Source organism: Pseudomonas taiwanensis DSM 21245 (genome assembly GCF_000425785.1).
Classification (GTDB): domain Bacteria; phylum Pseudomonadota; class Gammaproteobacteria; order Pseudomonadales; family Pseudomonadaceae; genus Aquipseudomonas; species Aquipseudomonas taiwanensis.
Map to the genome: position 1 here is coordinate 455,873 of NZ_KE384450.1, position 55,963 is coordinate 511,835.

Below are 55,963 nucleotides of genomic sequence, written 5' to 3' on the forward strand. Positions count from 1 at the left end.
TCGATCAGGCGGTCCGAGCCACCTTCGGCAACACGACCCGAGCGTTCGATCAGGCGGTCGGAGCCACCTTCGGCAACACGACCCGAACGTTCGATCAGGCGATCCGCGCCACCTTCTGCCAGCGTTTTCAGCGGTTGGGCCATTTCGGCAGCGCTGGAACGCGATTCGGCGGTCAGGTGCTGGTCATCGGCTGGCATGGCGAAAGCGTTGGCGGCAAGGATTGAAAGGGTCAGGGTCAGCAGTTGGCGTTTCATGATTTCGGTGCTCCTCTCGGGGGCTGGAAAGTGGGTACGGAGTCAATGTTACGCCCGGTAACGCCAGAGAGAAGTTCATAAGGGTAATGGTGACAATCGACGATATTGATAGACGTTTAGACCGCTCTAACACGGGGCTTCCATGGCAGGGAACGGCTAACGGCCACTGTTTCCGTGATGCGTGCGAAGGGCTGGAGATGACGGAAAGCTGAGCGGGGCATCTGGAAAAACCTGGTTATCATGGCCTCCTCGATAAAACCTCACTGGTTTTCATCAGTCCGAGATATTGAGTGCCACCATTGCGCTCGCTTCGTGCCATGTTGTCAGGAGAATCACGCAATGACGCGCCCCGCCAGAATCCTCGTCTGGACCCTCAGCAGCCTTGTGACCGTACTGGCGATCGTGCTGGTGGTGATTGCCACGTTCGACTGGAACCGCATCAAGCCGCTGCTCAACGAGAAGGTATCCGAAGCCTTGCATCGCCCTTTCGCGATCAATGGCAATCTTGCCGTGCAATGGCGTACCGAGCCGGAGGAAGGGGGCTGGAGAGCCTGGGTGCCGTGGCCGCGCTTCATCGCCGAAGACCTCACCTTGGGCAATCCTGACTGGTTGAAGGCGCCGAAGATGGTTGGGCTGGAACGTGTGGAGTTCCGCCTGTCGCCCTTGCCGCTGATCTTCCGGCAGATCGTCATCCCCCGTATCGACCTGACCCAGCCGACCGCCAGCCTCACACGGCTAGCTGACGGCCGTGCCAACTGGACATTCGACTTCGGGCCGAAGGACGAAAACGAAGCGCCTTCGCAGTGGCAACTGGATATCGGCGCCATCGGTTTCGACCAGGGCAATGTCAGTGTCGATGACCAGACATTGAAAACCAGCATGAAGGTGCAGATCGACCCGTTGGGCAAGCCGATCCCATTTGGCGACATCGTCGGTAAAGCACGCGCCGAGAAGGCCGGTGGAGCCCAGGATTATGCCTTCGGCCTCAAGGCCCAGGGCCGTTACAAGGGCCAGCCGGTGTCTGGTACCGGCAAGATGGGCGGGCTGCTGGCCTTGCAGGACGCCAGCCAACCCTTCCCGCTGCAAGCCGACGTCCGGATTGCCGACACCCATGTGGTGCTGAGCGGCACGCTGACCGACCCGCGCAATCTTGGCGCGCTGGATTTGCGCCTGAAGTTGTCGGGTGCGAGCCTGGGCAACTTGTACCCCCTGACTGGCGTGACCCTGCCGGACACCCCGGCGTACTCCACGGACGGGCGGTTGAGCGCCAACCTGCGAGCCCCAGAAGGCGCAACGTTCAATTACCAGTCGTTCAACGGCAAGATCGGTGACAGTGATATCCATGGCGACCTGGCCTTCGTCGCCAGTCAGCCCCGGCCAAAGCTGTCGGGGAACCTGGTGTCCACTCAACTGCTGTTCAAGGACCTGGCACCGCTGATCGGTGCCGACTCGAACTCCGAGCAAAAGGCCCGCGGCGGGGCCAGCAAGCAGCCGTCGGGCAAGGTGTTGCCTGTGGAGGCGTTTAGGACCGAGCGCTGGCGGGCGATGGATGCCGACGTCACCTTCAGCGGCAAGCGCATCGTCCACAGTGCACAGTTGCCTTTCACCGATTTGTCAGCCCACGTGATGCTCGACGATGGATTGCTGCGCCTGGAGCCTCTGCGCTTCGGTGTGGCGGGTGGCAACCTGGCGTCGGATATCCGCTTGGACGGTCGCAATGTGCCGTTGCAGGGGCGCGCCAAACTGACTGCCAGGGGGTTCAAGCTCAAGCAACTGTTCCCAAGCTTCGCGCCGATGCAGACCAGTTTTGGTGAACTGAACGGCGATGCCGACATCAGTGGCCGTGGCAATTCGGTGGCGGCGTTGTTGGGCACTGCAAACGGTGACCTGCGCATGTTGATCAATGACGGCGCTATCAGCCGCAGCCTGATGGAGATCGCTGGGCTGAACGTGGGCAACTACGTGATTGGCAAGTTGTTTGGCGATGAAGATGTGAAGATCAACTGCGCAGCCGCGGACGTTGGGATCAAGAATGGGTTGGCGACGACGCGATTGTTCATTTTCGATACGGAGAACGCGATCATCTACATCAACGGTACGGCCAACTTTGCCAGTGAACAGCTCGATTTGAAGATCACGCCGGAGTCCAAGGGCGTTCGCTTGTTCTCGCTGCGCTCGCCGTTGTATGTACGGGGGCCGTTTGCCAAGCCTAGTGCGGGTGTGCAGGCGGTGCCGTTGGCGCTGCGCGGGGCGGGGATGGTGGCGCTTGGCGTGGTTGCTGGTCCGGCGGCGGGGTTGTTGGCATTGATAGCGCCGAGTAGCGGTGATGAGCCCAATCAATGTACGCCGTTATTGCAACAGATGAAGGCAGGCAAAGCACCAGCGGCAGTGAAGAAATAGCGCGGTCGCGCTGTGCGCTTCGCTTGTTCTGCTGTTGCGTTGCTGCTGCTGTGCTTTGCTTTTAGTGCGCGAGGATCCAGGCACCACACATCACGAGGTCAGGAGGCCGGAGTGAGGGAGCCCCGAAGCGTAGGGGCTGGATAGTAGGGGCCAACGGTTATGGTTACTTTGGCCACGACCAAAGTAACCCACCGGAAGGGCGGAAAGGTGAAGAAGCGACTCCATGGCAAATGGATATTCACGCGGGACAAATGCCGGCTTTTAGTTAAATTTTCGGCCTATGGTTGGCCCGTGGTAAGTGGGTCAGCCTAACCTTGTGCCAAGGCGAAGTTCCATCACCGTTCCGCTCTTACGCAAAGCAGTCAGAGGCCCTGCAGCAAATCCGACATGTCATCGGCGTGCTCTTCTTCCTGTGCCAGAATATCTTCGAAAATACGCCGCGTAGTCGGATCCTTATCGCCGATGTATTGGATGATCTCCCGGTAACTGTCGATGGCAATCCGTTCCGCTACTAAGTTCTCCAACACCATTTCCTTGAGCGATTTACCCTCTACATACTGGGCATGCGAGTGCTTCGAGAGGTTATCCGGATTGAAATCAGGCTCCCCCCCCAGCTGAACAATCCGCTCAGCCAATTTGTCAGCATGCTCAGCTTCCTGGTTGGCATGTTCCAGAAACTCCTGCGCCGCTACACTGGCCTTGATACCACTGGCCATGAAGTAGTGCCGCTTGTAGCGCAAGGTACAGACCAGCTCGGTGGCCAGCGACTCGTTGAGCAGCCGCAGGATTTTCTCGCGATCAGCAGGGTACCCCTCGGTCACGGCGCCTTGCTCGACATGCTGGCGTGCCCGCGCGCGCAAGGTATTCACATCGGTCAGTTCAACGTTGCTCATGGTGGTCTCCAAACAGATCAGGACAGGTGTTCAGGTGTCAGGAAGGTTCACGCGCCATGGACAGCTTCGCTGTCCTTTTCGCGTTGGTTGCAGGTCTTGAAGCCCTTGGCATCGACATGGCCGGTCGCATCGAAACGCACGTAGTAAGGTTGCTGGTGCCCATCGCGGTTGAGGATGTAGTCATTGCAGGTGCCGCCGTGGGGCAGGTCGATCACGTTCGAGGGGCTGCCACCGATGGCGATGACTTTCTGCATGGTCATGCCGTTCTCCACCTGCTTCACCAGCGGCTCGTCACGGAAGGTGACATAGTCCACCGGGTTTTCCGGACGGCTGCCGCACGCCGCCAGGGTGGCACTTGCCAGAAGAATCGCCAGGGTCTGCTTGTACATGGTCCCGCTCCTTGCTAAGGGTCTGTTCTGGATTGGAACCACAGCGCACGCCAGGAGTTCGATTGCGATGCCCGCCGCCTGCGCGGTAGTGTTGGCCCATCGTCCAAGGACAGGGGCCAGGCAATGGCGCAGGAACTGGCAACGCGATACCCACTGGTACTGGTGCCGGGCATGCTTGGGTTCGTGCGGGTGCTGCTCTACCCCTATTGGTTCGGCATCGTCCCGGCCCTGCGTCGCGGCGGTGCACAGGTGTTTCCGGTACAGGTCTCGCCCGTGCACTCCAGCGAGGTGCGAGGCGAGCAACTCCTGGCGATCATCGAAGCGCTCTGTCAGCGCAGCGGCGCCGAGAAGGTCAACCTCATCGGCCACAGCCAAGGCGCCCTGGATGCGCGTTATGCGGCGGCCAGACGGCCAGATCGCATCGCGTCAGTGACCTCGGTGGCAGGGCCCAACCACGGCTCGGAGCTGGCCGATCATCTGGCGCGGGTGGCGCCTGGCGACTCCCCGCAGGGGCGCGTGCTCAAGGCGGTGCTGCATGGGGTGGCGGTATTGCTGGTGTGGCTGGAGACCAGCTGGCGCCGCGATCCGCTACCCATCGATGTGCATGCCTCGCACCAGTCGCTGACCAGCGATGGCGTTGCACGCTTCAACCAGGCTTATCCACAAGGCTTGCCGCATACCTGGGGTGGTGAGGGGCCAGTAGAGGTCAATGGCGTTCGCTACTACTCCTGGTCGGGAACGCTGCAGCCGGGGCTGACCGACCAGGGCCGCAACCGGTTCGATGGCAGCAACCGCTTCTGCCGCCTGTTCGCCCGCAGCTTCGTGAAAGAGAAGGGACAGTGCGACGGCATGGTCGGGCGGTTCAGCTCGCATCTGGGGCAGGTGATCGGTGATGACTACCCGCTCGATCACTTGGACATCGTCAACCAGCAACTGGGCGCGGTAGGCAAGGGGGCCGATCCGGTGCGGCTGTTCACCGAGCACGCAGCCCGGCTCAAGGCTGCAGGGCTGTAGAGAAAACGACTACACTCAGCCCCATGTCCGTGCATCGGGCGCGGAGACAAGGAGACCACTCCATGAAGATGCTGCAAGTGCCTGTGCTGGTGTTGGGTGTGTTGATCTGTGGGCAAGGATTCGCCGCCACGGCGCAACAGGAGAAGATGAAAACCTGCAATGCCGAAGCCACCGAACAAGCCCTAAAAGGGGACGAGCGCAAGGCATTCATGAGCAAGTGCCTCAAGGCGACCCAGCAGGAAAAAATGAAAACCTGCAACGCCGACGCCACCGCCAAGGCGCTTAAGGGGGACGAGCGCAAGGCTTTCATGAGCGACTGCCTGAAGAAGAAATGACCTGTGCCTATGCCTGTAGGACGAAGGCTGGCAGACTGCGAATCTTTTCCGTTGTCTGCCGCTGAGGCTGTATGACCTTCACCCCCCGCCAGATCAACCTGGCCAGTTGGATCATCGTATTTGCCGGCCTGTTGCTGGCGTTGCCCCTCAAGTTGCTGCCCAGCCTGCTGGCCGGGTTACTGGTGTTCGAACTGGTCAACATGCTCACGCCACGCTTGCAGCCGGTCATTACCGGCCAACGGGCACGCTGGCTGGCCGTGGCCATGCTGGGGACCTTGGTGGTCAGTAACCTGGCGCTGCTGATCGCCGGAGCCTTCAGCTTTCTGCTGCACGAAGCCGAGAACCCCGGTGCCTCGCTAGACAAGTTCATCGGCCTGGTAGAGCGTGCACGTGGCCAACTGCCGCCGTTCATCGAAGGCTACCTGCCGGCCAGCGCCGCTGAGTTCAAGGTCGCCATCGGTGACTGGATCAAAAGCCACCTCAGCGACCTGCAGCTGGTGGGCAAGGGCATGGCGCACATGTTCGTGACCCTGCTGATCGGCATGATCCTGGGTGCCATCGTCGCCCTGCAGCGCATTCCCGACATTTCTCGGCGCAAACCCCTGGCGGCGGCACTGTTCGAGCGGCTTAGCCTGCTGGTGCAGGCGTTTCGCAACATCGTCTTCGCACAGATCAAGATCTCGCTGCTCAACACCGTGTTCACCGGCATCTTCCTGGCGGTGGTGCTGCCTCTGTTCGGCGTGCACCTGCCGTTGACCAAGACGCTGATCGTGTTGACCTTCCTGCTGGGGCTGCTGCCGGTCATCGGCAACCTGATGTCCAACACCTTGATCACCATTGTCGGGTTGTCGCTGTCGATCTGGGTGGCGGCCGCCGCCTTGGGCTATCTGATCGTCATCCACAAGGTCGAGTATTTCCTCAATGCGCGGATCGTTGGCGGGCAAATCAGTGCCAAGGCCTGGGAGCTGCTGTTGGCGATGCTGGTGTTCGAGGCGGCGTTCGGGCTGCCAGGGGTGGTGGCGGGGCCTGTTTACTACGCGTATCTGAAGAGTGAGTTGAAGCGGGCCGAGCTGGTGTAGGTTCCCCTGCCTCATCGCCGGCTCGCCGGCTGCTGCGGGCGATGAGGCAGGGAAGGATTCAGGCCGCGCCGTATCGCTTGCGCGCCTCGATCGCCAAGCCGCTCCCAATACTGCCGAAGATGTTGCCTTCCACGTGCTGGGCATTGGGCAGCATTGCCGCCACACTGTTGCGCAGCGCGGGAATGCCGCTGGAGCCCCCGGTGAAGAACACCGTGTCCACCTGGGCTGGGCTTACACCAGCCTTGCCCAGCAGCTCGGTCACGCTGCCACGCACACGCTCCAGCAACCCCTCGATAGCGCCTTCGAACAGTGTGCGGGTCAGGTCGACACCCAGCTCCCGCTCGACGCGGCCCAGGTCGATGCGTCGGCTATCGTGCTCGGTCAGCTCGATCTTGCTGGCTTCCACTTCCATCGCCAGCCAGTGCCCGGCGCGCTGCTCGATCAGCTTGAACAGACGGTCGATGCCGAGTGTATCCTCGATGTCGTAGCGCATGCTGCCCAGCGCCAGTTGCGACTTCTGCGAGTACAGGGCGTTGATGGTGTGCCAGGTGGCCAGGTTAAGGTGGTAGCTGGTGGGCATCAGGGCGCCGCTTTTCATCCGGCTGCCATAGCCGAACAATGGCATCACCCCTTGCAGGCTCAGTTGCTTGTCGAAATCGGTACCGCCAATGTGCACGCCGCCGGTGGCAAGGATGTCGCTCTGGCGTTCGGCCACCTCGTGGCGCTCGGGCGACAGGCGGATCAGGGTAAAGTCCGAAGTACCACCGCCGATATCGACGATAAGCACCAGCTCTTCGCGGCTGATGCCCGACTCGTAGTCGAAGGCCGCGGCGATGGGCTCGTACTGGAACGACACGTCCTTGAAGCCGATCTTGCGCGCCACTTCGGCGAGGGTGTCCTCGGCCTCTTGGTCGGCAGCCGGGTCTTCATCGACGAAGAACACCGGGCGGCCCAGCACCACGTGCTCGAATTCGCGACCGGCGGCAGCCTCGGCGCGTTTTTTCAGCTCGCCGATGAACATGCCCAGCAGGTCCTTGAACGGCAGGGCGCTGCCCAGCACGCTGGTGTCGTGCTTGATCAACTTGGAGCCCAGCAGACTCTTGAGCGAACGCATCAGGCGGCCTTCATAGCCTTCCAGGTACTCGTGCAGCGCCAGACGGCCATACACCGGGCGGCGCTCTTCGAGGTTGAAGAACACCACCGAGGGCAAGGTGATCTTGCCATCTTCAAGGGCGATCAGCGACGAAGCGCCCTGGCGGTGCCAGCCGACGGTGGAGTTCGAGGTGCCGAAGTCGATACCGAGGGCGCGGGCCGGTGATACGTCAGACATGGGAAAAGGCTTCCGGAGGCAAAACGGCCGCGCAGTTTATGCCACTTGGCAACAGAATCAAGACCGGCCGTCTGCCTTGGAGCAAAGCCAAGCGAAGCTTGAAAGGCTATGCTTGACCCCAATCTTCAGAAGCAACACGCAATTTCACACTGGTGATCCATAGATGGACTTCAAAGACTACTACAAGATACTTGGCGTAGAGGCCACCGCGGACGAAAAGGCGATCAAGGCCGCGTACCGCAAGCTGGCGCGTAAGTATCACCCCGACGTCAGCAAGGAGCGCGACGCCGAGGAGAAATTCAAGGAGGCCAACGAGGCCTATGAAGTGCTGGGCGATGCGCAGAAGCGCGCCGAGTACGACGAAATTCGCAAGTACGGCGGCCAGCATGGCCGACCGTTCCAGGCGCCCCCAGGCTGGGAAAGCCGGGGGGGTGGTGGCGGTTTCGAAGGCGGCGATTTCTCCGACTTCTTCAGCTCGATCTTCGGCGCCCGTGGCGGCAACCCCTTCGGTGGCCGTGGTCAACAGCGCAGTGCGGGTAGGCGAGGGCAGGACGTGGAACTGGAACTGGCGATCTTCCTCGAAGAGACCCTGAGCAAGGAATCCAAGCAGATCAGCTTCCAGGTGCCGCAAACCAATGGTGCAGGCCAGCGCACTGGGTTCACCACCAAGACCCTGAACGTGAAGATTCCCGCCGGGGTGACCGACGGCGAGCGCATTCGCCTCAAAGGCCAGGGTGCGCCGGGCAGCGGTGGCGGGGCCAATGGCGACCTGTTCCTGACCATTCGCATGGCACCGCACCCACTGTTCGATGTCGAAGGTCATGACCTGATCGTCACTGTGCCGCTGGCACCGTGGGAGGCAGCCCTGGGCACCAAGGTGGAGGTGCCGACCCTGGAGGGCAAGATCAACCTGACCATCCGCCCCGATAGCCAGAGCGGCCAGCGCCTGCGCGTAAAGGGCATGGGGCTGGTGAACAAACAGGGCGAGCGCGGCAACCTTTACGCGCAGCTCAAGGTGGTCATGCCGACCACATCCAATGAGGCTGCCCGCGAACTGTGGACCAAGCTTTCCGAGAAGGCAGCGTTCAATCCGAGGGCTCAATGGAGTAAGTGATCATGAGCAGCACCCTGATCGTTCAACTGGATATGCGCACCCTGTGCCAGGAAGCCAACATCACGAAGGATTACGTGATCGAGATCGTCGAGCACGGCATCGTTGAACCAAAGGGGCGAACGCCGGAAGACTGGCTGTTCGACGACCAGGCGCCGCTGTTGGCCAGGCGCGCGGTCAAGCTGCACCAGGAGCTGGATCTGGAATGGGAAGGCGTGGCCCTGGCGCTGGAACTACTGCAGGAGGTGCAGCAGTTGCGCAGTGAGAACAGTATGTTGAGGCAGCGCCTGGGCAGGTTTACCCAACTCTAGGCCGTAACGGCCGATTTCTGGCCCAGCCTCAAGGTTGCAGGGGCTGCTTTGCAGCCCTTTCGCGACGCAAGGCCGTTTGCACAGGGGAAGGCGCTTCAGCGTGGTTCAGCTCCTGGGGTCAGCAGCAACTGCATGAAGGTCAGGTCCAGCCAGCGCCCGAACTTCACTCCAACCTGCGGCATTTGCCCGGTCACCACGAACCCCAGCCGTTCATGCAGGCGCACCGACGCCGCATTGCCGCTCTCGATGGCCGCCACCATCACATGCTTGCCACAACCCCGGGCACGCTCGACCAGCGCACTCATCAGCTGCGGCCCGAGTCCTTTGCCACGCTGATCGTCGCGGATGTACACCGAGTGCTCCACGGTATGGCGAAAGCCCTCGAATGGCCGCCAGTCACCGAACGAGGAATAACCCAGTACACCGCTGTCATCCACGGCCACCAGGATTGGATACCCCTGTTGTGCCCGGGCTTCGAACCAGGCCTGGCGGTTGGCCAAGTCGACCGGTGTTTCGTTCCAGATGGCCGTGGTGTTGCGCACCGCGTCGTTGTAGATGTCGAGGATGCCCGGCACATCGGCGGGCAGGGCGTCGCGGATTTCGTAACTCATGACAGCGTCTCGCAGGATCGATGGCTGCAGATTAAATGGTTACCAGCCCGCGCACACCTTCTGCCTGCATGTTTTCGCCACGACCCCGTTGCACGATCTCACCACGGGCCATGACCAGGTACTGGTCCGCCAGCGCCTCGGCGAAGTCGTAGAACTGTTCCACCAGCAAGATGGCCATGTCGCCGCGCGCTGCCAGGCGCCGGATCACTGCGCCGATCTCTTTGATCACCGAGGGCTGGATGCCTTCGGTGGGCTCGTCGAGGATCAGCAGGCGTGGGCGGCTGGCCAGCGCGCGGCCGATGGCCAGCTGTTGCTGCTGGCCGCCGGAGAGATCGCCCCCCCGCCGTTGTTTCATCTGTTCGAGCACTGGGAACAGCTCGTAGATGAACGCGGGCACTTCACGGGCTTCGCGGGCCGGGAAGCGCGACAGGCCCATCAGCAGGTTCTCCTCGACGGTCAGGCGCGGAAAAATCTCGCGGCCTTGGGGCACATAGGCGATACCGGCATGCACCCGTTGCTGGGGCTTGAGCGTGGTGATGGCCTTGCCTTCCCATTCGATGCTGCCTTCGCGGGCTGGCACCAGCCCCATCAAGCAGCGCAACAGGGTGGTCTTGCCCACGCCGTTGCGCCCGAGCAGGCAGGTGACCTCGCCGACCTTGGCCTCGAAGGACAAGCCTCGGAGGATGTGGCTGCCGCCGTAGAACTGGTGCAGGGAGTCGATTTTCAGCATGTGAGAATTCCTGAAATGGTTGCAGTGCTCATGCCAGCCGCTTTGCGGGTAAACCACGAAGAGGCTGGCACAGCCACCGGAGAATCATCGGCCCAGATACACCTCGACCACCCGCTCATTGGCCTGCACCTGCTCCAGCGATCCCTCCGCCAGCACACTGCCCTGGTGCAACACCGTCACATGGTCGGCAATGCTGCCGACAAACCCCATGTCATGTTCCACCACCATTAGCGAGTGCTTGCCGGCCAGACCCTTGAACAGTTCGGCGGTGAACTCGGTCTCGGCATCGGTCATGCCGGCCACCGGCTCGTCCAGCAACAGCAATTGCGGCTCCTGCACCAGCAGCATGCCGATCTCCAGGAACTGCTTCTGGCCATGGGACAGCAACCCCGCCTGGCGCTGAGCCAAGGGCAGCAGGCGCAAGGTGCTGAGCACCTCTTCGATGCGCTGGCGCTGTTCGCCGCTCAAGCGCGCCGCGAGGCTGGCCCAGACCGATTTGTCGGTCTTGAGCGCCAGCTCCAGGTTCTCGAACACCGTCAGCGCCTCGAACACCGTCGGCTTTTGGAACTTGCGGCCGATCCCGGCCTGGGCGATCTGGTACTCGCTCATGCGGGTCAGGTCGAGGGTGTCGCCGAAGTAGGCACTGCCGGTGTCCGGACGGGTCTTGCCGGTGATCACGTCCATCATCGTGGTCTTGCCCGCCCCGTTGGGGCCGATGATGCACCGCAACTCGCCGACGCCGATGTAGAGGTTCAGCGCGTTGAGGGCCTTGAAGCCATCGAAGCTCACGCTGATGTCTTCCAGGCTCAGCACCGTGCCGTGGCGGGTATCCAGGCCGGCCTTGCGACGCTGGCCCAGGCCGATGGCGTCACGGCTGGGGCCGAGGTTGTCGAAAACCGGTTCGAGCATGAACTCCGGATGCACAGGGGGGACGCCTTTCATGGCTGGCTCCTTTTTTTCAACAGGCCGACCACCCCCTTGGGCAGGTAAAGGGTGACGAGGATGAACAGCGCGCCGAGGAAGAACAGCCAGAATTCCGGGAATGCCACGGTGAACCAGCTCTTCATGCCATTGACCAGGCCGGCGCCGAGCAACGGGCCGATCAGCGTGCCACGGCCACCCAGGGCGACCCATACCGCGGCTTCGATGGAGTTGGTCGGCGACATCTCGCTGGGGTTGATGATGCCTACCTGGGGCACGTACAAGGCGCCGGCCAGGCCGCATAGAACCGCGCTGAGCACCCACACCAGCAGCTTGAACCCGCGCGGGTCGTAACCGCAGAACATCAGGCGGTTCTCGGCATCGCGCACGGCGGTGAGCAAGCGTCCGAACTTGCTCTGGGTCAGACGCCAGCACAGGTACAGGCTCGCCAGCAGCAGGCCGACCGTCAGCAGGAACAGAACCGCCCGGGTGCCCTGGGCGGCGATGTCGAAGCCCAGGATGGTGCGGAAGCTGGTGAACCCGTTGTTGCCACCGAAGCCCGTCTCGTTGCGGAAGAACAGCAGCATGCCGGCGAAGGTCAGCGCTTGGGTCATGATCGAAAAATACACGCCCTTGATCCGCGAACGGAAGGCGAAGAAACCGAACACCAGCGCCAGCAGCCCAGGTGCCAGCACTACCAGGCATAGCGCCCAGGCGAAGTGCTGGGTTCCAGCCCAGTACCAGGGCAGCTCGTTCCACGACAGGAATGTCATGAACCCAGGCAAGCCGTCGCCAGCGGCCTGGCGCATCAGGTACATGCCCATGGCGTAGCCCCCCAGGGCGAAGAACAGGCCATGACCAAGGGACAGCAAGCCGGCATACCCCCACACCAGGTCCAGTGCCAGCGCGACGATGGCATAGCAGAGGATCTTGCCGACCAGCGTCAGTGTGTAGGCCGAGACCTGCAGGGCGTTGTCCGCCGGCAGCAGTGACAGCAGTGGCAGGGCCACCAGCACCAGCACGACGAGGGCACCGATGGCCAGGGTCAGGCGTGGCCCGGCCTTTTGCGAAGCGGTAACAAGCAGAGGCTGGTTCATCAGTCGATTACCCGTCCCTTGAGGGCGAACAGGCCTTGCGGGCGTTTCTGGATGAACAGAATGATCAACGCAAGGATGAGGATCTTGCCGAGTACCGCGCCAATCTGCGGCTCCAGCAGCTTGTTGGCGATGCCCAGGCCAAAGGCTGCCCAGAGGCTGCCGGCGAGCTGGCCGACACCGCCGAGCACCACCACCAGGAACGAATCGATGATGTAGCTCTGGCCCAGGTCCGGGCCAACGTTGCCGACCTGGCTCAAGGCCACGCCGCCGAGCCCCGCAATACCAGAGCCGAGGCCGAAGGCGAGCATGTCGACGCGCCCGGTGGAAACGCCGCAGCAGGCCGCCATGTTGCGGTTCTGGGTCACGGCACGCACGTTCAGCCCCAGTCGGGTGCGGTTGAGCAGCAGCCAGGTGAGCAGTACCACCGCCAGGGCGAAGCCGATGATCACCAGGCGGTTGTATGGCAGCACCAGGTTAGGCAGCACCTGGATGCCACCGGACAACCATGCCGGGTTGCTCACTTCGACGTTCTGCGCGCCGAAGATCAGACGAATGGCCTGGATCAGGATCAGGCTGATGCCCCAGGTCGCCAACAGGGTTTCCAGCGGCCGGCCGTAGAGGTGGCGGATGACGGTACGTTCCAGCGCCATGCCGACCCCGGCGCTGACAGCGAAGGCCACAGGCAAAGCGATCAGTGGATAGAACTCGATGGCGCCCGGTGCATAGCGTTGCAGCAGCACCTGGACCATGTAGGTGCTGTAGGCGCCCAGCATCAACATCTCGCCGTGGGCCATGTTGATCACCCCGAGCAGGCCGAAGGTGATCGCCAGGCCCAGGGCGGCCAGCAGCAGGATCGAGCCCAGGGACAGCCCGCTGAAGGCCTGGCCGAGCAATTCGCCTGCCAGCAGCTTGCGTTTGACCTGGGCCAGGCTGGTTTCGGCCGCGGTACGCACGCCGGGGTCGCGTTCGGCGTCAGGTTGCAACAGCGCTTCCAGCCGGGTACGGGCCAGGGGGTCGCCGGTTTCGCCGAGCAGGCGCACGGCTGCCAGGCGCACGGCCGGTTCGCTGGCGCCTAATTGCAGGTTGGCCAGTGCCAGGCCGAGCGCGGCATGCACGGCGGCGTCCTGCTCGCTGGCGAAGCGCCGGTCGAGAAAGGCCATTTGCGCCGGTTGTGCGCTTTTCTGCAGTTGCTGGGCGGCGGTCAGACGCGTGTCGCGGTTGTCGCTCAGCAGTTGGTGGCTGGCCAGGGCGTTGTCGATCAGCCCGCGCAGGCGGTTGTTGAGGCGGACTTTGCGGCTATCACCTTCGGCGATGCGGCCCTGACGAAGGTTTTCCAGCAGCGCAAGACGCGCGGCATCGGGTTGCGCCGCCCAGCCTTCGAGCAGGCGAGCCTGCTCGGCGGGCTTGGCGGTGAGGAAGAATTCGCCCTCGTTGGCCTGGGTTGCCAAGGGCATCAGCAGGAGCAGGGTGAGCAGCAGTCTGAGCATGCGGGTAATCCTGGAAATCGGCGGTGGATTCTTCGCGGGTCAACCCGCTCCCACAGGTACGCTGCACAGTTTGAATAGGGTGCGGTCTCTGTGGACGCTGGGTTACCCGCGAATGGGCCGCAAAGCGGCCCCAATGCACTCAGTTACCTTTCACCGCGTAGTCCGGCCGCTTCTCATTGCCCGGAATGAACGGGCTCCACGGCTGTGCACGCAGCGGCTGCTCGGTTTCCCACACCACGCTGAATTGCCCGTCATCCTGGATCTCGCCGATCATCACGGGCTTGTGCAGGTGGTGGTTGGTCTTGTCCATGGTCAGGGTGAAGCCCGACGGTGCCTTGAAGGTCTGCCCGGCCAGGGCTTCGCGGACCTTGTCGACATCGGTCGACTTGGCCTTCTCGGCAGCCTGTGCCCACATGTGGATGCCCACGTAAGTGGCCTCCATCGGGTCGTTGGTCACTGCCTTGTCGGCGCCTGGCAGGTTCTTGGCCTTGGCATAGGCTTTCCAGTCGGCGACGAACTTCTGGTTGACTGGGTTATCCACCGACTCGAAGTAGTTCCACGCGGCCAGGTGGCCCACCAGTGGCTTGGTGTCGATACCGCGCAGCTCTTCCTCACCCACCGAGAAGGCCACCACCGGCACGTCGGTGGCCTTCAGACCCTGGTTGGCCAGTTCCTTATAGAACGGCACGTTGGAGTCGCCGTTGACGGTGGAAATGACCGCAGTCTTGCCACCGGCGGAGAACTTCTTGATGTTGGCGACGATGGTCTGGTAGTCGCTGTGGCCGAACGGCGTGTAGACCTCTTCGATGTCTTTGTCCGCCACGCCCTTGCTGTGCAGGAAGGCGCGCAGGATCTTGTTGGTGGTACGTGGGTAGACATAGTCGGTACCCAGCAGGAAGAAGCGCTTGGCGCTGCCGCCGTCCTCGCTCATCAGGTATTCCACGGCCGGGATGGCCTGCTGGTTCGGCGCGGCGCCAGTGTAGAACACGTTGGGCGACATCTCTTCACCCTCGTACTGCACCGGGTAGAACAGCAGGCCATTGAGCTCCTCGAACACCGGCAGCACAGACTTGCGCGACACCGAAGTCCAGCAGCCAAACACCACGGCGACCTTGTCCTGGGTCAGCAGTTGGCGGCTCTTTTCGGCGAACAGCGGCCAGTTGGAGGCCGGGTCGACCACCACCGGCTCGAGCATCTTGCCGTTGACCCCGCCCTTGGCGTTGATCTCGTCGATGGTCATCAGCGCCATGTCCTTGAGCGATGTCTCGGAAATCGCCATGGTCCCGGACAAAGAATGCAGGATGCCGACCTTGATGGTTTCGGCGGCCTGGATGCTCCAGCTCAGGCCCATCGCCGCGAGCGATGCGCTGAGGGTAAAGGCCTTGATCAGACTGCGACGCTTCATGTGCTCTCTCCGCTGAGTTTTTTATGGTGTTGGGCAAGCGGGGAGGGGCGTTGCAAGGGGTGTGCCTAGTGGCAGAAGGTGCACAATAGAGGGGTTGTGCGAGGTATTAGGGCGTGAAGTGGATCCGATTTGGTGCCTGCGCTTTTGGCGTGCACAGGATTGGGGCCGCGTAGCAGCCCCAAGGGTTGTATCAGCTGTTGGACGCTTCACTCATGGCTGCACGCGGATGCCGCTTGCTGCGTACGAACTGATAGGTCACCGCCAGCAGCAGGAACCAGATCGGCGTCACCACCAGCGCAGAGCGGGTGTCCGCTTCCAGGCTCAGCAGCACCAGGATGAACGCGAAGAACGCCAGGCAGACGTAGCACATGAAACGACCGCCAGGCATCTTGTAGATCGAAGCCTGGTGCAGCGCCGCGCGGTGCTTGCGGTACTTCAGGTATGACAGCAGGATCAGCGTCCACACGAACATGAACAGCACCGCCGACACGGTGGTCACCAGGGTGAATGCCTCGATCACGTTGGGTACCAGGTAGATCAACACTGCCCCGAGCAGCAGGCAGGTGCAGGAGAAGTACAGGCCGTTGGCCGGCACCGAGCGGCTCGACAATTTCTCGAATGCCTTGGGTGCATCGCCTTCCTGGGACAGGCCATAGAGCATGCGGCTGGTGGAGAACACGCCGCTGTTGGCGGACGACGCTGCCGAGGTCAGCACCACGAAGTTGATGATGCTTGCCGCCGCCGGCAAACCCGCCAGCACGAACAGCTCGACGAACGGGCTCTTGCCCGGCACCACCTCGCGCCATGGGGTCACGGCCATCATCGCGACCAGCGCCAGGACATAGAACACGATGATCCGCACCGGGATCGAGTTGATCGCCCGTGGCAGGGTGCGCTCTGGGTTCTTCGCTTCAGCAGCGGTGGTACCGACCAGCTCGATGCCGACGAAGGCGAACACGGCAATCTGGAAGCCTGCGAAGAAGCCCATCAGGCCATTGGGGAACATGCCGCCGTCGTTCCACAGATTGGCCAGTTGCGCGGTATGGCCGCTAGGTGCGTTGAAACCGGTCACGACCATGTACAGCCCGGTGGCGACCAGGCCGAGGATGGCGACGATCTTGATCAGGGCGAACCAGAACTCGAGTTCACCGAACATTTTCACGGTCACCAGGTTCAGCGACAGCAGCACCGCCACGCAGGTCAGCGCGGGTATCCACTGCGGCAGTTCGGGGAACCAGAACTGGGTGTATGCGGCGATGGCGACCACGTCGGCAATGCCGGTGACTACCCAGCAGAACCAGTAGGTCCAACCCGTGAAGTAGCCCGCCCATGGGCCGAGCAGGTCGGCAGAGAAGTCGATGAACGACTTGTAGTTGAGGTTCGACAGCAGCAGCTCGCCCATGGCGCGCATGACGAAGAACAGCATGAAGCCGATGATCATGTAGACGAAGATGATCGAAGGGCCTGCCAGGCTGATGGTCTTGCCCGAGCCCATGAACAGGCCGGTGCCGATCGCGCCGCCAATGGCGATCAGTTGGATGTGGCGGTTGGTGAGGTTGCGTTGCAGGTGCTGATCTTCAGCAGGAGGAGATGAGGTCCGGGTCATGGGCTGCATTCCATCGAGAGTCGGTCTTCTTTTCAGAGGTAGCCGGCTAGGCTAACACGCTCGTTCCAGATGTGTGCGTGACAGATCGACTCGTTTTTTGGGTGGCAGCCTGTGTCCCGCGGCGGCCCTTTCGCGGGAAAACCCGCGAAAGGGCCGGCACCTATCGAGATTCAGGCATTGGCCAACGCCCGGTGGCGCCGCAGCACCAGGCTGTCCACCCCCCACATCACGACCATCGACACTCCCACCAGCGGGAACATCACCCCGAGCACCAGCATCACTGCCACCGCCGTCTTCCAGCGCGGCAGGTCATGGCGCAGCGGCGGCACGCCCAGGCCACCTGCTGGCCGGCGCTTCCACCACATCACCAGGCCGCTGACCGAACCCAGCAGAATCATCAGGCACACCAGCAGGATGATGATCTGGTTCAGTGCCCCGAACATCTTGCCTTCATGCAGCATCACACCCAGTTCGGTGGTCTTGGCCACCGGGCTGTAGTCGTGCCAGCGCACGTCGGCCAGAACCTTGCCGCTGTACTGATCCACGTGCAGGGTGGCATCGTTGCGCGGATCGTCGGCGAACACCGAGACGGTGAATACGCCTTCGGCCGTGGTCGGTAGCGTGATGCTGTAGCCGGGTTCGACCTGGCGGGCGGTGGCGATGTCCTCGACCTGCTGCACGCTCACTTGGGGCGCCGCTGGCGCGTTGGACATCATGTGATGCCCAGCATGTTCGGCATGGGCACCGGATTGTGGCATTGGGGTGTTCTCCATGGCCCAGGGCACGGTCTGGCGATGGGCGCTGTTGAGTTCACGCGCTTGCTGGTCCGACTTGGGCACGTCGTTCCACATGGCCGCCGGGAAGCGGTTCCACAGATCGGCGTACTGCTTGCCCCACAGCCCGGTCCAGGTCATGCCGCTGAGCAGCATCATCAGCAACAGCGCCGAGCCCCAGAAGCCGCTTACTGCGTGCAGGTCGCGCCACAACACGCGGCCACGGGCAGACAGCCTGGGCCACAACACGCCGCCACCGCTGCGCCCTCGCGGCCACCACAGGTACAGGCCAGACACCACCAGCACGATACCCCAGCCGGCAGCCAGCTCGACCAGCCTGTCGCCGACCGTGCCGACCATCAGCTCGCCGTGCAGGGCCCGGGCGATAGCCTGCAGGTTCTGCTTGGCGTCCTGGTCGCCGAGGATCTTGCCGGTATAGGGGTCAACGAAGACGTTGAGCTCGCGAGCGCCCTCGTGCACCACGAACTGCGCACTGCGCTCGGCATCGACGGGCGGCAGGTACTGGCCCACGTGCCCCTGTGGATAGGCCTGGCGCACTTCGGCCAACAGGGTGTCGGCACCCTGTCGCTGCGTACCGGCTTCGACCACCATCAGGTCGCGGTACATCAAAGGATCGAGCTGTGGCTTGAACAGGTAGATGATCCCGGTGATCGCCAACAGGATCATGAAGGGCGCGACGAACAGCCCCGCATAGAAATGCCAACGCCAGGCCAGGTTGTAGAAAGAAATGCGTGTTCCGCTCATGGGAGCCTCCTGTCTTGACCTGCTGATGGGCGCGCCCGAAGCCGCGCCCGTTGTTATTGTCAGAAGCTGAAATCGACCTTGGTCCAGAAGGTCCTGCCTGGCTCGTTCACCGGCTGTGGATCACTGGCCGGGTAGCCGAACCCGGCATTCCCTGCCAGGTTCAGGTGCTCGGCGTAGGCCTTGTCGAACAGGTTGTCGACCCCCGCGCTGAGCTTGAGGTTGTGGCTCACCTTGTAGGCGCCGTTGAGCGAGAACACGCCGAAGCCCGCGCTTTTCTGATAGTCCTTGCCCACCACGTTGCCCTGGTTCTCGGCGATACGGTTCTGTTCGGCGACCAGGCGCCAGAGGGCGCCGACGCTCCAGGTGTCGCGGCTGTAGGTCAGGCCCAGGCGGCTCTCCAGCGGTGGCATTTGCGGCAGTGCCTTGCCGTCGCTGCTGTTCTTGCCCCAGGCGTAGGCCAGGGTGGCGTCGGCCTTCCAGTTTTCGGTCAGCTTGTAGGCCGCCCCCAGTTCGCCGCCCATGATGCGGGCGTCGATGTTCTGTGCCTGGGTACTGCTCATGCCCATCATGCCGGTGCGATAGTCGAACAGGATGTAGTCGCGTACCTGCCCGATATATCCCGAGGCCCAGGCTTCCAGGCGCTCGTCGCGGTACTGGATGCCAACGTCGAGCTGGGTGGTTTTCTCAGGCTTGATGCTGTCGAAGGCATTGGTCGAGCCGGTTGGGCCCTGGTCCGGGGAGAACAGCTCCCAATAATCGGGGAAGCGCTGGGCATGGCCGAGGCCGATGTAGGTGGTGGCTGGCAACGCCGCCAGGTCGTGCTCGTAGCGAACGAAGCCGCTGGGAAGGGTGTCGGCACGGGTGTTGCCCTGGGTGGCGCTGTCCTCGCGAAAGTCCCTGGCTGAGGCACGGTCCAGGCGCAGGCCGGTGACCAGGCGGTCTTCGCCGGTGGCGTACCAGGTGAGTTCGCCGAAGGCGCCATAGTTGTGGAAGTCGGCGTCCTTGTCCCAGGGTTTGTCCTTGTAGGTGTCCACGCCCATTGCGCTGCGCGCGCGGTGCTCGTTGGTCTGCGCGTCGATGCCGCTGATCAGTTGCACATCGGCCCAGCGCCAGGTGGCCTTGATCCGTGCCCCCAGCGTGCGGCGTTCGACAGCGGCGGCCATCGGCCCGGCCATCATGCCGGTGCCTGACGGAGTACGCAGGCTGTAGTTGTCCATCACATGGTCGGCGTAGTTGTAGTAGACCTGCGCCTCGATTTTGTCGAGCACCTCGCCCAGGTTGGATTTCTCGAAGCGCAGGCCTAGGCTCTCGCGCTTGAACTGCGAACCATCCATGCCCCGCCCGGCGTAGCGTGCCTCGCCGTCGCCCTTGCCGGCGGTAAGCTCCAGCAGGGTGTCCTGATCTGGCGTCCAGCCAAGGGTCACATCGCCGTTCCATTTGTCCCAGCGAGACGGCACGGTGTCGCCATTGCCGTCCTTGTAGTCGTCCGAGCGTGACTGGTTACCGACGAAGCGAGCGTAACCGAGGCTGTTGCCAGCCGCCGCGTCGAGGACCTTGTCGAAGCGGCCGTTGGAGCCGGCCAGTAGGCTGGCGTTGACGCGGCTGCCGAGGGTGCCGAAGCGTTCCGGATCGCGTTCGAAGAGAATGGTGCCAGCCGAGCCCCCGGGGCCCCAGATCACGCTTTGCGGGCCTTTGATGACGGTGAGGCGGTCGTAGGTTTCCGGCGAAATGTAGGAGGTCGGCGCGTCCATCCGGTTGGGGCAAGCGCCGAGCATCACGCCGCCGTTGGTGAGGATGTTCAGGCGTGAGCCGAACATGCCGCGCAGTACGGGGTCGCCATTGGTGCCGCCGGCGCGGATCGCCGAGAAGCCGGGAATGGTCTTGAGGTAGTCGGCACCATCGCTGGCCGGCACCGGTTGGCGAGGGTCTTTCGGATGGGTGACGACGGTCAGCGGCGAGCTTGGCGCTACGGCGGTGATCACCGTCGGGCTCAGTTCCGCTTCATGGCCTTCATGGCCGGTATCGGCGGCCAAGGCCATGGGGGCGAGCAGCGAGCCGCACAGTGCGGCGAGGGTCCCGCAGACGGCGGGAGTGAATACAGGGGTGCAGCCGGACATAATGATTCCAGTCGATCAGTCATGAGTAAGCGCGAAGCCTCCTGGCTCCGGGCGATATCGGGGGTTCAGACGCTGATCGAAAGGGGCGGCGCGCGGCTGCGTGCGCCGGGGAACACGGCCTGCCGGGCATGGCCCTGGCGCGTGGGTGCAAGGATGAAGGTGGAGGGCGCTGTGCTGGCTACGCTGAGCGGGCTAAGGGTTTGCGGCAGGGCGGGGCAGTTGAACAGCAGGCTGCAATAGCCGCATTTTTCCCACATCACATGCAACTGGCCATCGTTGCCCATGCCGTGATGTGTATCGCCGCCATGCTGATGGGCAGCCGCCATTGGCATGTCCATTGGCATGCTCATGCTGGCGTGGTGATCCATCGGCATCGACTGGGAAATCAGCGGGCCGATGAAGATCATCCACATGGCGAACAGGCTCAGCCAACCGCCACCGACGCGCCTGCGTTCAGGGCGGGTGGTACGGCTGAGGCTGTTACGTGGCAGGCTCATGGTGGCGAGCGCCTGTCAGCTGGCGTCAGTGCGCGTGTTCGTGGGCCTGCGGCTGGTCCGTCGGTGGCTGCTTCTGCACGGCCACATCGACGGTGATGTCGCCGGCCTTCTCGAAGTGCAGGGTCAATGGAAAGCGCTTGCCGTCGCTGAGCAGGCTGCGTTCTTTCGGTTGCATCAGCATCACGTGGTAGGCGCCAGGGGCGAAGGTCAGGTCCTTGCCCGCAGGTACCGTTACGCTTGGCACCTGCTGCATCTTCATGGTGCCGCCGCTGGTCTGGGCGTGCTCGTGGAGTTGCGCATCATCGCTGATCGGGCTGTCGACGCCGAGCAGGCGATCGTCGGCCTTGCCATTGTTGTGGACGACGAAATAGGCCGCGACGTTGGGGGCGTTCGGCGGTAGCGCCAGCGACCAGGGGTGGGCGATGTGCAGGTCGCCTACGGTGTACTCGTGGGCATTGGCGTAGGCGCCAGGCAGCAGCAGGGCAGCCAGCATGAGGGTGCGTTCGAGCATGGGCATGTCTCCGTTCTGATCGGGTTCGAAGCGAAAGCGTGATGAACTCAGACCAGGGGAGAGGCTCGGGGGTTGAGCGCGGGCCAAAGCTGGCGGGGCGTAGGTTGGTACGCGGCAAGCTGAGGCGCGAGCCCGGCAAGCACGGTGGGCGGATTGTGCAATTGCGGCGGATAGCCCGGCAGGGCAAGCAAGGGCGCGGCGCCCGAACAGCACCAGCAGTGCTGCATGTTGGAGTGGTCGTCGCTTTGCGTACCCAGGTCGATCTTGGCCAGGGCCTGGACATCGACCTTGGCCTTGCCCGCCATGCTGGAACAGAAAGCCCCCCACAGCAGCTGCTCAGCAGGGCCCTTGGGCGCAGCAGAGGACAGCGGCATGGCCAGCAGGTTGAACAGCACTGCAAGGCAGGCTATCCAGGCGATGTGCCGACGTGGGGGCATGGAGAGATCCGGTCAGGAATCGTGGTGGCTATTGTACGGCGGAGTATAGGTAAAAATGGCGGGGTGCGGTGAAGTGACGCAGTACCCCTGGACGCTTCGCTTCGATCCGCTGACCGAATCCAGCTTCGACGCCGCACAGCTAACGCTGAAAGTCTTCGCCCACCTGGCTTTCCGGCTGGCCGCGCTTCGGCAGATCCGCCGCGCGGTCCGTGCTTGGCAAGCCCAATGCCTCAAGCAGCGTGCTTGCCGAGTGGAATTCGCGCTCTGCCTTCGGCAACGGCGGGCGTTTCAGGACCAGTACCGGCACCCCCCGTTCCCGCGCCACTTCCAGCTTTGGCTCGGTGGCCACGCTGCCGCTGTTCTTGCTGACCAGTACATCGATGTCCCGACGATCGAACAACGCTCGCTCACCGGCGATGTCGAACGGCCCGCGTGCGCCGATCACCTCGCAGCGCGCATTGCCTGGGCAGGCCTCTAGGGCGCGGAGTGTCCAGAACTGGCCAGCCGGTATCTCGTCCAGATGTTGCAAGGGCTCGCGGCCCAAGGTGAACAGCGGGCGGCGGAAAGGGGCGAGAGCCTGGATCAGGTCCGCCCAGTTTTCCACCTCGCGCCAGTCATCGCCAGGCTGAGGCTGCCAGGCCGGGCGGCGCAGGGCCCAGCACGGGGTGCTGGTGGCGCGGGCGGCGCTTGCCGCGTTCTGGCTGATCTGTGCGGCATAGGGATGGGTGGCGTCGATCAGCAGGGTAATGCCTGCTTCGCGCAGGTAGCGCGCCAGTCCCTCGGCTCCCCCGAAGCCGCCGACGCGCACCTGGCAAGTCAGGTCCTGGGGCACACGGCCTATACCGGCCAAGCTGTAGACGTGCTCGGGGCCCAGTCGACGGGCGATGGCCAGGGCCTCGGTGACGCCACCGAGCAGCAGGATGCGTCCGCTCATAAGGTACCCGCGCGGCCTACGATGCCGCCTTGCCGGTCGATGGCGATCACTTCCATTCGCACCTGCGCGGGCACCACGCTGCGGGCAAAGGCCAGGGCGTGGTCACACACTGCATCACCCAGGGCTATGCCTTGGGCATGGGCCAGGGCCAGCGCCTGCTGGCTGGTGTTGGCGGCGACGATGGCGGTTTGCAGTGCCGGGTCGGCACCGATGTCCGCCGCCCAGCCGGCCAGTTGCGGCAGGTCGATGCTCGAATGGCGGCTGTGCAGGTCCATGTGCCCGGCCGCCAGCTTGCTGATCTTGCCGAAGCCGCCACACAAGGTCACTTGGGCTACCGGCACTTTGCGCAGGTGCTTGAGCACCGCGCCGACGAAGTCGCCCATCTCGATCAAGGCGATTTCCGGCAGGCCGTAGACGCGGCGTATGGTGTCCTCGCTGGCATTGCCGGTGCAGGCGGCGATGTGGGTGTATCCGTTGGTATGGGCGACGTCGATGCCTTGGTGAATCGAGGCGATGTAGGCGGAGCACGAAAACGGCCGGACGATGCCGCTGGTGCCGAGAATCGACAAGCCCCCCAGGATGCCCAGCCGTGGGTTCATGGTCTTGAGCGCCAGCTGTTCGCCGTCGCGCACGTTGACCGTGACCTCGAAGCCCCCAGCGTAGGCACAGTCGCTGGCAAGTTGTTGCAGGTGCTCGCTGATCATGCGCCGCGGCACCGGGTTGATCGCAGGTTCGCCTACCGCCAGTACCAGCCCAGGTCGCGTGACCGTGCCGACGCCTTTACCCGCGACGAAGCGGATGCCTGGCTCCGCCAGTAAACGCACCTGGGTGTAGAGCAACGCCCCATGGGTGACGTCCGGATCGTCGCCTGCATCCTTCAGGGTACCGGCTTCAGCGCCTTGGTCATTGCGCCGGCAAAACTCCAGGCGCATCTGCACCACTTTGCCCTTGGGCAAGGTAATGCTCACCGCATCATGGCACTCACCGGTCAGCAACAGGCGCGCCGCCGCCAGGCTGGTGGCCGTGGCGCAGCTGCCGGTGGTCAGGCCGCTGCGCAGGGGGGCTGGTTGTTCTTGGGTTTCTTCACGCATCGGCAGGCTTCACCACGTCGAGCAGGGTGATTGGCAGGGCTTGGCGCCAGGTGTCGAAGCGGCCCAGAGGTTGCGCCTGGGCGATGTGGATACGCGTCAGTTCGCCACCGTGCTGTTCGCGGAAGTGGGCCAGGGCCAACTCGCTTTGCAGGGTCACGGCGTTGGCGACCAAGCGCCCACCAGGCCGCAGACGCTCCCAGCACAGCGGCAATACGCCCTCACGGGTGACGCCGCCGCCGATGAAGATCGCGTCGGGGCGCTCCAGTGCCTGCAGGGCGTCGGGTGCCTTGCCACGGATCAACTGCAGCCCAGGCACGCCCAGCGCGTCGCGGTTATGTTCGATGAAGCCTTGCCGCCCTTCGTCGGCTTCGATGGCCAGTGCCCGACAGGCAGGATGCGCGCGCATCCACTCGATGCCAATCGAGCCGCACCCCGCGCCCACGTCCCACAGCAGCTCGCCCGGCTGCGGTGCCAGGCGGGCCAGGGTGATGGCGCGGACATCGCGTTTGGTCAGTTGGCCGTCATGGCGAAAAGCCCCGTCGGGCAGCCCGGCGACCCGAGGCAGGCGCAACGCATGCGGGGTCGCGATGCACTCGATGGCGACCAGGTTGAGTGCGGCAACCTGTGCATCAGGCCAGTCTTCGGCCGTCGCTGACAAGCGACGTTCCTCGACGCCACCCAGATGCTCGAAGACTTGCACGCGGCTGGGGCCGAAACCCCGCTCGCGCAGCAAAGCAGCGATGGCACCGGGGCTGCTGCCGTCATTGCTCAGGACCAGCAGGCGCACACCGCTGTGCAGATGAGCGTTCAGCGTTGCCAGGGGCCGGCCGACGACCGACACCACCTGCACCTCCTGCAATGGCCAGCCGAGGCGGGCGGCGGCCAGGGCACAGGACGAGGGCATCGATAGCACCTGCATCTCGTCGGCGGGGAGCTGTCGCGCCAGGCTGGCGCCGACGCCGTAGAACATGGGGTCGCCGCTGGCCAGCACGCACACCGGCTCGCCGCGCAGGGCCAGGACCGGGGCCAGGGAGAAGGGGGCAGGCCATGGCTGGCGCTCGCCAGGCACGCAGCGTGGCAGCAGGGCCAACTGGCGCGGGCTGCCGATGATCCGCGAAGCGCTCAGCAGGGCGCGCCGGGCGTGCTTGCCCAGACCGCTGAATCCGTCTTCGCCGATACCTACTACTGTCAGCCAGGGGGCCATGGGTTCCTCTTCACTATTTTCGGGGTTGTGCACCGACCCCAAACCACGTCACAAGACCACCGGCTTTTCATGCCGCCGGACAAAGCAGGCATAATACCGCGCCTTCTACACTCAAGCGCATTTTCGCAGATTGCCGGACGCCCCATTGAAGCAGCCCAACGCCCCCGAAGTTTCACCCCGTCCCTCGGCTTGTCCGGGGTTGTGGCGCATCGTCAGTGCGCTTGACGGTGGAATCTGCCGGATCAAGTTGCCCGGTGGCCTGCTGCTGGCCGACCAGGCCGAAGCCGTTGCGGCGGCAGCCGAGCGTTATGCCGGTGGTGTGATCGAGGCGACCAACCGGGGCAACCTGCAGATTCGCGGCATTGGCCGCGATCCGAGCGGCTTGATCGACAGCCTGCTGGCTGCCGGGCTCGGCCCGCGCGAGGCCGCTGGCGACGATGTGCGCAACGTCATGCTCAGCCCTCTGGCCGGGCATGACCCGGCAATGTTGCTGGATGTGCGGCCCTTGGCGCTGGAGATCCTCCAGATGCTGGAAAGCACCCCGCGCCTGCATCAGCTCTCCGCCAAGTTCGCCGTGCAGCTCGATGGCGGCGAGGGCCTGGCCATGCTTGAGCATCCACACGACCTGTGGCTGTCGGCCGTGCGCCTGGAGCATCGCACCTGGTTGGCGTTTGGCCTGGCGGGCAGCCTGGTCGATGGGCAAGTGCTGGGCGCCGTGCCGGTGGCGCAGGGCTTGGCCCTGGTGCGTGCCGTGCTGGAGCGCTTCCTCGACCTGGCCAGCCCCGAGCAGTCGCGTATGCGTCAATTGCTGAAAAGCTGCACGCCCCAGGCGTTCATCGATGGGCTCGGACTGGATATCCGCCACGATGCCGCCGTGCTGAGCTGGAGGCGGACAGGCCGCGCCAGTCCCCGGTTGGGCGTTCTACCCCAGGCCCAAGGCATTGCCCTGGGCGTTGCACCGCCGCTGGGGCGACTGACACCCCACATGCTGCGCGGCGCCGCAGAGGTTGCCCGCGAAATGGGCGATGGCAGCCTGCGCATGAGCCCTTGGCAAAGCCTGGTGCTGACCAGTATCGCTGCCGACCGCAGCGATCAGGCGCTGGCGGCGCTCGCAGCCACCGGCCTGTTGTGCGACAGCCAGGCTCCCCTGGCCCGAATCACCGCCTGCACCGGTGCCAGCGGCTGCGCCAAGGCCCAGGCCGAAACCAAGGCCGATGCCGTTGCCCTGGCCTCGCTGTTGCGCCCAGGCGCTCCTGGCAGCGTGCATTTGTCTGGCTGCCCGCGATCCTGCGCCATGGCCCACGTCGCCCCAGCCACGCTGCTGGCCCGCTCGCCGGGCCGTTATGACCTTTACCTGCGCGATGCGCGCCTGCCGGGCTTCGGTGCCCTGCGCGCCGCCAACCTCACCTTGAACGAAGCAGGCGCCATGCTCGACCTGCCGACGGAGCACCTTGATGATTGACTACATCCGCGATGGTCAGGAGATCTATCGCAATTCCTTCCGGATCATCCGTGAGGAGGCCCGGCTCGAGCGGATTCCCGCAGATCTCGAAAAGCTCGCCGTGCGGGTGATTCATGCCTGTGGCATGGTCGACGCCATCGATGGCCTGCAGTTCTCCGAAGGCGCGGGCCGCGCTGGGCGCCAGGCCCTGGCCAACGGTGCGCCGATCCTGTGTGACGCGCACATGGTGGCCGAAGGCATCACCCGTGCGCGCCTGCCGGCCAACAACCAGGTGATCTGCACCCTGCGCGACCCAAGCGTGCCGGGCCTGGCCAAGGATGCCGGTAATACCCGCTCTGCCGTGGCGCTGGAGCTGTGGCGGCCTTACCTTGAGGGCAGCGTGGTGGTGATCGGCAACGCGCCGACCGCCTTGTTCTATCTGCTGGAGATGCTCGACGCTGGTGCACCGAAGCCTGCGTTGATCCTCGGTTTCCCGGTCGGCTTCGTCGGTGCCGCCGAATCCAAGGCGATGCTTGCCGCCGACAGCCGTGGCGTGCCGTTCGTGATCATGCAGGGCCGCCTGGGCGGCAGTGCGATGGCCGCCGCCGCGGTCAACGCCCTGGCCACGGAGGTGGAGTGATGACGCCGCGCGGACGTCTGCTGGGCCTGGGCGTGGGCCCTGGCGACCCTGAACTGATCACCGTCAAGGCGCTGCGCCTGCTGCGCGAGTCGCCCGTGGTTGGCTACTTCGTGGCCAAGGGGAAGCGTGGCAATGCCTTCGGCATCATCGAGGCGCACCTGCAACCTGAGCAGACCTTGCTGCCGCTGGTGTACCCGGTGACCACCGAAGCCTTGCCAGCACCCTTGTCCTACGAGCAGGTGATCAGCGATTTCTACGACGAAGCCAGCGTACAGGTGGCCGAGCACCTGGATGCCGGCCGTGACGTGGCGGTGATCTGCGAGGGCGACCCGTTCTTCTACGGCTCGTACATGTATCTGCACGACCGACTGGCCGACCGCTACGACACCGAAGTGATTCCGGGGGTGTGCTCGATGCTCGGCGGGGCTTCAGTGCTGGGTGCGCCACTGGTGTACCGCAATCAGAGCCTGTCGGTGCTGTCTGGCGTGTTGCCGGCCGAAGCGCTCAAGCGCCGCCTGGCCGACGCCGACGCAGCGGTGATCATGAAGCTTGGCCGCAACTTCCCCAAGGTGCGCGAGGTGCTGGCTGAACTGGGCCTGGACGGTCGTGCGCTGTATGTCGAGCGCGCGACCATGGCCAATCAGAAGATCGTGCCGCTGGATGAGGTCGATCCGCAGTCGTCGCCGTACTTCTCGTTGATCATCGTGCCGGGTGAAAAATGGCAGGGATGAACATGCACAAGGCGCCTGCGATCATCGTTCTGGGCCCTGGCAGCCTGGCCACGGCGCAGCGGATCAAGGGGCTTTACCCAGGTGCTGCGATCCATGGCCTGAGCGGGCGGGTCGAAGGCACCGACCATAGCTATGCGTCGTTTGGCGACACCTTGCGTGGTTTGTACCAGCAGGACACGCCGATCATCGCGCTGTGCGCGGCCGGCATCGTCATTCGCAGCCTGGCCAGCATGCTCACGGAGAAAGGCGTCGAGCCGCCCGTGCTGGCGGTCGCCGAGGATGGCAGTGCGGTGGTGCCACTGCTGGGCGGTCTGGCCGGGGTCAATGTCATGGCCCGCGAGATTGGCGAGGCACTGGGTGTGCCTGCGGCGATCACCACCAGCGGCGAGTTGCGATTCGGCACCTGCCTGTTGAACCCACCCGAGGGGTATGCGCTGGCGGACATCGAGCAGGGCAAGCGTTTCGTTTCGGACCTGCTGGCCGGCGAGACGGTACGTGTCGAAGGCGATGCCCCGTGGCTTGCGCAGGTTCAGCTGCCGGCCAGTGAGTCCGCGCAGCGCATCATTCACGTAGGGTGCGAGGCGCGTCCGGCCAGCCGTGATGAATTACTGATCCACGCCCGCTCGGTAGTGGTCGCCATCGAGTCCGTTGGGCCGGCTCTGGTCGAGCAGGTGCGTGCTGCCTTGGGTGCCGCGGGCATCGCCGAGCCGTCACTGGCCTGCTTGCTGGTGGCCGAGCAGGCCATGGCAGAGCCGTCCCTGCATGAGGCCGCGCAGACGCTCGGCGTTGCGCTGCGCTTCGCCCCGAGGGTGTCCGGCCTGGCGGACCTGGCGAGTGCTGCCTTGCCTGGAGCACGCCTGATCGAACAAGGCGGTGTAGTCATCGCGTTGGCCCCGTCGCCCGTGGATGTCACCCGGGTCGGCCGCCCCCGTGGCCGCCTTGCGGTCATAGGACTGGGGCCTGGCGCCGCCGAATTGATGGTTCCCGCGGTCAAGGCTGAACTGGCCCGCGCCCAGGATGTGCTTGGCTACGAGACCTATGTGCGCATGGCCGGCCCCTTCCGTGGCGACCAGATTCTGCATTGCACCGACAACCGCGAAGAGATGCAGCGTGCTCGCCACGCCTTCGAACTGGCCGCCCAGGGGCGCTCGGTGGTGGTGGTGTCGTCGGGCGACCCAGGGGTATTCGCCATGGCTGCCGCCGTACTGGAAGCCCTGCACGAATCGACCGACCCGGCCTGGCATCGCGTGGACCTGGAGATCCTGCCGGGTGTGTCCGCTTCGTTGGCCACTGCCGCGCAGGCTGGCGCGCCGTTGGGGCACGACTTCTGCGTGATGTCACTGTCGGACAACCTAAAGCCCTGGTCGATCATCGAGCGACGTCTGGACCTGGCGGCGCAGGCCGACCTTGTCCTGGCGTTCTACAACCCCATCTCGCGCTCGCGACCTTGGCAGTTGGGGCGTGCCCTGGAGATCGTGCGTCAGCATCGGGAGGGGAACACGCCTGTAGTCCTCGGTCGCGACGTTGGTAGGCCCGGGCAGACGCTCAAGGTCGTACCTTTGGCCGAACTGGTGCCAGAAATGGTCGACATGCGCACCATGGTATTGATCGGATCCTCCACCACCTGCACCTTCGAGCGTGCGGACGGGGGGCTGTGGACCTACACCCCGCGCTGGTACGGCAGCAAACCGTAAGCGGTTGGAACAGCTGCCGTCGAGGAAGCATTTCAGGCAGGGCAAGGTGTCTGGCGATCGGTAGGTTTGTGGGTGGGCCGCAAGGGCTCACCCCCCCTATCACGGAGATCCGCCACATGACCGCCACCCGCGAGAAACAGACACTTCAACTGCTCGCCGACGAAAACCTGTTCGTGTTCAGCGACAACGTCACCGAGCTCGTTCGCGAAGCCAGTCGCGACAGCCATGCCCTGGCCACCCAGGCCGCCAACAAGAAATATCACCCCACCAAGGAGGTGGAGGCCTGGTTCGAAGAATACCTGCGGATCATGGGGGCGACGGGTTGGACGGCACTCAAGTACGAAGTCAACAAGGTTACGGAGTCCGGGTCGTACGTCGAGATGAGCAACCTGTTCTACCAGGGGCTTCAGTCTGCATACGGGTCGGCGACCGGCGATATCAGGCAAAGCCTCAAGGACCTGGGTGGCGCCGTCATGGAGGCGCTTCAGGACAGCAAGATCATCAAGCTCCTGGGTACCCGCACGCGTGAAGACGACCGGGTGAGCATCAGCCTGTGCAAGTGCGCTCAATCGGAAAGTGGTGAGGTGGTCATGTTGGTCTGCGCCCTGCAGAACGATGAACTTCCCGACAGGAAAGGCGAAACCCTGCTGGGCAAATGGGAGCACCGTGGCGCCACGACCTATGCCTGCGCCGCTTCGCTGAGCTTCAGCCGCCGCCGTTACAACAATGCCCGCGAACTGATCGAGCTGAAACTCGATGCCAAGGCGCGTGAAGTGCTGGCTGAACTCAAACTCGACTGATTTGCGGGGCGGGACATCGGGACTGGCTTTCCGATGTCCCGCCCGGTATGCGACCTGGAGGTACTGGAAGATGTCTGACCTGAACCCTGTATCGTTATGCGGCACGGTTGTCGAAAGCAGCATCATGCCGTTTTCTTCCGATGTCAGCCGTGAGGCGCGAGAGGACATTCTGTTGGTGGTCCGCTTTGCACACCGTGTGGCGACGGAGGAGAAGGAGGAACCGCTGTGTCTGGACTGGTTTACCAACTACCGGCGCAAACTGTGTTTTCTTGGATGGGATGCGACGCCTGCGCCTATCGTAAGACACCCAGGCCCAAGCCGAGAGCGGATACTGGAACGGGCATTGTCGCGAATCGGGCAAGTGGGTAGGCCGGAGCACCTGGCTGTCGCGGAACGGTCCATCCTGGCATTGCAGCGCGATCCGACGTTGATCAAGCGCTTCGAAACGCGGATGAGAGAGCAGAACAAGACCCAGATTCAGCTGATGCCTTGTGTGCGCAGAGCGGGTGACGTCTACGACATGGTGCTGTTCCACATGGAGATGCTCGAACTGGACAGCTACAAGAACCTCTTGTTCGCCAAGGGGGAGTTGAAAATGGCACTTCATGCACACAGTGCCGAATTGATACGGTTCAACCTGCGTTTGTTCAGGGACCAGCACAAGCAGTTGGTCTTGTCGCGGGTGCTGTCCAAGGATCGCCAGCTTATCGAGGACTTGAAGCTCTAGGGCAACAGATAACCTTTGATTCCGGTAAAGATGATCTGTGCCGCAAGGGCGCAGACGAACAGCCCCATCAGGCGACTGACGATCTGCAAGCCCTGGTCACCCAGAATCCGCTCGATGCTGTTGGAGAGGTACAACACCAGGCCGACGGTGAAACTGGCCAGGGCGATGCTGACGATGGCCAGCAGCTTGTCGTCCCAATGCGGTTGGCCCACGCCCATCACCAGCAAGGCACCGATGGTGCCGGGGCCAACGGTCAGGGGGATGGTCAGTGGCACGATGGTCACGTCTTGTTGCACGTTGTCGGCCTGCACCGCCGGCTTGCCCTGGGCCATGCCCAATGCCGAGATGAACAGCACACTGCCGGCGCCGATGCGGAAGGCGTCGGCCGTGATGCCGAACACCCCGAAAATCACCCGCCCGAACAGGTACAGCAGCACGCTGGCGACCAGCGCGGCGAAGGCCACGCGCCATGCCAGTTGCTTGCGTTCCTTGCTGGAATAGCCGCGGGTCAGACCGATAAAGCACGACAGCACGAAGAATGGGCTGTAGAGCACGAGCATCTTCAGGTAGACGCTGAACAACTCATGGAGCATGGCAAGGTCCATGGCAGGAAGGGTGTGGGGAGTGTATCAGCGCCCCCATCGCCCGTGTAGGCGCGACAGGCCCTGCACATCACGAGGTATGCGCAGTATCCGCCTGGGCCTCACGGTTGTTCGCCCAGTACTGGATCAGCTCGCGCAATTGCGAGAGCTCCACCGGCTTGGCCATGTGCCCGTCCATGCCAGCGAGGCGCGCACGCTCTTTGTGCTCGGCCAGAATATGCGCGGTCAATGCCACCACCGGCGTGCGCTGGCGTTGGTTGGCGGCCTCCCACGCGCGCAGTTGCTGCGTCGCGGAGAACCCGTCCAGTACCGGCATCTCGCAGTCCATCAAGACCAGGTCGTAGCGCTGTGCCTTCATGGCTTGCAGGGCTTCTTCGCCGTTACTGGCGGTATCTGGCTCCAGGTCCAGCTTGCCGAGCATACCTCGGATCACCTTGGTCGAGATGCTGTTGTCCTCGGCCACCAACACGCGGAAATCGCGAGGCAGCTCAAGTGCTGGCGCCGCGCCGGGCATCGGTATGGACACGGCCTGTTCGCGGCCGCGTTGCGCCAGTTCCTCGGCCAGGGTGGTCTTGAGCGTGTAGCCCGCCACGGGCTTGGCCAGGATTCGCTTGACCCCGGCATTGCGGGCAATGACCTTGCTCGGTGCATTGCTGATGCCGGTGAGCATCACCACCAGGATGTCGTGGTTCAGGCTCGGGTCTTCCTTGATCTTGGCGGCCAGCTGCATGCCGGTCATGCCAGGCATGTTCTGGTCCAGCAGCACAGCGTCGAAGTAGTCGCGCAGGTGCGCCTTGGTGCGCAGCAGGGCCAGCGCCTCCTTGCCCGAAGGCACGGCGCTGACATTCATGCCCCAGGCGCTGCATTGCTGCACCAGGACCTTGCGGCAGGTGTCGTTGTCGTCGACCACCAGCACCCGGGCATCGCGCAGCGGGCCGTCGAGGTCGGTGGGCGGTTGTTCGAGTCGCGAAGGGTCCAGCGGCAAGGTCAGCCACAGGGTGTTACCCATGTTGGTGCTGCTCTTGATGCCGAACTCGCCCTGCATCATGCCGATCAGCTGCTTGGCGATGACCAGGCCCAGGTGGCCGCCCAGCTTGTTGCTCGACAGGAAGTGATGACTGTGCAGCTCGGCCTGCAGCAGGGCTTCGCGCTCTGCGGCCGGCAGTGGCTCGCCGCTGTCCTGTACGGCGATGCGCAAGCGTGGTACCTCGCCGCGCTGGTCCAGCGCCACCACCAGCAGGATCTCGCCCTGGTCGGTGTTCTTCAGGGCGTTTTCCAGCAGGCTCGACAGTGCCTGGCGCAGGCGGGTCGGGTCGCCGCTGATGACGCGTGGCACCTGCGGCTGGGTGAAGCTGATCAGCTCGATGTTCTGCTGTTCGGCCTTGGCCCTGAAGATGTTCAGGCAGTCTTCGATCAAGGCATTGAGGTCGAACTGCACATCGTCCAGCTCGATCTGCCGCGACTCGAGCTTGGAAATGTCGAGAATCTCGTTGATCAGGGTCAGCAGTTCGTTGCCGGCGCTGTGGATGGTCTGCACGTAGTCGCGCTGCTTGACCGACAGCGGCGTGCCGAGCAGCAGCTCGGTCATGCCCAGCACGCCGTTCATGGGGGTGCGGATCTCGTGGCTGATCTTGGCCAGGAACTCGGCCTTGGCATTGATTTCGGCATCGCTGGCAGCCAGCGCGCGGCTGGCGCTGAAGCGTTCCTCGCTCATCCGGCGCAGGCGTTCGCTGACGGCCAGGTTGAGCAGCAACCCGCTGGCCACGGTCATGGCCATGAGGATGCACAGCAGCCAGGGGGTCGAGGTGCGGGTCAGCCCGAGCAGTGCCGGAAGCAGTACCAGGCCGCAGAGGTTGTAGATCACCATGGCGAGGCTGAACAGGCGCGCTGGCCCATAACCCTTGTACCAGTGGTAGCTGCTCACCAGCAGCATGCTTACGCTGCCCAGCGACAGCAGCGCATAGGTCATCAGGTTCAGCGGCAGGGTATCGACGAACAGCAGGACCAGGCCGCTGACCGCCGTGACCAGTATCTCGCCCTGCAACAAGCGGTTGAGCCGTGGCGAGCTGCAGGGGGAAAAGAAATGCTGGGTGAAGTACAGCCCGGCCAGCCCTGCCAGGACCAGGGTCAGGTAGGCCGCCGGCGTCTGCGCGCTATGCCACAAATGCCACCATGGGCCGCTGAGGTTCAGCAGAATCAGGCCGCTGAGCAGCATCAGGCCGTGATACAGGGCCAGCACCAGGGTGGTGCTGGAGCGGGTGTAGAGGAAGCGGATCAGGTTGTGCAGGATGAGCATTACCAAACCGCCGAACAGCATGCCGAACAGCAAGGGCTGAGCCTGGTCGGAGGCTGCTACCGCGGCGGGCTCCAGGCTGATGGCCGGGCGCAGCTGGTGCTCGGAGACCAGGCGCAGGTAAATATCCAGCGGCTGCTGGCGGTTGGGCAGAGGTAATACATGGTCGCTGCCGCGCAGGGTCGGGCTGGCGTTGCCGGCCTGGGGGCCATGGTGCAGCTGACGGAGCAATTGGTCGCCGTCGAGGGCGTAGAGGTCGAGGCGTGAGAGGTCCGGGGCGAACACCCGCAGCAGTTGTTCCTGGTCGCCAGGCTCCAGCCGGTAGTGCAGCCACAGGGCCTGTTCCGCGGGCGCGGCATCCAGGTCGCCGAGGGCGATGGGGCTGAACTGGCTGCGGTAGCGATCGGAGCGCACATCGCTCAATTGCAGGTTGGCCTGTTCATCGAGCAGAACCGACCAGCCTCCGCCTTGTTCGGCCGAAGCCGGAAGCAGGCAGAGCAAGGTCAGCAAGCTGACGATCAGGGCTGTGGCAATCCGAAGCCGACGCACGACGAAATCCCTTCTTAGCTGATGTGCCGGGTATTAACTATGCGCGGCGCGCCAAGTCGAAGGCAAGGCCTTGGCCAGAGCCTGTCGACGAGCCGAAGGCCGTGGGCGCAGGGCACCACGGCGATTCGGTAATGCTTACTGCTGGTGCTCACCGCGCTCGCGGGCAATGGCCCGGTAGCCGATGTCGGTCCGGTAGAAGCTACCGTTCCAGCTGATTTCCTTGGCCAGGCGGTAAGCCTGCTGCTGAGCGTCGGCAACCGTGCTGCCCATCGCCGTGGCGCAGAGCACGCGGCCACCGTTGGTCACCACTTGGCCATCCTTGAGCGAAGTACCGGCGTGGAACACCTTGCCTTCGATCTTGGCCGCTGCTTCCAGGCCGCTGATCACGTCGCCCTTGGCGTAGTCGCCTGGGTAACCGCCTGCTGCCAGCACCACGCCCAGGCTCGGGCGAGGGTCCCACTGGGCCTCGATCTTGTCCAGGGCCTTGGCGAAGGCGGCCTCGACCAGCAGCACCAGGCTCGACTCCAGGCGCAGCATGACCGGTTGGGTTTCCGGGTCGCCGAAGCGGCAGTTGAACTCGATGACCTTGGGGTTGCCCGCTTTGTCGATCATCAGGCCTGCGTACAGGAAGCCAGTGTAGACGTTGCCTTCCTCGGCCATGCCCCGCACGGTCGGCCAGATCACCTGCTCCATCACACGCTGGTGCACCTCGGCAGTGACCACCGGGGCAGGGGAGTAGGCACCCATGCCGCCAGTGTTCGGGCCGGTGTCCTTGTCGCCGACGCGCTTGTGGTCCTGGCTGGTGGCCATTGGCAGGACGTTCTGGCCGTCGACCATGACGATGAAGCTGGCTTCCTCGCCGTCGAGGAACTCTTCGATCACCACGCGCGAACCCGCGTCGCCGAAGGCGTTGCCGGCCAGCATGTCACGCACGGCGGCTTCGGCTTCTTCCAGGGTCATGGCGACGATCACGCCTTTGCCTGCAGCCAGGCCGTCGGCCTTGATCACGATTGGCGCACCCTTCTCCTTCAGATAGGCCAGGGCAGGCTCGATCTCGGTGAAGTTCTGGTAGTCGGCGGTCGGAATCTTGTGACGGGCGAGGAAGTCCTTGGTGAAGGCCTTGGAGCCTTCGAGCTGGGCCGCGCCCTTGGTCGGGCCGAAGCAGTCCAGCCCACGGCTGCGGAACAGATCGACCACACCGATAACCAGCGGTGCTTCAGGACCGACGATGGTCAGGTCGACGTTCTTCTCGGCGAAATCGGCCAATTGCTCCAGGGCACAGACGTCGATGGCGACGTTCTCGCACTTGGCTTCGATGGCGGTGCCAGCGTTGCCTGGGGCAACGAAGACTTTCTCGACGCGTGGGTCCTGGGCGACTTTCCAGGCCAGGGCGTGCTCACGGCCGCCGCTGCCGATGATCAAAACTTTCATGTCAAAACCTCGAAATCTGTCGAACGAGAGTGGTTGCCTCTCGCTTTGCGAGGTCGCAGTAAAGCAGGTGGATGCAAGGGGAAGCCGGTTCCGATGAGCGTAGTTGCCTTCTGGCAATGAGCATCAGCGGAACCGGCCCCAACGCAGCAGATACCTGCTTCAGTGCGGCCGATTGCCGTAAATCAGTGGCGGAAGTGGCGCATGCCGGTGAAGACCATCGCGATGCCGGCTTCGTCAGCAGCAGCAATCACCTCGGCATCACGCATCGAGCCACCGGGTTGGATCACGGCGCTGATACCCACTTTAGCCGCATTGTCGATGCCATCACGGAACGGGAAGAACGCATCCGATGCCATGACCGCACCCTGAACCTGCAAGCCAGCATGCTCCGCCTTGATGGCGGCGATACGGGCGGAGTTCACGCGGCTCATCTGGCCAGCACCGACACCGATGGTCTGACGCTGCTTGGCGTAGACGATGGCGTTGGACTTGACGAACTTGGCCACTTTCCAGGCAAACACCAGGTCATGGATTTCCTGCTCGGTCGGGGCGCGCTTGGTGACGATCTTCAGGTCATCGGCGGTGATCATGCCGATATCGCGGCTCTGCACCAGCAGGCCACCGTTGACGCGCTTGAAGTCCCAACCGGCGGCGCGCTCGGCAGGCCACTCGCCACACTCCAGCAGACGCACGTTCTGCTTGGCGGCAACCACTTCACGGGCGGCCTGGGAAATTTTCGGCGCGATGATCACTTCGACGAACTGACGGTCGACGATGGCTTTGGCGGTTTCGCCGTCCAGCTCGCGGTTGAAGGCGATGATACCGCCGAAGGCCGACTCGGTGTCGGTGGCGTAGGCCAGGTCATAGGCCTTGCGGATGCCGCCTTCGTCTTCAGGGACGACGGCCACGCCGCATGGGTTGGCGTGCTTGACGATGACGCAGGCTGGCTTGACGAAGCTCTTCACGCACTCCAGCGCGGCATCGGTGTCGGCCACGTTGTTGAACGACAGCTCCTTACCCTGCAGTTGGAGGGCGGTGGAAACGCTGGCCTCGCCTTTCTTGGCCTCGACGTAGAACGCCGCGCTCTGGTGTGGGTTCTCGCCGTAGCGCATTTCCTGGGCCTTGACGAACTGGCTGTTGAAGGTGCGCGGGAATTCGCTGCGGCCTTCGGTGCTCAGGGTCTCTTTGGCCTGGTCGATGGTGCCCATGTAGTTGGCGATCATGCCGTCGTAGGCGGCGGTGTGTTCGAAGGCCTTGAGCATCAGGTCGAAGCGCTGGGCGTAGGTCAGGCCACCGGCCTTGAGGTTCTCAAGGACGCTGGCGTAGTCGCTGGCGTTGACCACGATGGCCACGTCCTTGTGGTTCTTGGCGGCCGAACGGACCATGGTTGGACCACCGATGTCGATGTTCTCGATGGCGGTTGGCAGGTCACAGCCCGGCTTGGCGATGGTGGCTTCGAACGGGTACAGGTTGACGGCGACCAGGTCGATCGGCTTGATGCCGTGCTCGTTCATGATGGCATCGTCGATGCCGCGGCGGCCCAGGATGCCGCCGTGGATTTTCGGGTGCAGGGTCTTGACCCGGCCATCCATCATTTCGGCGAAGCCGGTGTAGTCGGCCACTTCCACCGCGTTCACGCCGTTGTCCTTGAGCAGCTTGTAGGTGCCGCCGGTGGACAGGATCTCGACACCGAGCTGTTGCAGCTCACGGGCGAATTCGAGGATACCGGTCTTGTCGGAGACGCTGATCAGGGCGCGGCGGACTGGCAGGCGGGTAGTCTGGTCGGTCATTTCGGGTTCCAATAACGCGGTGGAGTCAGCAAAAAAGGCGTCCCTTTGCAGAGGCCGCCTTTTCTGATTGGGATTCTGGCTTTACAACAAGTCGTACTGCTTGAGCTTCTTGCGCAGGGTGCCACGGTTGAGTCCGAGCATCTCGCTGGCCTTGGTCTGGTTGCCCTTGACGTAGTTCATCACGCATTCGAGCAGGGGCGCCTCGACTTCAGAGAGCACCAGGTTGTACACGTCCGTAACGGTAGCGCCTTCCAGGTGGGCGAAGTAGTTGTGCAGCGCCTTCTCGACGCTGTCGCGAAGGGTCTGGCCCTCTTCGCTCGGCGTGTTGAGGTGCTGTTTGAGGTTGGCGTTGTCGCTCACGGGCGTTGTTCCACTCACTAATGTCTCGGTCATCATCGTCATGCGGCCACCCCTTGTCCGTCCTCTGTCTCAAGGCTCTGTCGACGCTCGCTGAAAAAGGCGCGAACGTTGGCGCACTGCGCTTGTGTGTCTTCCAAAGCGTTGAACCGGGAGCGAAACTCCTTGCCACCGGGTCTTGTTGCCAGGTACCAGCCGACGTGCTTGCGGGCGATACGTACGCCCATTACATCGCCATAGAAGGCATGCAGCGCGGCCAGGTGCTCCAGCAGGATGCGTTCCACTTCGTCCAGCGTGGGGGCTGGCAACTGCTGGCCAGTCCTCAGGTAATGCTCGATCTCGCGAAAGATCCAAGGCCGCCCTTGGGCAGCCCGGCCAATCAACAGGCCGTCGACGCCGGTGGCGTCCAACACCGCCCGGGCCTTTTCTGGCGAAGTGATATCGCCGTTGGCGAAAACCGGGATCGACACCGCCTGCTTGATGGCAGCGATGGTGTCGTATTCGGCTTCGCCGGTATACAGGTCGGCGCGTGTGCGGCCATGTACCGCCAGCGCCTGGATGCCGGCCTGCTCGGCGATTTTCGCCACGTTCAGGCCGTTCTTGCTCGCCCGGTCCCAACCCGTGCGAATTTTCAGCGTCACCGGGACATCCACTGCACCGACTACGGCGTGGAGGATCTCGCTGACCAAGGCTTCATCTCTCAATAAAGCAGAGCCTGCGGCTTTGTTGCAGACTTTTTTTGCCGGGCAGCCCATGTTGATGTCGATGATCTGGGCGCCAGCTTCGACGTTGGCCCGGGCCGCCGCTGCCATCATCTGCGCGTCACCCCCGGCGATCTGGACCGAGCGAGGCTCGGGATCGCCTTCATGGATGCGGCGCAGGCTGGACTTGCGGCTGTTCCACAGGCTCATGTCGCTGGTCACCATTTCCGATACCACCATGCCTGCGCCCAAGCGCTTGCAAAGTGTGCGGAAAGGTTGGTCCGTAACCCCGGCCATAGGAGCAAGGATCAGGTTGTTTCGCAGTGTATAAGGGCCGATGCGTACCGCCGACATAGGTGTTCCCTGTTGTGGGGCCGAATCATTGGAGTCCGAAAAAGGGTTGGCATGATACCCGCTCTCGGTGACCGGATAAAGATGGATTTGGATAAAATCTGAACAGCTGCGGCCTTATGCCCGAAGGTTTGCGACAGCAGGCCAGCGCCGGCAAGATGCCGGCCCGACACCGCCGGTCACTCGGGAGAGCGGAAGCTGAGGCTGTAGTTCACGGCCTTGGGGCCCGGGTCGAGAATGTCCAGGGCGATGTGGATCGGGGTCTGGCTGGGCATTTCGCCACGCCCGGCCAGCTCCCCGGAGAGGTACTCGCTGGGCTTGAAGCGACGGCTGGCGATCAACTGGCCGTTGAGGTCGGCAAAGCGCAGCTCCAGCAGCGGGAATGGCTGCGCGAAGGGCGCGCGGTTGTAGATGATCGCATCGACGATCAGTGCACCCTTGAAGTCGGGGTGGCTGCGCACCACAAGGTTGCTGCTCTTGATGCGGGATATGTCGACGCGGGTCGGCACCTCGCAGCCCAGCAGCGGGCAGACTTGCTGGAACCAAGGACGGTACTGGTCCTGGCGGGCCATCTCGTCGAAGTGGTACCAGATGTACTGGAAGGCCAGCAGGCCTGCGGCCACTAGCGTCAGTAGGCCCCACAAAAGACGTTTGCCCCAGTTGGGTCGGGGTTTCTCCCAGTCCAGTTGCAGCGGGTCGTCGACCACATCGACCAGGGGTTCCTTGCGCGCCGGGCGCTCGGCCTTGGCGACCAGGTCGGGTTCGATGCGCTCGCCCGGCACCGGCTCGAACGGTTCGTCGTCACGGGCCGACAGGTGCAGGTCGGTGTCGTCATCGTCACGGGCGCTCAGGCCTTTGACGTGGACTTCATCCTCGGCTACCGAGAACGGCTCGCTGAAGGTCTCTTGCGGCTCGACCTCGGTGCTTGAGCGCGCTGGCGGTTCGTTGTCGAAATCCAGGTCCAGGGTCGTGCCCAGGGTCGGCTCGGTGCGGTCGCCGGGTTCAGGCTCCCGTTCCAGTGGCTCCTGCTCCAGCAAGACGGGGGCAGGCTCGGCCGCAGCTTGGGGTTCGAGCGGTTCAGGTGGTTCGTCGATGGCGTTGCCGAACGGCTCGTCTGCCAGATCGGGCGGGGCGGGCTCGTCACGACGGGCGTGCAGTGCCCTGTCGCTGTTCGGGATGTGTGGCTCTGCCGGTTGGCCACGTCGCTCGAGTCGGGCCAGTTCCTGGTCCAGGTCGAGTGCGTCCAGCGCTTGCGCGGTGGCAGCCCAGTCTTGCGGCTCGGCAGCAGGCTCGCTGACCGGCGGTAGCGGCGCGAGAGCAGGTGCCGCGACAGGCTCTGCTGGCGGTACGGGCGCGCGAGCGGCGCCAGCACGGTTTTGCTCCAACAGTTGCTTGGCCGCATTGAACACCTGCAGGCAGTGGCCGCAACGTACTACGCCGCGCGCCACGCTCAACTGGTGATGGGTGACGCGAAAGCTGGTTTGGCAATGCGGGCACTGGGTGACGAAACTGTCGGTCATGCGGCAATCCGGGAGCTGTGCAGAGACTTATTCTAGGCCTGCCTATCGGCGGCGACCACTGATGCGCACCCAGCCGTCACGGACGACGATCGGGTCCAGCTCGAAGTCGGCGGCGTAGGCAGCGGCCACTTCTTCGCCTTGCTCGGCGAGAATGCCCGACAGGGCCAGCAGGCCACCTGGACGAACCAGGCCAGACAACTGCGGTGCCAGCGAAACCAGCGGGCCGGCCAGAATGTTGGCGACTAACACGTCGGCCTGCATGGCCGGCATGTCTTCAGGCAGGTACAGGGCCAGGCGCTCATCGGCGATGCCGTTGCGCTGGGCGTTGTCGCGCGAGGCCTCCAGGGCCTGTACGTCGATGTCGGTGCCGACCGCTTCACGGGCGCCCAGCAGCAGCGCGGCGATGGCCAGGATGCCCGAGCCACAGCCGAAATCCAGCACCTGGGTGTCTTTGAGCTGTTGGCCATCGAGCCATTCCAGGCACAGGGCGGTGGTCGGGTGGGTGCCGGTACCAAATGCCAGGCCGGGGTCGAGGAGCAGGTTGACCGCGTCTTTCTCGGGCGCCTCGTGCCAGCTTGGCACGATCCACAGGCGCTGGCCGAAGCGCATCGGCTGGAAGTTGTCCATCCAGCTACGCTCCCAGTCCTGGTCCTCGATCACTTCGGCGTGGTGCTCGGGCAACGTATCGCCGGTCAGCAGGCGCAGGTGGGCGAACACATGCTCCGGCTCGGCGTCGGCTTCGAACAGGGCCAGAAGATGGGTGTGCGACCACAGTGGGGTGGTGTTGAGGTCGGGCTCGAAGATCGGTTGATCCTCGGCGTCCATGAACGTCACCGAGACGGCGCCCACTTCGAGCAGGGCGTCTTCGTAGGTTTCGGCTTGTTCCGGGCTGATGGCCAGGCGTACTTGCAGCCAAGGCATGGCGGGCACCTTTGGTAAATCGACAGGGGCAGCCCGAGGCTGCGCGAAGGCTGGCAGTTTACGCGAGTGCGGTGGGTTTGTGGATGACTTGCGGGCTAATCGGCGGCAAGCAGACGCCTACGGATACACACGTGCGCTGTAGGAACCGGCCTGCCGGCGATGGAGTGCAAAGCACTCCTCCAGAATCACTGCTGACGCAGGCTCTCGAGCAACTTGTGCGTCGGATACCCATCCGCCGGCCATCCCAGCCCTTGCTGGGCATTACGAATGGCCTTGCGGGTGTTCGCGCCAATGATGCCGTCGGCATTGCCTGCTTCATGGCCGCTGGCGTTGAGCAGGTTTTGCAGTTCAACGCGCTCGGTCCGGCTCAGCGGCAGGTCTTCCTTCGGCCAGCTGCCGGCGATGAAGCCCCAGCCACTGAAACGGTCCCCCAGCAGGCTCACGGCCAGGGCATAGGACGACGAGTTGTTGTACTTTAGGATCGCGCGGAAGTTGTCCAGGACCAGGAACGCCGGGCCGCGTGCGCCGGCCGGCAGCAGGAGTGCGGCAGACAGCTGGTTGCTGCCCGAAGGCAACTGCGTGCCGGCGGGCAGTTTCACGCCCATCTGCAGCCACTCGTAGACAGGCTTGCGCAGCGCGCCATCAGCTTGCCAGTAATCGAAGCCGGCCGGCAGCTGGACCTCGAAGCCCCACGGTTGGCCGCGTTTCCAGCCCGAGCTCTGCAGGTAGTGAGCGGTGGAGGCCAGGGCGTCGGGGGTGCTGTTCCAGATATCCCGGCGGCCATCGCCGTCGAAATCCACTGCATGGGTGTTGTAGGTGGTCGGGATGAACTGGGTCTGGCCCATGGCACCGGCCCAGGAGCCGCGCATGGCGTCTGGCTGGATGTCGCCGTTCTGCAGGATTTGCAGGGCAGCGATCAGTTGGTCCTGGGCGAACTGTGGGCGGCGGCCTTCATAGGCCAGGGTAGCCAGCGAGCGGATCACCGACTTGTTGCCCTGGAACTGGCCGAAGTTGCTCTCCATGCCCCATACCGAGACCAGCACCTGGCGGTCGACACCATATCGTTGCTCGATGCGGCTCAACAGTTCGGCGTTCTGCTCCAGCAGCTTCTTGCCGTTGCGTACGCGCAGCGGCGACAGGGCACCTTCGAGGTACTCCCATACCGGACGGGTGAATTCAGGTTGGCTGCGGTCAGCCTTGATCACGTCCATGTCTGGCGTCACGCCAAGGAATGCACGGTCGAAGGTGTTGGCCGCAATACCGGCTTGCAGGGCTTGCTGGCGGAAACCGGCCTGCCACTGGGCGAAGGTTTGCAGAGGCTGGATTTCAGTGCTGACGTCAGGCGTTGCGGTAGGCAGCGTCACTACCGGGGCGGGCTGGGCGGGTGCCAGCGGCAGGGCGTCGGCGGCGGTGGGTTTCTCCGCGCAGGCGACGAGCAGGATGAGGCTGGATGCCACGATCAGTTGGCGGGTTTTCCAGCGAGGGCGAAGACTGAGAAGCATGCACAGATCCAGAATTGCAGGTCAGGTGCCGACCATACCATGCCTGCGCTCGCGATGCTTTCATGCTGCCAAAAAGTACGAAGCCTCCCAATCTCTCGATTGGAAGGCTTCGCGGCGGTAGCTGCCTTTGCCCTTGTTCGGTCGTTCTTGTCGGCATCGGAACAGGGGCTGGGCGACGATGGACTTGGCCTTGTTGGGCCCGTGCTTTTTCGGCTTTTTGCTCATGGTGCAATTCCCGTTGGGGTGGGTGTCGGGGCGCACTGTAGGCCTGTGGGCAGGGTGAGGCCAATTGATTGTGTTTATGGTCCGGCGGCCTATCGCCGTGGTTCGTCGTCACGGCACTCTGGTACCTGGCGGGTGTGCAGGAGCTGCGTGTCGGCCAAGAGGCTCATTCGGGGGGCAGGACCAGACGCTGTCCGGCCATCAACAGCGATAGCCTGGCAAGCCCCGTCCATGGCGAGCCCTCGGCCTGGCCCTTGATCTGCGCATCGATACGCTGGGCGTCCTGCAGCAATTGCGCCCAACGCTGCGCGGAGAGACGCTGCAGGGCCTTGCTGACCAAGGGGCGGCGTTTGTCCCACACGGGCGGTCGCGCCTGGCTGAAGGCCTTGTCCAGCGGCACGCCTTGGCTGAACTGCTGCGCCAGGCCCGCCAGCAACCGCAACTCGCGGGCCAGCGCCCAGAGGATCACGGGTGGCTCGACACCTTCGCCACGCAGGCCTTCGAGCATGCGCAGGGCGTGGGCTGCCTCGCCATTGAGAATGGCATCGACCAACCCGAATACGTCGAAGCGGGCGCTGTCGGCAACTGCCGCCTGCACGGTTTCGACGGTGATCTGGTTGCCTTCGGCGAGCAGTTTGAGCTTTTCGATTTCCTGGGCGGCGGCCAGCAGGTTGCCCTCGACCCGTGCGGCGATCAGGTCGACGGCATCGCGCTGCGCCGACAGGCCAGCCTGGGACAGGCGCTGATTGATCCACTGTGGCAGTTGCTGAGTATCCACCGGCCAGATCTGGATGAACTGGCAGTGGGGCCCTTCGATCAGCGCCTTGCCCCATTTGGTCTTCTGCGCGCTACCGTCCAGCTTGGGCAGGCTGATCAGCAGCAGGGTGTCCTCGGCAGGTTTGGCGCAGTACTCCATCAGCGCGCTGGCGCCCTTGTCGCCGGGCTTGCCCGAGGGCAGGCGCAACTCCAGCAGGCGGCGCTGGGCGAACAGGGAGAGGCTGGCGCCCGCCTGGAGCAGGGTGCCCCAGTCGAAGTTGGCGTCGGCACTGAACACCTGGCGTTCGTCGAAGCCTTGCTGACGGGCTGCGGTACGGATGGCATCGGCGGCCTCCTGGCACAGCAGCGGATCGTCACCGCTGACCACGTAGACCGGCGCCAGGGCACCTTGCAGGTGCTTGTTGAGTTGGGCGGGGGAGAGCTTCATGGGAAACAGGCGGGGCACCCTGGGGCGCCCCGCACGGGCTTAGTTGCCCGGAACTTCCAGCGGCGATTGCTGTGGCGTCTCGGCCTGCTGGCGGCGAGCGGCCTCCAGTGCGGCGGCTTCTGCCTTGGCGCGTTCGTCGGCTTCCTGCTGCAACTGGTCAAGCTGCGTCGGCGTCAGCATCTGCAGGCGCACGACCATGGCTTGCACCAGGTCGCGACGCATCTCGGTGCGGGCCTGTTCGGCTTCCTGGTCGGAACCTGTGATGTTGGAACCGTCGTGGATGTAGATCTTGCGGACTTCCAGCTTGTCGCTGAGCAGTTCGAGGTTGTTCAGGCCCAGGATGCTGTAGTCCAGCTCGGTGGTCAGCTCGTATTCGGCCGAGCGGTTGCCACCGCTGTAGGTCGCGGCGCGCTGGCTTTCTTTCTCGTTGGTCAGCACCAAGCGGTAGGGTGCGCCTGCGTGAACGTTGACGCCACTGCGCTGCAGCACTTCGCGCAGCTGGGTCACGGTCTCGCCGTAGGCGTTGCGCGCGCTGACGTCCATCTCTTTGACGCTCAGCTCGGTGGTACCGGTGCCGCGCAGCTGGAAACCACAGGCGCTGAGCACGACGGCCAGGCCTATTACCAGCAGATTGCGTTTGATCATGTTGTTGCTCCCTTGTGAGCCGATTCCGCCCGCCCGCATAGGCTGCGGGCGGGCGTTGCCATCAGTTGGCGACGATGTTGACCAGCTTGCCCGGTACCACGATGACCTTGCGGATGGTCAGGCCGTCGGTGAAGCGCAGGACGTTCTCGTTGCTGCGGGCTGCGGCTTCGATCTCCTCGCGGCTTGCGGCGGCCGGCATTTCCACCTGGCCACGCAGCTTGCCGTTGACCTGGACGACCAGGGTCACGGTGTCCTGCACCAGTGCGCTTTCATCGACAACTGGCCAGCTGGCGTCGATCACGGCCTGGTCATGGCCCAGTGCCTTCCACAGCTCATGGGAGATGTGCGGGGTGATCGGGGCCAGCAGCAGGGTCACGGCTTCCAGGCCTTCCTGCAGCAGGGCGCGGTCCTGTTCGGTGGCCTGCGGGGCTTTTTCCAGTACGTTCATCACGGTCATCACCTGGGCGATGGCGGTGTTGAACTTGTGGAACTGGCCGACATCATTGCTGGCCTGCTTGATCGCAGCGTGGATGGCTCGGCGAATGACCTTCTGCGCGTCGTCCAGGGCGGCGACATCCAGCTTGCCCGGCAGACCCTGGGTAACGTGGGCCTGGGCCAGACGCCAGACACGGCGCAGGAAGCGGCTTGCGCCTTCGACGCCGGAGTCGGACCACTCCAGGCTCATGTCGGGCGGCGAGGCGAACATCATGAACAGGCGGCAGGTGTCGGCGCCGTAGGCTTCGATCATCGACTGCGGGTCGACGCCGTTATTCTTCGACTTCGACATCTTCTCGGTGCCGCCGATTTCAACCGGCAGGCCATCGGTCTTCAGGCGAGCGCCGATGATCTTGGCCTTGGCATCACGCTCGACTTCGACGTCGGCCGGGTTGAACCAGTCCTTGCCGCCGTTGCTGGCAACGCGGTAGTAGGTCTCGGCGACCACCATGCCTTGGGTCAGCAGGTTCTTGAACGGTTCGTTGGAGGTGACCAGGCCTTCGTCGCGCATCAGCTTGTGGAAGAAGCGCGCGTACAGCAGGTGCAGGATCGCGTGCTCGATACCGCCGATGTACTGATCGACTGGCAGCCAATGGTTGGCCGCTTTCGGGTCGACCAGGCCCTTGTCGTAGTTGGGCGATGCGTAGCGGGCGAAGTACCAGGAGGACTCGACGAAGGTGTCCATGGTGTCGGTTTCGCGCTTCGCTGCGGTGCCGCATTTCGGGCAGGTGCACGCATAGAACTCGGGCATGCGCGCCAGCGGCGAACCAGCGCCGTCCGGTACCACGTTCTCCGGCAGGACGACCGGCAGTTGGTCTTCTGGTACTGGCACGTCGCCACAGGATGGGCAGTGGATGATCGGGATCGGGCAGCCCCAGTAGCGCTGGCGGCTGATACCCCAGTCGCGCAGGCGGAACTGAGTGCGCGATTTGCCCAGCTCCTTGCGGATCAGGGCTGCTTCGATGGCGTCGAATGCGCCCGCGAAGTCCAGGCCGTCGAACTCGCCGGAGTTGATCAGCTGGCCGTGTTCGCCATAGGCCGCCTGCCATTCGCTGCCGACTTCGTCGCCAGCGCTGGTGCGTACCACTGCCTTGACTGGCAGGTTGTACTTGTGGGCGAACTCGAAGTCGCGCTCATCGTGGGCTGGAACAGCCATTACAGCGCCGTCGCCGTAATGCATCAGCACGTAGTTGGCGACCCAGACCGGCAGCTTCTCGCCGGTCAGCGGGTGCTCGACCAGCAGGGAAGTGGCCATGCCTTTCTTCTCCTGGGTGGCCATGTCGGCTTCGGCAACGCTGCCGCTCTTGCATTCGTCGATGAATGCCTGCAGCGCCGGGTTGCCCTGGGCGGCCTGGGTGGCCAGCGGGTGCTCGGCGGCGACGGCGACATAGGTGGCGCCCATCAGGGTGTCCGGACGGGTGGTGAAGACCTTCAGGGTACCTTCGTGGCCGATGCTCGCCTGGTCGTAGGGGAACTGCACTTCCATGCCGCGCGACTTGCCGATCCAGTTGCGTTGCATGGTCTTGACCTGTTCAGGCCAGCCCGGCAGCTCGTCGAGGCTTTCCAGCAGCTCGTCGGCGTAGTCGGTGATGCGGAAGTAGTACATCGGGATTTCGCGCTTCTCGATCAGCGCGCCCGAACGCCAGCCACGGCCATCGATGACCTGTTCGTTGGCCAGTACGGTCTGGTCAGCCGGGTCCCAGTTCACGGTACCGTTCTTGCGGTAGATGATGCCTTTCTCGAACAGGCGGGTGAACAGCCACTGCTCCCAGCGATAGTAGTCGGGTTTGCAGGTGGTGACCTCACGTGCCCAGTCGATGGCCAGGCCCAGGCTCTTGAGCTGGGTCTTCATGTAGTCGATGTTTTCGTACGTCCACTTGGCCGGCGCGACGTTGTTCTTCATCGCGGCGTTTTCCGCGGGCATGCCGAAAGCATCCCAGCCCATCGGTTGCAGGACGTTCTTGCCCAGCATGCGCTGGTAGCGGGCAATCACGTCGCCGATGGTGTAGTTGCGAACGTGGCCCATGTGTAGCTTGCCGCTCGGGTACGGGAACATCGATAGGCAATAGTAGGTGTCTTTGCCTGGCTGTTCGGTAACAGCGAACGATTGTTGCTCGTCCCAGAACTTCTGGGCGGCGGCTTCGATATCACGGGGCGTGTATTGTTCGTGCATGGCTACTTTTGGCTGAGAGAGAAGAGACCTTGTTCCAGGCAGCGGAACCTCGCTGCGTCCGGCACTCCGGTGTCGTGAGCGTGAACGCCGTAGCATACAGCAGCGCCGCACATCGTGGGAAACCCTGATTGCGAACGTCCGCTGGTCGCAGGGGTCGGCTGCTTTTTACAGTGACGCTAAGCTCATGGTTGGGGGGAGATATTCTTATCTTCAATGAGGTGAACGGATGGGAGAGACGCAGCTACCCGCAATCAAACCGGAGCTTTACGAACGCCTGATCGACCGTCTTGGGCTGGCGCTGGAAGTTGCCAGGACCTCGGTACGATTGCGCGACGAGATGCCCGCCGAGCTGGAACTGCGCGGCTTGAGCCATGCAGAGTTCGAAGTGATCAAGGCCTACCTGGAGTCGCTCCCGGAACGCCGAAATGCCTGCGTTGGCGCATACCCGCAAGCGGAGCCGGCCTCGGCAAAGATCATCTGGCTCAAGGACAAGCGACGCTCCACCGGCACGGCAAGATCCAGGACGCTGCCAAATCGTTAGCCGTTCAGGATTAAAGGCGCAGGCCATCGTGCGCCGGTGCTTCGATATACACCCTATGATCGGCGTCGGTCGCACTCTTGTTGCCCGACGCCGATCCTCTTAGGCTGCACGCCTTCCATGGAGGTGTGCCAATGCCGATTCGATTCTTCATCAAACAATGGTTGATGCCACCCGGCATCCTGTTCCTGCTCTTGCTGGCTGCCTGGTGGCTGCGTGCCAGGCGCCCGCGCCTAGCGGCGTTGTGCTTTGCTGTCGGGCTCGGAGGCTTGTGGTTGATGAGCCTGCCTGCGGTGGTGCAGGAGTCGGCGCGTTTGCTGGAGACCGAACCGCCTCTGGCTGTTGGTGAATGGGCGGGCCTGGCGAGCCGGGCCGATGCCATCGTGGTACTGGGGGCCGGGCGTGAACGGGGCGATCCGGCCTGGGGCGGTGGCGACCAGCCCAGCGCCTTGGCGCTGGAGCGCATGCGCTTTGCGGCGCGTCTGGCCAAGGCCTCTGGCCTGCCGGTGCTGACCAGCGGCGGCTTGCACTACGGCACGCCGCCGAGTGAGGCGCAGTTGATGGCCGACCGGTTGCAGGAGGACTTTGCCGTTGGCGTCAAATGGAAGGAAGAAGCCAGCCGTACGACCTGGGAGAATGCCCAGCTCAGCGCCCGGCTGCTTCAGCCTTTGGGTATTCGCCGGGTAGTGCTGGTGACGCAGGCATGGCACATGCAGCGCTCGCGCTGGAGCTTCGAGCAGGCGGGCTTCGAGGTGGTGGTGGCGCCGATGGGATTTCTTGGGCGTGATCATGCGCGGCCGTTTGGCGGGTTGCTGCCGGAGAGCCGGGCGGTGTGGCAAAGCGGGCAGTTGCTCAATGAGGCGGTGGGGTTGCTAGGGTATCGGTTGTTCTATTGAGATGGCCGTTCACCGGCAAACCGGCTCCAGCAGTGCCCCGCACGCTCTCGGCTCTTGCCCAGGACTGTTGTTTCCAAGCCCCGAAGTTCTTGGATGGGCGCGGCCATGCGACGCGAAAGGGCTGCGCTGCAGCCCTCGCCTGTCCCGTGTCGTCAAACGGTCTTCGCGATCCGCCCGGCTGCCAACGCCCAACCCAGCAACAGCGCACAGACGATCGCCAGCGGCCACGAGCGCCATTGCAGATAAGGTGTCAGTTGCTGCATGGGCACCACCTCGCCATACAGGATCGCCTGCTGGAATTGCGGTATTTGCGCGGTGATCTTGCCGAATGGGTCGATCAGCGCGGTGACCCCGTTGTTGGTGGCCCGGATCATCCAGCGGCCAGCTTCCAGGGCACGCATCTGCGCCATCTGCAGATGCTGCAGCGGGCCGATCGAGGTGCCGAACCAGGTGTCGTTGCTGATGGTCAGCAACAGGTCGCTGCGGGCAGCCAGGCCGGCGGCGAATTCCGGGTAAACGACTTCGTAGCAGATGTACGGCGCAATCTGGTAGCCCTTGGCTTGCAGTAGCGGCTGGTCTTCAGGTCCCCGGGCGAAGTCGGACATTGGCAGGTTGAAGAACTCGATCAGCCCCCGAAGCATGTCCTGCAGTGGCACGTATTCGCCGAACGGCACCAGCTTTTGCTTCAGATACGTGCCATCGCCCTCACCGGTGACGGTGATACCGTTGTAGTAGCGGCGCTGGTGGTGCACCACTTGCCGCACAGGTACGCCGGTGATCAGCGCAGAATGCCGCTCGGCGGCAAAACGCCCCATCACGTCGATGTAGCCCTGCGCCTGGTCCTTGAGCACCGGTACGGCTGTCTCTGGCCAGACCAGCAGGTCCACGGGCTTGGAGGTGAAGCTCATGTCGCGGTACAGCGCCAGCTGTGCGTCGATATGGGCGGGGTCCCACTTCAGGTCCTGCTCGACGTTGCCTTGCACGGCAGCGACCTTGAGCGGGTCGCCGACCGGGGTGGTCCAGGCGTGGCCCTTGAGCGCAAGGCCCAGGCCCCAGGGTGCCAGCAGCAGCACGATGCCGACCGCCAGGAATGACGGGCGTGCCCGCAGACGCGGCAGGTTGCACAGCAGCGCAGCGCTCATGGCCAGAACGAAGGACACCAGCCACACGCCACCCAGCGGGGCAAGCCCGGCCAGCGGACCGTCCAGCTGGCTATAGCCTGCGTATAGCCACGGGAAACCGGTCAGGAACCAGCCTCGGAAGGCCTCTTGCAACAACCACAGCGCAGCAAAGCACAACGCATCGGCCAGGGGCGCTTCATTGCGCCGTAGCCAGCGCGCCCACAGCCATGTGGGCAAGGCGAAGAACCAGGCAAGCGCCGCGAAGAACGCCAGCAGCAGCAGAGTCGCCAGCAGCGGAGAAGCACCGCCATAGGTGTTCATGCTGACGTAGATCCACCAGGTGCCGGCACCGTACAGGCCGAAGCCGAAGCACCAACCGCGGCCCATGGCCTGGCGCGGGCTGAGCTCGCGCAGGCCGAGGTAGAGCAGGGCGATGGACACCAGGGCCAGCGGCCAGATGTCGAATGGCGCCAAGGCCAGGAGAGTGGAGGCGCCGGCCGCCATGGCCAGCAGGTTACCGGGCCAGCCGGGGCGGGTGATCCAACGCATGTTTGTCCTTAGCGGGTGATCGGTGTCAGGCGCAGCAAGTGTATCCGCCGGCTATCGGCGTTGAGAATACGGAATCTGTAGGAACCGATCTCGGTAGTCTCGTTGCGCTTTGGCAGGTGGCCAAAGGCGCTCATCACCAGGCCGCCGACCGTGTCGAACTCGTCGTCCGAGAACTCGCTGTCGAAGAACTCGTTGAAGTTGTCGATCGGTGTCAGTGCCTTGACCAGGAAGTCGCCGCTTGGCAGTGGCTTGATGTAGCTGTCTTCCTCGACATCGTGTTCGTCTTCGATGTCGCCGACGATCTGCTCGAGCACGTCCTCGATGGTCACCAGGCCCGCCACACCACCATATTCGTCGATGACGATGGCCATGTGGTTGTGATTGGCGCGGAATTCACGCAGCAGCACGTTCAGGCGCTTGGATTCCGGCACGAAGGTGGCGGGGCGCAGCAGGTCCTTGATGTTTAAACTGTCGCCGTTCTCTTTGAGGATCAGCGGCAGCAGGTCCTTGGCCAGCAAGATCCCGAGCACATCGTCATGGCTTTCGCCGATCACCGGATAGCGCGAGTGGGCGGCGTCGATCACCGCAGGCAGGAACTCACGTGGCGACTGGGTAGCCTTGATGCTGATCATCTGCGAGCGTGGCACCATGATGTCGCGCACCTGCAGGTCCGCGACCTGGATGGCACCCTCGACGATGGTCAGCGCTTCGCTGTCGAGCAGCTTGTTCTGATGGGCTTCACGCAGCAGCTCGAGGAGCTCCTGGCGGTTTTTCGGCTCATGGGCAAAAGCCTGGGTCAGTTTACCCAGCCAGGACTTCTGCCCGTTGCTCGATCGATCTTCGCTCATGGCGGTTCTCGTGATCCTTGCAGTATCAGTGTGTGATTGATTCGTTTTCATCGTCGGCATATGGGTCGGGGTGACCCAGTTCTGCCAGCAATTCCCGTTCCAGCGCTTCCATTTCCTCGGCCTCATCGTCTTCGATGTGGTCATAGCCGAGCAGGTGCAGGCAGCCGTGGATGACCAGGTGCGCCCAGTGAGCCTCCAGGGACTTGCCCTGTTCGGCGGCCTCGCGCTCGACCACTGGCACGCAAATGACCAGGTCGCCCAGTAGCGGGATATCCAGCAGGTCGTCCGGCACGTCGGCTGGGAACGACAACACATTGGTTGCGTAGTCCTTGTGCCGGTAGGTGTGGTTGAGTTCGCGGCCTTCGGTTTCGTCGACCAGGCGAATGGTCATTTCCGAGTCGGCGCTGCGCTGGCGCAAGGCCAGTTCGCACCAGCGGCGGAAGGCGGCGTCATCCGGGGCGGCAGCGTCCGTGGCCCGTTGCAGGTCGAGTTCAAGCATCTTTGCCGGGAACCTCGGGTTTTGCCTGACGGGCGTCGAAACGGTCGTAAGCCTCGACGATGCGCTGCACCAGTGGGTGACGAACCACGTCTTTGGGTTGGAAGTGGGTAAAGCTGATGCCCGGAACGTCCTTGAGCACCTCGATGACGTGGGCCAGGCCCGACTTGGTGCCGCGTGGCAGGTCGACCTGGGTGATGTCACCGGTGATCACCGCCGTCGAGCCGAAGCCGATTCGGGTGAGGAACATCTTCATCTGTTCGAGCGTGGTGTTCTGGCTCTCGTCGAGGATGATGAAGCTGTTGTTCAGTGTGCGGCCACGCATGTAGGCGAGGGGGGCGATCTCGATCACCTGGCGCTCGATGAGCTTGGCCACATGCTCGAAGCCCAGCATCTCGTAGAGCGCGTCGTAGAGCGGGCGCAGGTACGGGTCGATCTTCTGCGCAAGGTCGCCTGGCAGAAAACCGAGCTTCTCGCCGGCCTCGACGGCCGGACGCACCAGCAGGATGCGACGCACTTGCTCGCGTTCCAGGGCGTCCACGGCGCAGGCCACGGCCAGGTAGGTCTTGCCGGTACCGGCCGGGCCGATGCCGAAGTTGATGTCGTTGGCCAGGATTTCCTTGACGTAGCGCTGCTGGTTGACCCCGCGCGGGCGAATGTTGCCCTTGCGTGTACGCAACGAAACGCTCACCTCATTGACCGCCGGGTTGTCGATGTTCTCGACCGTGGACTCCTGCAGGTACAGGTGGACGGTTTCCGGCGACAGGTCGGAGGATTTGGCCTCGCGATAGAGACGTCGCAGCAGTTGCTCGGCAGCGGAGGTCGTCTTGGGTTCGCCGATCAGCTCGAATTGGTTGCCGCGGTTGCGGATTTCGATGGCCAGGCGTTGTTCGATCAGGCGCAGGTGCTCGTCGAACTGGCCGCACAGGTTGGCGAAACGGTGGGCCTCGAAAGGTTCGAGGATGAAACGATGGGGTTCTATGGGTGCGTTCAAGGTCGTTTTTTAGCCGCTCGACGGCAATGAATGTGATCTCAAGAATAACCCTTCGATGGCAGTGGCGAAAGCACTGAAACGATCAAGGGTTGGCACAAGCTATGTACTGCCCGTTCCGGCCTTGTCGCCGGCGAGCCGGCTCCGGCCGGAAGTGCGGGACTCGTGCTGGCTGGAACCGGCGGCACAGATCGATCTGCCTCTCTGCTATGATGCCCGCCTTTTCTTACGCATGTGTTATCTCCGCAAACATGAGCAAACGCGAACCCGCCATCTATAAAGTCATTTTCCTGAATCAGGGCCAAGTCTTCGAAATGTATGCCAAGCAGATCTACCAGAGCGATCTGTGGGGCTTTCTCGAAATCGAGGAGTTTGTCTTCGGCGAGCGCACCCAAGTGGTGGTCGACCCGAGCGAAGAGAAGCTCAAGAACCAGTTCGAAGGGGTGATCCGCAGCTTCGTGCCGATGCACTCGATCGTGCGTATCGACGAAGTGGAGCGTCTGGGAACGGCCAAGATCAGCGAAGCCAAGGGGAGTGGCAATGTAATGCCATTCCCGATGCCGATGCCGGAGAAGTAAGGCGTTTCAGGGAAGTGGCGAGAACGGCGTGCGCCCTTCGGCGTTCTGTAGTTCAAGCAGGTACTTGCGGAAGATCTGGCCGAGCACCTGGGTGGCATGCTCCAGCTCGTCACGGGGCATCTGCTCGGTCACTTCATCGGCCATGTCCAGTGCATCCTCGGCACCGTTGACCGCGGCCATCTTCAGCAGGATGTAGGCCTGCACGTTATTGGCCTTGACCCCTTCGCCATGGAAGAACATGGCGCCCAGGCGGTATTGGGCTTCGGCGTGACCTTGCAGCGAAGCTTTCTCGAACCAGTCCAGGGCCTTTTTCAGGTCCTTTGGCGTTTGCGTGTAGTAATACTCGCCCAGTTCGAACTGCGCTTGGGCGTCCCCGGTCGCCGCCGTCTGCTCACAGGCCTTCAAGGCATTGTGCAGGTCTTCTGGCTGAACGTTCAAAGTGCAGCGGCCCGTCGCTGGAATCAGCAACGAGTTACCGCCCTCCGCCAGGGCCAGCAGGGGCTGAAGAAGCAACAGGCAGCCCATGGTCAGGGCGCGGCCGGTGCGGTTCATGGGGATCGACTTACCTCTGCAAAGCTACGGCCAATGTCTCTGGTGGCACATTATGGGATAAGCAGCGCCAACCTTACAAAGTTTTACGCGAATTTCTGTTTGGTTGGGGAAGTCAGTGCGTGTTGCAGGCTCTTTTATTACCCGCCCCTACAGGTATTGCACAGGTTACCAGGCCTGTGAAGTACCTGCAGGAGCCGGCGGCCGGCGATCAGGGAGCTTACTTGAGCTTGGCGAAAGCGCGCTCGGCCGCATCCAGGGTGATCTGCAGCTCTTTCTCGCCGTGGGCGATCGAGGTGAAGCCGGCCTCGAACGCGCTTGGGGCCAGGTATACGCCACCTTCGAGCATCAGGTGGAAGAAGCGCTTGAAGCGCTCGGCGTCGCTGGCCATCACGTCGTCGAAGGTGACGATGTCGTCGGCGCCACTGAAGTACAGGCCGAACATGGCCCCCGCCTGGGTCGTGACGAACGGAATGCTGGCAGCATCGGCGCGCTGCTGCAGGCCATCGAGCATGCGGCTGGTGAAGGCGCTCAGTTCATCGTGGAAGCCCGGGCGGCTGATCAGTTTCAGGGTGGTCAGGCCGGCCGCCATGGCCAGTGGGTTACCCGACAGCGTGCCCGCCTGGTAGACAGGGCCCAGCGGGGCGATGCAGCCCATGATTTCGCGTTTGCCACCGAAGCAGCCGACGGGCATGCCGCCACCGACGATCTTGCCGAAGGTCGACAGGTCCGGCTTGATGCCGTAATGGCCCTGTGCGCCACCGAGGGAGACGCGGAAACCGGTCATCACTTCGTCGAAGATCAACACCACGCCGTGCTTGTCGCACTGCTCACGCAGGCCTTCGAGGAAGCCTGGAGCCGGTGGTACGCAGTTCATGTTGCCGGCCACCGGCTCGACGATGATGCAGGCGACGGTCTGGCCGACTTCGGAAAGGGTCTTCTCCACCGCAGCGATATCGTTGAACGGCAGGGTCAGGGTGTGCTTGGCGAAGTCCGCCGGGACGCCGGCGGAGCTAGGCACGCCCTGAGTCAGCAAACCAGAGCCGGCCTTGACCAGCAGGCTGTCGGAGTGGCCATGGTAGCAGCCCTCGAACTTGATGATGGCGTCGCGGCCAGTGTAACCACGGGCCAGACGAATGGCGCTCATGGTCGCTTCGGTGCCCGAGCTGACCATACGCACCATTTCCATGGACGGCACGATCGAGCAGACCAGGTCGGCCATTTCGGTTTCCATGGCGGTCGGTGCGCCATAGGACAGGCCGTGTTCGAGCTGCTTGCGTACCGATTCGAGTACGTCCGGGTGGCC

General features: G+C 63.6%; 53 protein-coding genes (1 of these 53 only partly in view). 15 read left to right on the forward strand and 38 right to left on the reverse strand.

Features of this window, described 5'->3' with window-relative positions; all coding sequences use genetic code 11:
- Positions 1–254: hypothetical protein (locus H620_RS26060; protein ID WP_081669742.1), on the reverse strand; the 254-nt coding region annotated here is incomplete at its 3' end.
- 339 nt (positions 255–593) lie between these two features.
- Between H620_RS26060 and H620_RS0120985 the strand changes: the two genes are divergently transcribed.
- Positions 594–2,654: an AsmA family protein gene (locus H620_RS0120985; RefSeq protein ID WP_027907977.1), complete on the forward strand. Its 2,061-nt coding sequence runs from the start codon at positions 594–596 to the stop codon at positions 2,652–2,654.
- A gap of 362 nt (positions 2,655–3,016) precedes the next feature.
- Here H620_RS0120985 and H620_RS0120990 read toward each other — a convergent pair whose 3' ends face one another.
- Both H620_RS0120990 and osmE read right to left on the reverse strand, forming a co-directional pair.
- Positions 3,017–3,547 (reverse strand): ferritin-like domain-containing protein, encoded by a 531-nt coding sequence (locus H620_RS0120990; protein WP_023378510.1) that lies wholly within the window; start codon positions 3,545–3,547, stop codon positions 3,017–3,019.
- 47 nt (positions 3,548–3,594) lie between these two features.
- Entirely contained in the window at positions 3,595–3,936 is a 342-nt protein-coding gene (gene osmE / locus H620_RS0120995) for an osmotically-inducible lipoprotein OsmE (RefSeq protein WP_023378511.1), read from the reverse strand.
- A 123-nt stretch (positions 3,937–4,059) separates the two neighbouring features.
- On the opposite strand from osmE, the gene H620_RS0121000 reads away from it, so the two are divergent.
- The 3 genes from H620_RS0121000 to H620_RS0121010 all read left to right on the forward strand — a co-directional run bounded on the left by H620_RS0121000 (position 4,060) and on the right by H620_RS0121010 (position 6,364).
- Complete coding sequence (locus H620_RS0121000; protein ID WP_023378512.1) at positions 4,060–4,950, forward strand: esterase/lipase family protein; 891 nt, start codon at positions 4,060–4,062, stop codon at positions 4,948–4,950.
- Between the two features lie 62 nt (positions 4,951–5,012).
- Positions 5,013–5,285 carry a PsiF family protein gene (locus H620_RS0121005; protein WP_023378513.1) on the forward strand — a complete coding sequence of 91 codons (273 nt, stop codon included), beginning with the start codon at positions 5,013–5,015 and terminating at the stop codon, positions 5,283–5,285.
- A gap of 71 nt (positions 5,286–5,356) precedes the next feature.
- The gene (locus tag H620_RS0121010) at positions 5,357–6,364 is read left to right on the forward strand and encodes an AI-2E family transporter (RefSeq protein WP_027907978.1); all 1,008 of its coding nucleotides are present in this window, start codon (positions 5,357–5,359) and stop codon (positions 6,362–6,364) included.
- 58 nt (positions 6,365–6,422) lie between these two features.
- Here the strand turns inward: H620_RS0121010 and H620_RS0121015 are convergent, their stop codons facing one another.
- Positions 6,423–7,694 carry an Hsp70 family protein gene (locus H620_RS0121015; RefSeq protein ID WP_027907979.1) on the reverse strand — a complete coding sequence of 424 codons (1,272 nt, stop codon included), beginning with the start codon at positions 7,692–7,694 and terminating at the stop codon, positions 6,423–6,425.
- 163 nt (positions 7,695–7,857) lie between these two features.
- On the opposite strand from H620_RS0121015, the gene cbpA reads away from it, so the two are divergent.
- Together cbpA and H620_RS0121025 are read left to right on the forward strand one after the other, a co-directional pair.
- Positions 7,858–8,808 (forward strand): curved DNA-binding protein, encoded by a 951-nt coding sequence (gene cbpA / locus H620_RS0121020; protein WP_027907980.1) that lies wholly within the window; start codon positions 7,858–7,860, stop codon positions 8,806–8,808.
- Between the two features lie 2 nt (positions 8,809–8,810).
- A complete protein-coding gene (locus H620_RS0121025) occupies positions 8,811–9,116 on the forward strand; it encodes a chaperone modulator CbpM (RefSeq protein ID WP_023378516.1) in 306 nt (101 codons plus the stop codon).
- A gap of 95 nt (positions 9,117–9,211) precedes the next feature.
- Here H620_RS0121025 and H620_RS0121030 read toward each other — a convergent pair whose 3' ends face one another.
- The 15 genes from H620_RS0121030 to H620_RS0121100 form a co-directional block, all read right to left on the reverse strand.
- On the reverse strand, positions 9,212–9,727 hold the full coding sequence (locus H620_RS0121030; RefSeq protein WP_023378518.1) for a GNAT family N-acetyltransferase: 516 nt from the start codon (positions 9,725–9,727) through the stop codon (positions 9,212–9,214).
- Positions 9,728–9,758: 31 nt separating this feature from the next.
- Positions 9,759–10,457, reverse strand: coding sequence for an urea ABC transporter ATP-binding subunit UrtE (gene urtE / locus H620_RS0121035; protein WP_023378520.1), 699 nt, complete (start codon positions 10,455–10,457; stop codon positions 9,759–9,761).
- Between the two features lie 84 nt (positions 10,458–10,541).
- Complete coding sequence (gene urtD, locus H620_RS0121040) at positions 10,542–11,399, reverse strand: urea ABC transporter ATP-binding protein UrtD (protein WP_023378521.1); 858 nt, start codon at positions 11,397–11,399, stop codon at positions 10,542–10,544.
- Positions 11,396–12,475 (reverse strand): urea ABC transporter permease subunit UrtC, encoded by a 1,080-nt coding sequence (gene urtC, locus H620_RS0121045; RefSeq protein WP_023378522.1) that lies wholly within the window; start codon positions 12,473–12,475, stop codon positions 11,396–11,398. Before urtC ends, urtD begins: the two co-directional genes overlap by 4 nt.
- Complete coding sequence (gene urtB, locus H620_RS0121050) at positions 12,475–13,962, reverse strand: urea ABC transporter permease subunit UrtB (protein WP_023378523.1); 1,488 nt, start codon at positions 13,960–13,962, stop codon at positions 12,475–12,477. The genes urtC and urtB overlap by 1 nt, the downstream gene beginning before the upstream one ends.
- A 139-nt stretch (positions 13,963–14,101) precedes the next feature.
- Entirely contained in the window at positions 14,102–15,367 is a 1,266-nt protein-coding gene (urtA, locus tag H620_RS0121055) for an urea ABC transporter substrate-binding protein (protein ID WP_023378524.1), read from the reverse strand.
- Positions 15,368–15,557: 190 nt separating this feature from the next.
- Positions 15,558–16,973, reverse strand: coding sequence for a D-serine/D-alanine/glycine transporter (cycA, locus tag H620_RS0121060; protein WP_027907981.1), 1,416 nt, complete (start codon positions 16,971–16,973; stop codon positions 15,558–15,560).
- Positions 16,974–17,143: 170 nt separating this feature from the next.
- Entirely contained in the window at positions 17,144–18,511 is a 1,368-nt protein-coding gene (locus tag H620_RS0121065; RefSeq protein ID WP_023378526.1) for a PepSY-associated TM helix domain-containing protein, read from the reverse strand.
- A gap of 59 nt (positions 18,512–18,570) precedes the next feature.
- Entirely contained in the window at positions 18,571–20,628 is a 2,058-nt protein-coding gene (locus tag H620_RS0121070; protein ID WP_027907982.1) for a TonB-dependent copper receptor, read from the reverse strand.
- Between the two features lie 65 nt (positions 20,629–20,693).
- A complete protein-coding gene (locus H620_RS0121075) occupies positions 20,694–21,125 on the reverse strand; it encodes a DUF2946 domain-containing protein (protein ID WP_023378528.1) in 432 nt (143 codons plus the stop codon).
- 25 nt (positions 21,126–21,150) lie between these two features.
- Positions 21,151–21,636 (reverse strand): copper chaperone PCu(A)C, encoded by a 486-nt coding sequence (locus H620_RS0121080; RefSeq protein ID WP_023378529.1) that lies wholly within the window; start codon positions 21,634–21,636, stop codon positions 21,151–21,153.
- 47 nt (positions 21,637–21,683) lie between these two features.
- A complete protein-coding gene (locus tag H620_RS0121085; RefSeq protein ID WP_023378530.1) occupies positions 21,684–22,073 on the reverse strand; it encodes a DUF2946 domain-containing protein in 390 nt (129 codons plus the stop codon).
- Between the two features lie 139 nt (positions 22,074–22,212).
- Positions 22,213–23,007 (reverse strand): cobalt-precorrin-6A reductase, encoded by a 795-nt coding sequence (locus H620_RS26065; protein WP_081669743.1) that lies wholly within the window; start codon positions 23,005–23,007, stop codon positions 22,213–22,215.
- Positions 23,004–24,098 carry a cobalt-precorrin-5B (C(1))-methyltransferase gene (locus H620_RS0121095; protein ID WP_023378532.1) on the reverse strand — a complete coding sequence of 365 codons (1,095 nt, stop codon included), beginning with the start codon at positions 24,096–24,098 and terminating at the stop codon, positions 23,004–23,006. Before H620_RS0121095 ends, H620_RS26065 begins: the two co-directional genes overlap by 4 nt.
- Positions 24,091–25,302, reverse strand: a complete 1,212-nt coding sequence (locus tag H620_RS0121100; RefSeq protein ID WP_027907983.1) for a bifunctional cobalt-precorrin-7 (C(5))-methyltransferase/cobalt-precorrin-6B (C(15))-methyltransferase — start codon at positions 25,300–25,302, stop codon at positions 24,091–24,093. Before H620_RS0121100 ends, H620_RS0121095 begins: the two co-directional genes overlap by 8 nt.
- A 130-nt stretch (positions 25,303–25,432) precedes the next feature.
- On the opposite strand from H620_RS0121100, the gene cobG reads away from it, so the two are divergent.
- The 6 genes from cobG (at position 25,433) to H620_RS0121130 (ending at position 31,335) form a co-directional block, all read left to right on the forward strand.
- Positions 25,433–26,764, forward strand: coding sequence for a precorrin-3B synthase (cobG, locus tag H620_RS0121105; protein ID WP_027907984.1), 1,332 nt, complete (start codon positions 25,433–25,435; stop codon positions 26,762–26,764).
- The gene (locus H620_RS0121110) at positions 26,757–27,383 is read left to right on the forward strand and encodes a precorrin-8X methylmutase (protein WP_023378535.1); all 627 of its coding nucleotides are present in this window, start codon (positions 26,757–26,759) and stop codon (positions 27,381–27,383) included. Before cobG ends, H620_RS0121110 begins: the two co-directional genes overlap by 8 nt.
- Positions 27,383–28,114, forward strand: coding sequence for a precorrin-2 C(20)-methyltransferase (locus H620_RS0121115; RefSeq protein WP_023378536.1), 732 nt, complete (start codon positions 27,383–27,385; stop codon positions 28,112–28,114). The genes H620_RS0121110 and H620_RS0121115 overlap by 1 nt, the downstream gene beginning before the upstream one ends.
- Positions 28,102–29,808, forward strand: a complete 1,707-nt coding sequence (gene cobJ, locus H620_RS0121120) for a precorrin-3B C(17)-methyltransferase (RefSeq protein WP_027907985.1) — start codon at positions 28,102–28,104, stop codon at positions 29,806–29,808. The genes H620_RS0121115 and cobJ overlap by 13 nt, the downstream gene beginning before the upstream one ends.
- A 116-nt stretch (positions 29,809–29,924) precedes the next feature.
- Entirely contained in the window at positions 29,925–30,608 is a 684-nt protein-coding gene (locus H620_RS0121125; protein ID WP_023378538.1) for a hypothetical protein, read from the forward strand.
- A gap of 70 nt (positions 30,609–30,678) precedes the next feature.
- Positions 30,679–31,335, forward strand: a complete 657-nt coding sequence (locus H620_RS0121130; protein ID WP_023378539.1) for a hypothetical protein — start codon at positions 30,679–30,681, stop codon at positions 31,333–31,335.
- Here the strand turns inward: H620_RS0121130 and H620_RS0121135 are convergent.
- The 13 genes from H620_RS0121135 to leuS all read right to left on the reverse strand — a co-directional run bounded on the left by H620_RS0121135 (position 31,332) and on the right by leuS (position 48,091).
- Positions 31,332–31,928, reverse strand: coding sequence for a MarC family protein (locus tag H620_RS0121135; RefSeq protein WP_023378540.1), 597 nt, complete (start codon positions 31,926–31,928; stop codon positions 31,332–31,334). The genes H620_RS0121130 and H620_RS0121135 overlap by 4 nt on opposite strands.
- Before the next feature lie 79 nt (positions 31,929–32,007).
- A complete protein-coding gene (locus H620_RS0121140; RefSeq protein WP_027907986.1) occupies positions 32,008–34,779 on the reverse strand; it encodes a hybrid sensor histidine kinase/response regulator in 2,772 nt (923 codons plus the stop codon).
- Positions 34,780–34,914: 135 nt separating this feature from the next.
- Positions 34,915–36,210 (reverse strand): phosphoribosylamine--glycine ligase, encoded by a 1,296-nt coding sequence (gene purD, locus H620_RS0121145; protein WP_027907987.1) that lies wholly within the window; start codon positions 36,208–36,210, stop codon positions 34,915–34,917.
- 182 nt (positions 36,211–36,392) lie between these two features.
- On the reverse strand, positions 36,393–38,000 hold the full coding sequence (gene purH, locus H620_RS0121150; RefSeq protein WP_023378543.1) for a bifunctional phosphoribosylaminoimidazolecarboxamide formyltransferase/IMP cyclohydrolase: 1,608 nt from the start codon (positions 37,998–38,000) through the stop codon (positions 36,393–36,395).
- Between the two features lie 81 nt (positions 38,001–38,081).
- Positions 38,082–38,402 carry a DNA-binding transcriptional regulator Fis gene (gene fis, locus H620_RS0121155; protein ID WP_011535876.1) on the reverse strand — a complete coding sequence of 107 codons (321 nt, stop codon included), beginning with the start codon at positions 38,400–38,402 and terminating at the stop codon, positions 38,082–38,084.
- Positions 38,399–39,412: a tRNA dihydrouridine synthase DusB gene (gene dusB / locus H620_RS0121160; protein ID WP_027907988.1), complete on the reverse strand. Its 1,014-nt coding sequence runs from the start codon at positions 39,410–39,412 to the stop codon at positions 38,399–38,401. Before dusB ends, fis begins: the two co-directional genes overlap by 4 nt.
- Before the next feature lie 176 nt (positions 39,413–39,588).
- A complete protein-coding gene (locus tag H620_RS0121165) occupies positions 39,589–40,929 on the reverse strand; it encodes a DUF3426 domain-containing protein (protein WP_027907989.1) in 1,341 nt (446 codons plus the stop codon).
- Positions 40,930–40,971: 42 nt separating this feature from the next.
- Entirely contained in the window at positions 40,972–41,850 is an 879-nt protein-coding gene (gene prmA, locus H620_RS0121170) for a 50S ribosomal protein L11 methyltransferase (protein WP_023378546.1), read from the reverse strand.
- Between the two features lie 185 nt (positions 41,851–42,035).
- A complete protein-coding gene (locus tag H620_RS0121175) occupies positions 42,036–43,352 on the reverse strand; it encodes a lytic murein transglycosylase (protein WP_027907990.1) in 1,317 nt (438 codons plus the stop codon).
- 60 nt (positions 43,353–43,412) lie between these two features.
- Positions 43,413–43,577 (reverse strand): alternative ribosome rescue factor ArfA, encoded by a 165-nt coding sequence (arfA, locus tag H620_RS0121180; RefSeq protein WP_023378548.1) that lies wholly within the window; start codon positions 43,575–43,577, stop codon positions 43,413–43,415.
- Positions 43,578–43,740: 163 nt separating this feature from the next.
- Positions 43,741–44,778 (reverse strand): DNA polymerase III subunit delta, encoded by a 1,038-nt coding sequence (gene holA, locus H620_RS0121185; RefSeq protein WP_027907991.1) that lies wholly within the window; start codon positions 44,776–44,778, stop codon positions 43,741–43,743.
- 39 nt (positions 44,779–44,817) lie between these two features.
- On the reverse strand, positions 44,818–45,423 hold the full coding sequence (locus H620_RS0121190; protein ID WP_023378551.1) for an LPS-assembly lipoprotein LptE: 606 nt from the start codon (positions 45,421–45,423) through the stop codon (positions 44,818–44,820).
- A gap of 61 nt (positions 45,424–45,484) precedes the next feature.
- Positions 45,485–48,091 (reverse strand): leucine--tRNA ligase, encoded by a 2,607-nt coding sequence (gene leuS, locus H620_RS0121195; RefSeq protein WP_023378552.1) that lies wholly within the window; start codon positions 48,089–48,091, stop codon positions 45,485–45,487.
- Between the two features lie 226 nt (positions 48,092–48,317).
- Between leuS and H620_RS0121200 the strand changes: the two genes are divergently transcribed.
- Both H620_RS0121200 and H620_RS0121205 read left to right on the forward strand, forming a co-directional pair.
- Positions 48,318–48,632 carry a hypothetical protein gene (locus tag H620_RS0121200; RefSeq protein WP_023378553.1) on the forward strand — a complete coding sequence of 105 codons (315 nt, stop codon included), beginning with the start codon at positions 48,318–48,320 and terminating at the stop codon, positions 48,630–48,632.
- Positions 48,633–48,763: 131 nt separating this feature from the next.
- The gene (locus H620_RS0121205) at positions 48,764–49,525 is read left to right on the forward strand and encodes a YdcF family protein (protein ID WP_027907992.1); all 762 of its coding nucleotides are present in this window, start codon (positions 48,764–48,766) and stop codon (positions 49,523–49,525) included.
- Between the two features lie 152 nt (positions 49,526–49,677).
- Here H620_RS0121205 and lnt read toward each other — a convergent pair whose 3' ends face one another.
- The 4 genes from lnt to H620_RS0121225 are packed head-to-tail and all read right to left on the reverse strand — an operon-like array spanning position 49,678 to position 53,533.
- Positions 49,678–51,195 carry an apolipoprotein N-acyltransferase gene (gene lnt, locus H620_RS0121210; RefSeq protein WP_023378555.1) on the reverse strand — a complete coding sequence of 506 codons (1,518 nt, stop codon included), beginning with the start codon at positions 51,193–51,195 and terminating at the stop codon, positions 49,678–49,680.
- Between the two features lie 8 nt (positions 51,196–51,203).
- Positions 51,204–52,043 carry a CorC family transporter gene (locus H620_RS0121215; RefSeq protein WP_027907993.1) on the reverse strand — a complete coding sequence of 280 codons (840 nt, stop codon included), beginning with the start codon at positions 52,041–52,043 and terminating at the stop codon, positions 51,204–51,206.
- A gap of 25 nt (positions 52,044–52,068) precedes the next feature.
- A complete protein-coding gene (gene ybeY / locus H620_RS0121220) occupies positions 52,069–52,542 on the reverse strand; it encodes an rRNA maturation RNase YbeY (protein ID WP_023378557.1) in 474 nt (157 codons plus the stop codon).
- Positions 52,535–53,533: a PhoH family protein gene (locus H620_RS0121225; protein ID WP_023378558.1), complete on the reverse strand. Its 999-nt coding sequence runs from the start codon at positions 53,531–53,533 to the stop codon at positions 52,535–52,537. The genes ybeY and H620_RS0121225 overlap by 8 nt, the downstream gene beginning before the upstream one ends.
- Positions 53,534–53,781: 248 nt before the next feature.
- On the opposite strand from H620_RS0121225, the gene H620_RS0121230 reads away from it, so the two are divergent.
- On the forward strand, positions 53,782–54,108 hold the full coding sequence (locus H620_RS0121230; protein ID WP_027907994.1) for a DUF1820 family protein: 327 nt from the start codon (positions 53,782–53,784) through the stop codon (positions 54,106–54,108).
- 6 nt (positions 54,109–54,114) lie between these two features.
- Here H620_RS0121230 and H620_RS0121235 read toward each other — a convergent pair whose 3' ends face one another.
- Together H620_RS0121235 and hemL are read right to left on the reverse strand one after the other, a co-directional pair.
- Positions 54,115–54,660 carry a tetratricopeptide repeat protein gene (locus tag H620_RS0121235; RefSeq protein ID WP_023378559.1) on the reverse strand — a complete coding sequence of 182 codons (546 nt, stop codon included), beginning with the start codon at positions 54,658–54,660 and terminating at the stop codon, positions 54,115–54,117.
- 217 nt (positions 54,661–54,877) lie between these two features.
- On the reverse strand, positions 54,878–55,963 hold the 3' portion of the coding sequence (gene hemL, locus H620_RS0121240; protein ID WP_023378560.1) for a glutamate-1-semialdehyde 2,1-aminomutase. 198 nt of this gene lie beyond the right edge of the window; only the last 1,086 of its 1,284 coding nucleotides appear in the window; its start codon lies off the right edge, out of view — the gene reads right to left on this strand; its stop codon occupies positions 54,878–54,880.

Coding starts and splice junctions, on each gene's coding strand:
- H620_RS0120985 (WP_027907977.1), top strand. CDS start 594: ATGACGCGCCCCGCCAGAATCCTCGTCTGGACCCTCAGCAGCCTTGTG.
- H620_RS0120990 (WP_023378510.1), bottom strand. CDS start 3,547: ATGAGCAACGTTGAACTGACCGATGTGAATACCTTGCGCGCGCGGGCA.
- osmE (WP_023378511.1), bottom strand. CDS start 3,936: ATGTACAAGCAGACCCTGGCGATTCTTCTGGCAAGTGCCACCCTGGCG.
- H620_RS0121000 (WP_023378512.1), top strand. CDS start 4,060: ATGGCGCAGGAACTGGCAACGCGATACCCACTGGTACTGGTGCCGGGC.
- H620_RS0121005 (WP_023378513.1), top strand. CDS start 5,013: ATGAAGATGCTGCAAGTGCCTGTGCTGGTGTTGGGTGTGTTGATCTGT.
- H620_RS0121010 (WP_027907978.1), top strand. CDS start 5,357: ATGACCTTCACCCCCCGCCAGATCAACCTGGCCAGTTGGATCATCGTA.
- H620_RS0121015 (WP_027907979.1), bottom strand. CDS start 7,694: ATGTCTGACGTATCACCGGCCCGCGCCCTCGGTATCGACTTCGGCACC.
- cbpA (WP_027907980.1), top strand. CDS start 7,858: ATGGACTTCAAAGACTACTACAAGATACTTGGCGTAGAGGCCACCGCG.
- H620_RS0121025 (WP_023378516.1), top strand. CDS start 8,811: ATGAGCAGCACCCTGATCGTTCAACTGGATATGCGCACCCTGTGCCAG.
- H620_RS0121030 (WP_023378518.1), bottom strand. CDS start 9,727: ATGAGTTACGAAATCCGCGACGCCCTGCCCGCCGATGTGCCGGGCATC.
- urtE (WP_023378520.1), bottom strand. CDS start 10,457: ATGCTGAAAATCGACTCCCTGCACCAGTTCTACGGCGGCAGCCACATC.
- urtD (WP_023378521.1), bottom strand. CDS start 11,399: ATGAAAGGCGTCCCCCCTGTGCATCCGGAGTTCATGCTCGAACCGGTT.
- urtC (WP_023378522.1), bottom strand. CDS start 12,475: ATGAACCAGCCTCTGCTTGTTACCGCTTCGCAAAAGGCCGGGCCACGC.
- urtB (WP_023378523.1), bottom strand. CDS start 13,962: ATGCTCAGACTGCTGCTCACCCTGCTCCTGCTGATGCCCTTGGCAACC.
- urtA (WP_023378524.1), bottom strand. CDS start 15,367: ATGAAGCGTCGCAGTCTGATCAAGGCCTTTACCCTCAGCGCATCGCTC.
- cycA (WP_027907981.1), bottom strand. CDS start 16,973: ATGACCCGGACCTCATCTCCTCCTGCTGAAGATCAGCACCTGCAACGC.
- H620_RS0121065 (WP_023378526.1), bottom strand. CDS start 18,511: ATGAGCGGAACACGCATTTCTTTCTACAACCTGGCCTGGCGTTGGCAT.
- H620_RS0121070 (WP_027907982.1), bottom strand. CDS start 20,628: ATGTCCGGCTGCACCCCTGTATTCACTCCCGCCGTCTGCGGGACCCTC.
- H620_RS0121075 (WP_023378528.1), bottom strand. CDS start 21,125: ATGAGCCTGCCACGTAACAGCCTCAGCCGTACCACCCGCCCTGAACGC.
- H620_RS0121080 (WP_023378529.1), bottom strand. CDS start 21,636: ATGCTCGAACGCACCCTCATGCTGGCTGCCCTGCTGCTGCCTGGCGCC.
- H620_RS0121085 (WP_023378530.1), bottom strand. CDS start 22,073: ATGCCCCCACGTCGGCACATCGCCTGGATAGCCTGCCTTGCAGTGCTG.
- H620_RS26065 (WP_081669743.1), bottom strand. CDS start 23,007: ATGAGCGGACGCATCCTGCTGCTCGGTGGCGTCACCGAGGCCCTGGCC.
- H620_RS0121095 (WP_023378532.1), bottom strand. CDS start 24,098: ATGCGTGAAGAAACCCAAGAACAACCAGCCCCCCTGCGCAGCGGCCTG.
- H620_RS0121100 (WP_027907983.1), bottom strand. CDS start 25,302: ATGGCCCCCTGGCTGACAGTAGTAGGTATCGGCGAAGACGGATTCAGC.
- H620_RS0121110 (WP_023378535.1), top strand. CDS start 26,757: ATGATTGACTACATCCGCGATGGTCAGGAGATCTATCGCAATTCCTTC.
- H620_RS0121115 (WP_023378536.1), top strand. CDS start 27,383: ATGACGCCGCGCGGACGTCTGCTGGGCCTGGGCGTGGGCCCTGGCGAC.
- cobJ (WP_027907985.1), top strand. CDS start 28,102: ATGGCAGGGATGAACATGCACAAGGCGCCTGCGATCATCGTTCTGGGC.
- H620_RS0121125 (WP_023378538.1), top strand. CDS start 29,925: ATGACCGCCACCCGCGAGAAACAGACACTTCAACTGCTCGCCGACGAA.
- H620_RS0121130 (WP_023378539.1), top strand. CDS start 30,679: ATGTCTGACCTGAACCCTGTATCGTTATGCGGCACGGTTGTCGAAAGC.
- H620_RS0121135 (WP_023378540.1), bottom strand. CDS start 31,928: ATGCTCCATGAGTTGTTCAGCGTCTACCTGAAGATGCTCGTGCTCTAC.
- purD (WP_027907987.1), bottom strand. CDS start 36,210: ATGAAAGTTTTGATCATCGGCAGCGGCGGCCGTGAGCACGCCCTGGCC.
- purH (WP_023378543.1), bottom strand. CDS start 38,000: ATGACCGACCAGACTACCCGCCTGCCAGTCCGCCGCGCCCTGATCAGC.
- fis (WP_011535876.1), bottom strand. CDS start 38,402: ATGACGATGATGACCGAGACATTAGTGAGTGGAACAACGCCCGTGAGC.
- dusB (WP_027907988.1), bottom strand. CDS start 39,412: ATGTCGGCGGTACGCATCGGCCCTTATACACTGCGAAACAACCTGATC.
- H620_RS0121165 (WP_027907989.1), bottom strand. CDS start 40,929: ATGACCGACAGTTTCGTCACCCAGTGCCCGCATTGCCAAACCAGCTTT.
- prmA (WP_023378546.1), bottom strand. CDS start 41,850: ATGCCTTGGCTGCAAGTACGCCTGGCCATCAGCCCGGAACAAGCCGAA.
- H620_RS0121175 (WP_027907990.1), bottom strand. CDS start 43,352: ATGCTTCTCAGTCTTCGCCCTCGCTGGAAAACCCGCCAACTGATCGTG.
- arfA (WP_023378548.1), bottom strand. CDS start 43,577: ATGAGCAAAAAGCCGAAAAAGCACGGGCCCAACAAGGCCAAGTCCATC.
- holA (WP_027907991.1), bottom strand. CDS start 44,778: ATGAAGCTCTCCCCCGCCCAACTCAACAAGCACCTGCAAGGTGCCCTG.
- H620_RS0121190 (WP_023378551.1), bottom strand. CDS start 45,423: ATGATCAAACGCAATCTGCTGGTAATAGGCCTGGCCGTCGTGCTCAGC.
- leuS (WP_023378552.1), bottom strand. CDS start 48,091: ATGCACGAACAATACACGCCCCGTGATATCGAAGCCGCCGCCCAGAAG.
- H620_RS0121200 (WP_023378553.1), top strand. CDS start 48,318: ATGGGAGAGACGCAGCTACCCGCAATCAAACCGGAGCTTTACGAACGC.
- H620_RS0121205 (WP_027907992.1), top strand. CDS start 48,764: ATGCCGATTCGATTCTTCATCAAACAATGGTTGATGCCACCCGGCATC.
- lnt (WP_023378555.1), bottom strand. CDS start 51,195: ATGCGTTGGATCACCCGCCCCGGCTGGCCCGGTAACCTGCTGGCCATG.
- H620_RS0121215 (WP_027907993.1), bottom strand. CDS start 52,043: ATGAGCGAAGATCGATCGAGCAACGGGCAGAAGTCCTGGCTGGGTAAA.
- ybeY (WP_023378557.1), bottom strand. CDS start 52,542: ATGCTTGAACTCGACCTGCAACGGGCCACGGACGCTGCCGCCCCGGAT.
- H620_RS0121230 (WP_027907994.1), top strand. CDS start 53,782: ATGAGCAAACGCGAACCCGCCATCTATAAAGTCATTTTCCTGAATCAG.
- H620_RS0121235 (WP_023378559.1), bottom strand. CDS start 54,660: ATGAACCGCACCGGCCGCGCCCTGACCATGGGCTGCCTGTTGCTTCTT.